Source organism: Gordonia sp. NPDC003950 (assembly GCF_053605205.1).
Window position 1 is genome coordinate 57672 of the sequence record NZ_JBSGIT010000016.1, and the last position, 57281, is coordinate 114952.

The 57281-nt window shown below is 67.0% G+C and carries 52 protein-coding genes and 2 pseudogenes (2 of these 54 cut by a window edge); 17 read left to right on the forward strand and 37 right to left on the reverse strand.

Annotated features, from left to right (window positions below; translation table 11 throughout):
• From ACWETB_RS15310 to ACWETB_RS15330, 5 genes are all read right to left on the reverse strand, one after another.
• A protein-coding gene (locus tag ACWETB_RS15310) for an S-(hydroxymethyl)mycothiol dehydrogenase (RefSeq protein WP_449742494.1) crosses the window boundary here: on the reverse strand, positions 1-789 show its 5' portion. It extends 306 nt beyond the left edge of the window; the window shows 789 of its 1095 coding nt (coding positions 1-789); its start codon is at positions 787-789; its stop codon lies off the left edge, out of view.
• A gap of 163 nt (positions 790-952) precedes the next feature.
• The gene (locus tag ACWETB_RS15315) at positions 953-2221 is read right to left on the reverse strand and encodes a LuxR C-terminal-related transcriptional regulator (RefSeq protein WP_452212112.1); all 1269 of its coding nucleotides are present in this window, start codon (positions 2219-2221) and stop codon (positions 953-955) included.
• 74 nt (positions 2222-2295) lie between these two features.
• On the reverse strand, positions 2296-3132 hold the full coding sequence (locus ACWETB_RS15320) for a Rho termination factor N-terminal domain-containing protein (protein WP_452212039.1): 837 nt from the start codon (positions 3130-3132) through the stop codon (positions 2296-2298).
• Between the two features lie 110 nt (positions 3133-3242).
• Positions 3243-4235: an ABC transporter permease gene (locus ACWETB_RS15325; protein ID WP_452212041.1), complete on the reverse strand. Its 993-nt coding sequence runs from the start codon at positions 4233-4235 to the stop codon at positions 3243-3245.
• Positions 4228-4521 carry a DUF2218 domain-containing protein gene (locus ACWETB_RS15330; RefSeq protein ID WP_452212043.1) on the reverse strand — a complete coding sequence of 98 codons (294 nt, stop codon included), beginning with the start codon at positions 4519-4521 and terminating at the stop codon, positions 4228-4230. The genes ACWETB_RS15325 and ACWETB_RS15330 overlap by 8 nt, the downstream gene beginning before the upstream one ends.
• A gap of 320 nt (positions 4522-4841) precedes the next feature.
• On the opposite strand from ACWETB_RS15330, the gene ACWETB_RS15335 reads away from it, so the two are divergent.
• Complete coding sequence (locus ACWETB_RS15335) at positions 4842-5126, forward strand: DUF7218 family protein (protein ID WP_348809282.1); 285 nt, start codon at positions 4842-4844, stop codon at positions 5124-5126.
• On the opposite strand, the gene ACWETB_RS15340 is transcribed toward ACWETB_RS15335, so the two are convergent.
• From ACWETB_RS15340 to ACWETB_RS15350, 3 genes are read right to left on the reverse strand one after another with little or no spacing between them, the layout of a single operon-like run.
• Positions 5101-5427, reverse strand: a complete 327-nt coding sequence (locus ACWETB_RS15340; RefSeq protein WP_452212045.1) for a hypothetical protein — start codon at positions 5425-5427, stop codon at positions 5101-5103. The two genes, ACWETB_RS15335 and ACWETB_RS15340, sit on opposite strands and share 26 nt — an antisense overlap.
• Positions 5424-5921 carry a flavin reductase family protein gene (locus ACWETB_RS15345; protein WP_452212047.1) on the reverse strand — a complete coding sequence of 166 codons (498 nt, stop codon included), beginning with the start codon at positions 5919-5921 and terminating at the stop codon, positions 5424-5426. The genes ACWETB_RS15340 and ACWETB_RS15345 overlap by 4 nt, the downstream gene beginning before the upstream one ends.
• A 47-nt stretch (positions 5922-5968) precedes the next feature.
• Positions 5969-7135 (reverse strand): LLM class flavin-dependent oxidoreductase, encoded by a 1167-nt coding sequence (locus ACWETB_RS15350; RefSeq protein WP_348809280.1) that lies wholly within the window; start codon positions 7133-7135, stop codon positions 5969-5971.
• Positions 7136-7327: 192 nt separating this feature from the next.
• Here ACWETB_RS15350 and ACWETB_RS15355 point away from each other — a divergent pair, with 192 nt between their 5' ends.
• Positions 7328-8086 (forward strand): helix-turn-helix transcriptional regulator, encoded by a 759-nt coding sequence (locus ACWETB_RS15355; RefSeq protein WP_452212049.1) that lies wholly within the window; start codon positions 7328-7330, stop codon positions 8084-8086.
• Between the two features lie 145 nt (positions 8087-8231).
• Here ACWETB_RS15355 and ACWETB_RS15360 read toward each other — a convergent pair whose 3' ends face one another.
• Together ACWETB_RS15360 and ACWETB_RS15365 are read right to left on the reverse strand one after the other, a co-directional pair.
• On the reverse strand, positions 8232-9038 hold the full coding sequence (locus ACWETB_RS15360; RefSeq protein ID WP_348809278.1) for a helix-turn-helix transcriptional regulator: 807 nt from the start codon (positions 9036-9038) through the stop codon (positions 8232-8234).
• A 355-nt stretch (positions 9039-9393) separates the two neighbouring features.
• Complete coding sequence (locus ACWETB_RS15365; RefSeq protein WP_348809277.1) at positions 9394-10044, reverse strand: pyridoxamine 5'-phosphate oxidase family protein; 651 nt, start codon at positions 10042-10044, stop codon at positions 9394-9396.
• Positions 10045-10286: 242 nt separating this feature from the next.
• On the opposite strand from ACWETB_RS15365, the gene ACWETB_RS15370 reads away from it, so the two are divergent.
• The gene (locus ACWETB_RS15370) at positions 10287-10739 is read left to right on the forward strand and encodes a mycothiol transferase (protein ID WP_452212052.1); all 453 of its coding nucleotides are present in this window, start codon (positions 10287-10289) and stop codon (positions 10737-10739) included.
• Between the two features lie 228 nt (positions 10740-10967).
• On the forward strand, positions 10968-12590 hold the full coding sequence (locus ACWETB_RS15375) for a DUF6777 domain-containing protein (protein WP_449742486.1): 1623 nt from the start codon (positions 10968-10970) through the stop codon (positions 12588-12590).
• Positions 12591-12683: 93 nt separating this feature from the next.
• On the opposite strand, the gene nagA is transcribed toward ACWETB_RS15375, so the two are convergent.
• The 4 genes and pseudogenes from nagA to ACWETB_RS15395 form a co-directional block, all read right to left on the reverse strand.
• Positions 12684-13847 carry an N-acetylglucosamine-6-phosphate deacetylase gene (gene nagA, locus ACWETB_RS15380; protein ID WP_452212114.1) on the reverse strand — a complete coding sequence of 388 codons (1164 nt, stop codon included), beginning with the start codon at positions 13845-13847 and terminating at the stop codon, positions 12684-12686.
• Positions 13848-13858: 11 nt separating this feature from the next.
• Positions 13859-14926 carry an SIS domain-containing protein gene (locus ACWETB_RS15385; protein ID WP_452212054.1) on the reverse strand — a complete coding sequence of 356 codons (1068 nt, stop codon included), beginning with the start codon at positions 14924-14926 and terminating at the stop codon, positions 13859-13861.
• A 72-nt stretch (positions 14927-14998) separates the two neighbouring features.
• Entirely contained in the window at positions 14999-15943 is a 945-nt protein-coding gene (locus ACWETB_RS15390; RefSeq protein WP_449742485.1) for an N-acetylglucosamine kinase, read from the reverse strand.
• A pseudogene (locus ACWETB_RS15395) lies at positions 15940-17358 on the reverse strand (sugar porter family MFS transporter). Before ACWETB_RS15395 ends, ACWETB_RS15390 begins: the two are co-directional and overlap by 4 nt.
• Positions 17359-17460: 102 nt before the next feature.
• Between ACWETB_RS15395 and ACWETB_RS15400 the strand changes: the two are divergent.
• Positions 17461-18201: a GntR family transcriptional regulator gene (locus tag ACWETB_RS15400; RefSeq protein ID WP_449742484.1), complete on the forward strand. Its 741-nt coding sequence runs from the start codon at positions 17461-17463 to the stop codon at positions 18199-18201.
• A gap of 174 nt (positions 18202-18375) precedes the next feature.
• On the opposite strand, the gene ACWETB_RS15405 is transcribed toward ACWETB_RS15400, so the two are convergent.
• Complete coding sequence (locus ACWETB_RS15405) at positions 18376-19902, reverse strand: flavin-containing monooxygenase (RefSeq protein ID WP_452212057.1); 1527 nt, start codon at positions 19900-19902, stop codon at positions 18376-18378.
• Between the two features lie 130 nt (positions 19903-20032).
• Here ACWETB_RS15405 and ACWETB_RS15410 point away from each other — a divergent pair, with 130 nt between their 5' ends.
• The gene (locus ACWETB_RS15410) at positions 20033-21238 is read left to right on the forward strand and encodes a PucR family transcriptional regulator (protein ID WP_449742482.1); all 1206 of its coding nucleotides are present in this window, start codon (positions 20033-20035) and stop codon (positions 21236-21238) included.
• A 71-nt stretch (positions 21239-21309) separates the two neighbouring features.
• On the opposite strand, the gene ACWETB_RS15415 is transcribed toward ACWETB_RS15410, so the two are convergent.
• The gene (locus ACWETB_RS15415; protein ID WP_449742481.1) at positions 21310-22548 is read right to left on the reverse strand and encodes a lipase family protein; all 1239 of its coding nucleotides are present in this window, start codon (positions 22546-22548) and stop codon (positions 21310-21312) included.
• 88 nt (positions 22549-22636) lie between these two features.
• Between ACWETB_RS15415 and ACWETB_RS15420 the strand changes: the two genes are divergently transcribed.
• Entirely contained in the window at positions 22637-23461 is an 825-nt protein-coding gene (locus ACWETB_RS15420) for a M15 family metallopeptidase (RefSeq protein ID WP_452212060.1), read from the forward strand.
• A 6-nt stretch (positions 23462-23467) separates the two neighbouring features.
• Here ACWETB_RS15420 and ACWETB_RS15425 read toward each other — a convergent pair whose 3' ends face one another.
• From ACWETB_RS15425 to ACWETB_RS15450, 6 genes and pseudogenes are all read right to left on the reverse strand, one after another.
• Entirely contained in the window at positions 23468-24880 is a 1413-nt protein-coding gene (locus tag ACWETB_RS15425; protein WP_452212062.1) for a serine/threonine-protein kinase, read from the reverse strand.
• Positions 24881-24882: 2 nt separating this feature from the next.
• Positions 24883-25017, reverse strand: a complete 135-nt coding sequence (locus ACWETB_RS15430) for a hypothetical protein (RefSeq protein ID WP_449742479.1) — start codon at positions 25015-25017, stop codon at positions 24883-24885.
• Between the two features lie 129 nt (positions 25018-25146).
• Complete coding sequence (locus ACWETB_RS15435) at positions 25147-25404, reverse strand: WhiB family transcriptional regulator (RefSeq protein WP_452212064.1); 258 nt, start codon at positions 25402-25404, stop codon at positions 25147-25149.
• Positions 25405-25437: 33 nt separating this feature from the next.
• The gene (locus tag ACWETB_RS15440; RefSeq protein ID WP_348805719.1) at positions 25438-25938 is read right to left on the reverse strand and encodes an HNH endonuclease; all 501 of its coding nucleotides are present in this window, start codon (positions 25936-25938) and stop codon (positions 25438-25440) included.
• Between the two features lie 373 nt (positions 25939-26311).
• On the reverse strand, positions 26312-26533 hold the full coding sequence (locus ACWETB_RS15445) for a GNAT family N-acetyltransferase (protein ID WP_348805720.1): 222 nt from the start codon (positions 26531-26533) through the stop codon (positions 26312-26314).
• A 24-nt stretch (positions 26534-26557) separates the two neighbouring features.
• A pseudogene (locus ACWETB_RS15450) lies at positions 26558-26801 on the reverse strand (hypothetical protein); the annotation flags it as partial.
• A gap of 190 nt (positions 26802-26991) precedes the next feature.
• Between ACWETB_RS15450 and ACWETB_RS15455 the strand changes: the two are divergent.
• The 4 genes from ACWETB_RS15455 to ACWETB_RS15470 all read left to right on the forward strand — a co-directional run bounded on the left by ACWETB_RS15455 (position 26992) and on the right by ACWETB_RS15470 (position 31370).
• Positions 26992-27687: a class I SAM-dependent methyltransferase gene (locus ACWETB_RS15455; RefSeq protein ID WP_452212116.1), complete on the forward strand. Its 696-nt coding sequence runs from the start codon at positions 26992-26994 to the stop codon at positions 27685-27687.
• Between the two features lie 129 nt (positions 27688-27816).
• Positions 27817-28221 carry a hypothetical protein gene (locus ACWETB_RS15460; protein WP_348805723.1) on the forward strand — a complete coding sequence of 135 codons (405 nt, stop codon included), beginning with the start codon at positions 27817-27819 and terminating at the stop codon, positions 28219-28221.
• 82 nt (positions 28222-28303) lie between these two features.
• Positions 28304-29809 (forward strand): flavin-containing monooxygenase, encoded by a 1506-nt coding sequence (locus ACWETB_RS15465; RefSeq protein WP_348805724.1) that lies wholly within the window; start codon positions 28304-28306, stop codon positions 29807-29809.
• Between the two features lie 160 nt (positions 29810-29969).
• Complete coding sequence (locus ACWETB_RS15470) at positions 29970-31370, forward strand: cytochrome P450 (RefSeq protein WP_348805774.1); 1401 nt, start codon at positions 29970-29972, stop codon at positions 31368-31370.
• A 26-nt stretch (positions 31371-31396) separates the two neighbouring features.
• On the opposite strand, the gene ACWETB_RS15475 is transcribed toward ACWETB_RS15470, so the two are convergent.
• Genes ACWETB_RS15475 through ACWETB_RS15485 form a run of 3 tightly spaced genes read right to left on the reverse strand, consistent with a single transcriptional unit; the run spans position 31397 to position 34559 of the window.
• Positions 31397-32095: a glycosyltransferase gene (locus ACWETB_RS15475; RefSeq protein ID WP_348805725.1), complete on the reverse strand. Its 699-nt coding sequence runs from the start codon at positions 32093-32095 to the stop codon at positions 31397-31399.
• Entirely contained in the window at positions 32092-33447 is a 1356-nt protein-coding gene (locus ACWETB_RS15480) for a bifunctional PIG-L family deacetylase/class I SAM-dependent methyltransferase (protein WP_348805727.1), read from the reverse strand. Before ACWETB_RS15480 ends, ACWETB_RS15475 begins: the two co-directional genes overlap by 4 nt.
• Positions 33444-34559 carry an acyl-CoA dehydrogenase gene (locus ACWETB_RS15485; protein WP_452212068.1) on the reverse strand — a complete coding sequence of 372 codons (1116 nt, stop codon included), beginning with the start codon at positions 34557-34559 and terminating at the stop codon, positions 33444-33446. Before ACWETB_RS15485 ends, ACWETB_RS15480 begins: the two co-directional genes overlap by 4 nt.
• 535 nt (positions 34560-35094) lie before the next feature.
• On the opposite strand from ACWETB_RS15485, the gene ACWETB_RS15490 reads away from it, so the two are divergent.
• Positions 35095-36657: a class I adenylate-forming enzyme family protein gene (locus tag ACWETB_RS15490; protein ID WP_452212070.1), complete on the forward strand. Its 1563-nt coding sequence runs from the start codon at positions 35095-35097 to the stop codon at positions 36655-36657.
• Positions 36658-36711: 54 nt separating this feature from the next.
• Here the strand turns inward: ACWETB_RS15490 and ACWETB_RS15495 are convergent, their stop codons facing one another.
• Positions 36712-37248: a hypothetical protein gene (locus tag ACWETB_RS15495; RefSeq protein WP_452212072.1), complete on the reverse strand. Its 537-nt coding sequence runs from the start codon at positions 37246-37248 to the stop codon at positions 36712-36714.
• Positions 37245-37955, reverse strand: coding sequence for an NUDIX hydrolase (locus ACWETB_RS15500; RefSeq protein ID WP_348809613.1), 711 nt, complete (start codon positions 37953-37955; stop codon positions 37245-37247). Before ACWETB_RS15500 ends, ACWETB_RS15495 begins: the two co-directional genes overlap by 4 nt.
• Positions 37956-38051: 96 nt before the next feature.
• Here ACWETB_RS15500 and ACWETB_RS15505 point away from each other — a divergent pair, with 96 nt between their 5' ends.
• The 4 genes from ACWETB_RS15505 (at position 38052) to ACWETB_RS15520 (ending at position 42773) form a co-directional block, all read left to right on the forward strand.
• Positions 38052-39323, forward strand: coding sequence for a vWA domain-containing protein (locus ACWETB_RS15505; protein ID WP_452212074.1), 1272 nt, complete (start codon positions 38052-38054; stop codon positions 39321-39323).
• Between the two features lie 288 nt (positions 39324-39611).
• Complete coding sequence (locus ACWETB_RS15510; protein ID WP_348809615.1) at positions 39612-40643, forward strand: ADP-ribosylglycohydrolase family protein; 1032 nt, start codon at positions 39612-39614, stop codon at positions 40641-40643.
• Between the two features lie 137 nt (positions 40644-40780).
• Positions 40781-41773, forward strand: coding sequence for an RNase H family protein (locus tag ACWETB_RS15515; protein ID WP_452212076.1), 993 nt, complete (start codon positions 40781-40783; stop codon positions 41771-41773).
• Positions 41774-41801: 28 nt separating this feature from the next.
• Positions 41802-42773 (forward strand): SMP-30/gluconolactonase/LRE family protein, encoded by a 972-nt coding sequence (locus ACWETB_RS15520; protein ID WP_348805735.1) that lies wholly within the window; start codon positions 41802-41804, stop codon positions 42771-42773.
• On the opposite strand, the gene ACWETB_RS15525 is transcribed toward ACWETB_RS15520, so the two are convergent.
• The 3 genes from ACWETB_RS15525 to ACWETB_RS15535 form a co-directional block, all read right to left on the reverse strand.
• Complete coding sequence (locus ACWETB_RS15525; protein WP_348805736.1) at positions 42754-43914, reverse strand: hypothetical protein; 1161 nt, start codon at positions 43912-43914, stop codon at positions 42754-42756. The two genes, ACWETB_RS15520 and ACWETB_RS15525, sit on opposite strands and share 20 nt — an antisense overlap.
• Positions 43911-44276, reverse strand: coding sequence for a hypothetical protein (locus tag ACWETB_RS15530; protein ID WP_348805737.1), 366 nt, complete (start codon positions 44274-44276; stop codon positions 43911-43913). The genes ACWETB_RS15525 and ACWETB_RS15530 overlap by 4 nt, the downstream gene beginning before the upstream one ends.
• Before the next feature lie 535 nt (positions 44277-44811).
• Positions 44812-48183, reverse strand: coding sequence for a DEAD/DEAH box helicase (locus ACWETB_RS15535; RefSeq protein ID WP_452212079.1), 3372 nt, complete (start codon positions 48181-48183; stop codon positions 44812-44814).
• 99 nt (positions 48184-48282) lie between these two features.
• Here ACWETB_RS15535 and ACWETB_RS15540 point away from each other — a divergent pair, with 99 nt between their 5' ends.
• Positions 48283-48426, forward strand: coding sequence for a hypothetical protein (locus ACWETB_RS15540; protein WP_348805739.1), 144 nt, complete (start codon positions 48283-48285; stop codon positions 48424-48426).
• Positions 48427-48557: 131 nt separating this feature from the next.
• Here the strand turns inward: ACWETB_RS15540 and ACWETB_RS15545 are convergent, their stop codons facing one another.
• The 7 genes from ACWETB_RS15545 to ACWETB_RS15575 form a co-directional block, all read right to left on the reverse strand.
• Positions 48558-48794 carry a hypervirulence associated TUDOR domain-containing protein gene (locus ACWETB_RS15545; protein WP_348805740.1) on the reverse strand — a complete coding sequence of 79 codons (237 nt, stop codon included), beginning with the start codon at positions 48792-48794 and terminating at the stop codon, positions 48558-48560.
• Positions 48757-49941 (reverse strand): VWA domain-containing protein, encoded by a 1185-nt coding sequence (locus ACWETB_RS15550; RefSeq protein WP_452212082.1) that lies wholly within the window; start codon positions 49939-49941, stop codon positions 48757-48759. The genes ACWETB_RS15545 and ACWETB_RS15550 overlap by 38 nt, the downstream gene beginning before the upstream one ends.
• Positions 49938-52256 (reverse strand): DUF5682 family protein, encoded by a 2319-nt coding sequence (locus tag ACWETB_RS15555; RefSeq protein ID WP_452212083.1) that lies wholly within the window; start codon positions 52254-52256, stop codon positions 49938-49940. Before ACWETB_RS15555 ends, ACWETB_RS15550 begins: the two co-directional genes overlap by 4 nt.
• A 2-nt stretch (positions 52257-52258) precedes the next feature.
• The gene (locus tag ACWETB_RS15560; protein WP_348805743.1) at positions 52259-53350 is read right to left on the reverse strand and encodes an ATP-binding protein; all 1092 of its coding nucleotides are present in this window, start codon (positions 53348-53350) and stop codon (positions 52259-52261) included.
• A complete protein-coding gene (locus ACWETB_RS15565; RefSeq protein WP_452212086.1) occupies positions 53347-54831 on the reverse strand; it encodes a DUF5691 domain-containing protein in 1485 nt (494 codons plus the stop codon). The genes ACWETB_RS15560 and ACWETB_RS15565 overlap by 4 nt, the downstream gene beginning before the upstream one ends.
• The gene (locus ACWETB_RS15570) at positions 54828-56165 is read right to left on the reverse strand and encodes an SWIM zinc finger family protein (protein WP_452212118.1); all 1338 of its coding nucleotides are present in this window, start codon (positions 56163-56165) and stop codon (positions 54828-54830) included. Before ACWETB_RS15570 ends, ACWETB_RS15565 begins: the two co-directional genes overlap by 4 nt.
• Positions 56166-56339: 174 nt before the next feature.
• Positions 56340-57281 carry the 3' portion of a CocE/NonD family hydrolase gene (locus tag ACWETB_RS15575; protein ID WP_452212088.1) on the reverse strand. Its footprint extends 879 nt past the window's final position, so only the last 942 of its 1821 coding nucleotides appear in the window; the start codon falls outside the window, past its right edge; the stop codon is at positions 56340-56342.

The window sequence follows — 57281 nt, forward strand, 5'->3', positions numbered from 1 at the left end:
CCAGGTCTCCGGGCGGCCCACCGCGTCGACGACCACGTCGACACCGAAGCCGTCGGTGAGGTCCTGCACGGCTGTGACGACGTCGTCGACCTCGGCACCGTTGATGGTGTGGGTGGCACCGAGATCCTTCGCCCACTCCAACTTCGAGGCGTCCCGGTCGATCGCGATGATCGTGGTGGCACCGGCCAGTCGCGCGCCGGCGATCGCCGCGTCACCGACACCACCGCAGCCGATGACGGCCACCGAATCGCCACGGCCGACGTTGCCGGTGTTCATCGCGGCGCCGAGGCCGGCCATCACACCGCAGCCGAGGAGCCCGGCGACGGCCGGGTCGGTGTCGGGGTTGACCTTGGTGCACTGACCCTCGTGGATGAGGGTTTTCTCGATGAACGCCCCGATGCCCAGGGCGGGGGTGAGTTCGGTGCCGTCGGCCAGCGTCATCGCCTTGCTGGCGTTGTGGGTGTTGAAGCAGTACCACGGGCGTCCGCGCTTGCAGGCGCGACACTCGCCGCAGACGGCGCGCCAGTTGAGGACGACGAAGTCGCCGACCTCGACGTGGGTGACGTCGGACCCGATCGCCTCCACGACGCCGGCCGCCTCATGGCCGAGGAGGAAGGGGTACTCGTCGTTGATCCCGCCCTGCTTGTAGGCGAGGTCGGTGTGGCAGACGCCGCAGGCAGCGATCTTGACGATCACATCGTGCGCACCCGGGTCGGGAACCACCACGTCCACCAGTTCGGTCGGCGCATTCTTGCTGCGCGAAATAACTCCCTTGACCGTCTGCGACATATCCGCTTCTCAATCCTCTCGATGACAGAAACCGTTGACACCTGCGACATGCACGTGCCGTACCCAGTGTTGTCGGGGTCGGGAACACATGCATCCATCCGAATGGATGGTTCTACCTAGACGAAAGTACAGCCCGGCCCGACCGCATTCCTTCGGCCCGCTGTTATTGGGTGACGATGCCCGCACTCGCCGCGAGCAGGCCCGCCTCCCCACGGTTGGACACCTTGAGCTTCTGCAGGATCGCCGTGACGTGGAACTTCACCGTGCTCTCCGACACTCCGAGCGCCGCGGCGATCGCCTTGTTACGGCGGCCGAGTGCGAGGTGCCCGAGCACCTCCACCTCACGGGGATTCAGCGCCGAGAGCCGATCCTCGTCGGGCCGGGCCGCCGACGCCGCGAGCGGAATCCGCGCCGACACCCGCGTCCCCCACCCGGGGATCGACTCCACCTCGAGCTCCCCGTTGAGCGCCTGCAGCCGACCGGCCAGCTGCCGGGCGAGCAACTCGCCATCGAGCTCACCCGGTCCCTGATCACGGATGTCGACGACGAGGTCATCGCCACTGCTGTCCCACTCGATGCGCACCCGCGCCAGCTCCGGTTGGGCGGCGACGGCCACCGCCGCCGCGCGCACGATGGCCCGCGCACCGTGTGCGATCTCCCCGGGCAGCGGACTGCCGTCGACCGACGGGCCGACGTAGTCGACGTCGGCGGCAAGGTGACGCAAGGCCGGTTCGAGTTCGGCCTGCAGCCGACGAAACGCCGTGGTCACCGCTTCGGTGGCGAGCTTGCGGTCGGTGTCACCGACCGCGCGCAGGGTGATCAGCGCCGACGATGCCGTCTCCGCGGCCGTCGACCGCGCCGTCCGATCGTCCAGGTCGCGCGAACGCAGGGTGCCCAGCACGGACGCCAGAGTGTCCTCGTGCGCCTCAGTGAGCTGCGCGATCGTCCGGGCGCGCTCACTGGACGCGGCCCGCGATTCGGCCAGGTAATCGGGACTCGCCTGGGCGACCTGCTGCCGGATCGACACCGCGACGATCGCGAACCAGGCCGCCAGCAGCTCCTTCGACGTCCCCGTCCCCGATCTGCTCCGTCTGGGGACCAGCACCAACAGTGTGTCGGTCGCGTCGCGAACGGCGCGGATCGGCCGGCGCGCACCACCGAGGACGGCGTCGAGTTCACTCACCTCGCCGACGCCGACGGTGTTCTTGATCTGATCGAGTTCGTCGATGGTGGCGCGCTCGACGATGTCCGGGGTCCCGGCCACCTTGCGCGGTCGTCCGGTGCATTCGCGGGTGAAGATGATCAATGCCTCGTGGGCATCCGTCGGCGCGAGGAATCGCGAGAATCGCACCGCGATCTCGGGCAGCGGACCGTCGATGACGGCGCACAATTGCTGCCACTGCCCGATGGGCGAGGCGAGACGCGGTTCGATACTCACCGGTCCATTGCACCCCGCCGGCGGGCCGGGTGCCAAACGTCGGGTTACCGCGGCGTCGCCTCAGCGAGTCACTTCAGTGCGGCGAGCAACTGCGCCTTCGTCATCGACGAGTACCCCTTGATGCCCTTGGCCTTGGCCTGCGTACGCAATTCGGCGACGGTGGGACCGCTCCGCGACGCACGCTGTGTGGCCTTGGCGGGGGTCTGCTTCGCGGGGGTCTGCTTGGCGGGGGTCTGCTTGGCGGGTGCAGGTTTGGCGGGAGCAGCCTTCGCCGGCGCGGGTTTGACGGGCGCAGGCTTGGCCGGATCGGGTGTCGCCGGGGCGGGCTTCTTCTCACCCGGTGCCGCCACACCCCATGCGGCGGTGGCCTTCTGCGCCGGACTCTTACCGTCCGACGACGGTGGGGTGGACAGTGTCGACGACGCCGGTGGGGTGGACGGCGCCGCTGTCGGCGGAGTCGCGGGGGTCGACTTCGGTTGCGCTGCAGGCTTCGTGGCAGGCTTTGGCTCCGCCGGTTTCTCGGCAGCGGGTTTCTTCTCGGCAGGCTTGGACTCGGCCGGTTTCGACTCGGCGGCCTTCTTCTCGGCCGGCTTCGTTTCGGCCGGTGTCGCGTCCGCCTTCGGCTCAGCAGACGTCAGCCTCGGGCCCTTGTCGGATCCCAGTCCAACGACCTTCAGCAGTTCGGTGCGCAGATTCGCGACGTCACGTTCGGAGCGTTTGATGCGTTTGCGGGCCGCCTTCTCCACTCGTGCCAGTTCGGTGGTCAGTCGACCGATCTCGGACTCCAGCCGCGCAATGGCCTTGTCCTTCTTGCTCTCACCGGTCTTCTTGAGTTCATCGGTCTTCTTGAGTTCATCGGTCTTCTTGGGTTCGCCGGCCTTCTTACCCGCATCCTTCTTGCCCACGCCCACATTCCTCCCATACCCGCCTACCTCGGCCGGGTCTCAGGGTAGTACCCTGCGTGCGCACGAGGCAGGTGTCTGCGGCGTTCGGCGTGTTCGCCCGACGCACCCCGCTACCTCGCCGGCCTCGATCTCCACAGGTACACCGCGCAACCGACCACCGACCACCCGGCGAGCACCAGGAACGGCCAAACATATTGGTGATCCGGGAAATACACGGCGGTGTGCTGCGCGTTGACCGATGCTCCGGGCGGTAACCATCCACCGATGGTGGCCAGCAGGCGCGGAAGCAACGGCCACGACACCGCCCCTCCGGAGGACGGATTGCCCAGCAGCACCATCACCAGCCAGGTCGGGATCATTGCCCACCGACCGAACAATGAACTGAACATCGTGAACACCATGCCGCAGGTGAACAGCGTCAACGTGAGGATGAACCACGACTCCACGAACGGCAGGTCCAGCGCTCCGAGAAGCCAGTCGGCGACCGCGGCCATCCCGAATCCACCGAGTATCGAGTACGCCGCGGTGAATCCGATTCTCTCCCAAGGTCGTAACGACCTGGCGTGCACTCCGAGTTGTACGGCGCCGACGAATCCGACGATCACCGACGCGAGCGTCATGTAGAAGATGGTGAGCCCGTGCGGATCTCCGTGCTGCAGCGGCTTGATGTCGGTGACGGTGAATCCGGCCTTCTCCAGAACCGGCGGCATCGACTCCTCCAGCAGGGTGACCACCGTCTGACCGGAGGCGCCGCTCACGTCGAGAGCGAGATGCGTCGACCCCGACCGCGTCTCGATGATCGCGAACACCTTCTGGTCATCGATCAGCTCCAGAGCCTCCGACCGCTCGTCCACATGCCGCACCTGGAGCGAACTTCCCAGTGCGACTTCGAGTTCGGGCTCCAGCGTCGCAGCGGTCGACGGCGCCAGGGTGCCGACGACGACGATCGGGATGTTCTCCGGTTTGGGGTTGGCCGTCGCGTACGTGTAGGACGCGACGAACAGTGTTGCCGCGCAACTCAGGATCAGCACCAGCACGGTCGCCGGCAGAAACCGGGAGCCACGGAATTCGTCCCATGCCCGACGCACTCCGGTGTCAGTCATCGTCAGCCGAATCGGCGCGCGATTCGAGGCCGTGACTCACGGCGCGCCCGATGACGTCCTCGTACAGATCGGCGTTGTCCGGTGCGGTGGTCAGGGTGAACACCAGCGCTTCCGGTGTGCTCACGAGTTCGGCGTGAGCGGCGCCGTCACCTATCTCGAGCGTGCCGGTGCCGGTCGCCGCCTCCCACCGGGTGACCGACCGCCGACTCAGATGCGAGGCGAGTTGGTTGTCGTAGCGGGCCGCGCGATCGGTGGCCACCGTCGCGATGCTGGTGATGGTGTTCAACGTGAATTCCTCTCTCACCGTGCGGCGGTCGGCACCTGCGCCGACATCCACGGGTACACCGTCCGGGCGTTGCCTTCGCCGATCGCGCGTCGTCGTCGGCTGTGGCAGTGGCGGTCTCGATGCCGCGGCGGGTGTCACGTTACTCGGATGACATCGAGGAGCGGATCGACGGCGCAACGTGACGGCGCTCTCCCCACCACTGACGGCGCTCACCTGAGCGCTGTCAACGTCATGGCAAGCGCCGTCAACGGAGAACGGGATACCTCGATCGGACCGCCTTGCCGACCACTCGGCGTAGCGTGGTGCCAGAAGGAGGCACCATGGCCGCAGACAACAAGCCCGCCGACGATCCCGGACCGTCGGTCAAGGACGACGAACTGTACGAGAAGCTCCGCGATGAGGGGAACTCCAAGGAGAAGTCCGCCCGCATCGCGAATGCCGCAGCCGCCCAGGGCCGTTCGAAGGTGGGCGCGCGTGGCGGACACTCCGGCTCCTACGAGGACTGGACCGTCGACGAGCTGCGCTCGCGCGCAAAGGAACTCGACCTGACCGGGTACTCGTCGATGAAGAAGGACGAACTCATCGAGGCGCTGCGAGAGCACTGACCTCGACGTCGCCCGCGGCACCGACCAATTCGTCACCGCACCGTTCCCACCCCCACAGGGTCGCGCACGCCAGGAGCACCGGGAACCATCGGCCGCTGAACGCGTGCACGCCACGCAGTTCGGCGGCCAGCGCCCGGGTGTTGATCCGCACCCGACCGCCGTCGTCGACGCGACCGAATGCTCTACGCCGCAGTCCCATTCGGTTATCGGACGATCCCGCCGCACCGTCCCCCACCCGCAGACAGGTGTAGTCGTGGGGATCGTGCAGCGTCAGTCCCTCGGCGTCGACGACGATGATCATCGGTGCCCCCGGTGGGTGCCGAACACCCGGCGGTGATAGGTCAGCGGTTCGGCGACCTCGTGATCCGCACCGATCACCTCGCCGAAGATCACCGTATGATCGCCACCGACAGCGAACTCTGTTGCGGTGCAGGCGACCCAGCCCGAGGTGCCGTCGAGGGCAGGAAGGCCGTCACGTCGCCGCCAGCCGACACCGTCGAACTTGTCACGGCCCTTGCGGGCAAACGCCAGCGCCACATCCGATTGCTCGGACGCCAACACGTTGACCCCGAATCGTTCCGACTCCCGGATCAGCGCGAGCAGTTCGGAATCACCGTCGAGCGCGACCGCCACCATCGGCGGCCCCATCGACAGCGACATGAACGCACTGACCGTGGTGCCGTGCGGCCGGTCACCGTCGAAGGTCGTGATGACGGTGACCGGCGTGCACACATGAGCCATCGCCTCACGGAAACCCGTTGCCACCGAATCAGGTCGCGCAAGTTGCGGACTCATCCATTCACTCCTTCTGTATCCAACCCGCGGCAGCAGGCCGTGCCGTGTCAGCCCTTGGCCGAGACTTCCTGCTCATACTTGCGGGTCATGTGGTCGACGGCCTCCATCTGTTTCTTCGCATGACCCTCGCGCACCGACCGCGCCAGCGCAGCGGCATCGAGGGTGGGCTGGGCCTGCTCCTGGAAGTGCGGGAACACCTCGTCGGCGAACAGTTCCGCCGACCTCCTGGTGTCCTCGGGATTGGCCCAGTCATGACCCATCTGCAGCATGCAGCCGAAGCCGCCGGATTGATCCCACAGCCGCTGCACCTGCGCCCGCGCCTGCTCTGGTGTGCCGATGACGCCGATGCCGGCCTCGTTGATGAAGTCGATCATCTCCGTCAGCCGACTGCCCGACACCGCCATCTGCGGGAATGCGGCCACATGCTGGAAGTAGTCGAACCATTCCTCGATGCCGTACTCCACCTGCTTGCGGGCCTGCGCCTCGGTTTCGGCGATGTGGAACGGCCCGGCCAGACGCCACTGCGACCGGTCGACGCTGGTGCCGTGGGTCTGCGCCCGCTCCTCCATCACATTCCAGTGGTGGGCGAGCGCGTCGAACCCGTCGGCCGACAGGGTGGCGCCGATGGAGATCAGCCCCAGTCCGTAGCGACCGGCCAGACGCGGCCCCGTCGGCGAGGCGACCGCGGCGAGGGCGATCTCGATGCCGCCCGGCGAATACGGCGCGAGCTGCAGCTTCGCGTCGAACAACTCATGAGTGCGGGTCTTGGCGCTCACCGTCTCACCCCGCATCAACCGGACGACGATGTCGAGGTTCTCCGACAGCAGTTCACGCGTGTCGGTCGGGTCGAGACCGATCATCGCCGAGTCCGTCGGCAACGAGCCCGGCCCGATCCCGAACACCGTACGGCCCCGCGTGAGGTGATCGAGTTGCATGATCCGATCGGCCGCCCACAGCGGATTGTGATAGGACAGCGACGTCACGCCGGTCCCGAAGGTGATCCGCGGCGCCCGCTGGGCGGCGGCGGCGATCATGATCTCCGGCGACGCGATGATCTCGCTGCCCGCGGAGTGATGCTCGCCGTACCAGACCTCGTCGTAGCCGAGTTTGTCCAGGTGGACGGCCATCTCCAGATCACGCTCGAGAGCCGCGGTCGGATTGCGTCCGGGAACGTGGAACGGGGCCATGAAGTAGCCGAAGCGAAGTCTGCTCATCGTGTGTTTCTCCTGGTCATGTGGTAATGCGAGGGTGTCGTACCGGAGTCCGGTGCGCGCTGAGATCACCGTAGACGCGCTGTGACCGACACCACAGTGCACCAAAGTGGACACTCCTCCTTGCACCTGAATCCCGCGTCGAGTTTCATGGGTTCGGGGCACCTGTGGCATGGATCACAGGAGGCGCACCTGATGCACGACGTCGACACCCGCGAGTCACTGCCGAGCGCGGAGTACGAGCGGATCTTCGCGGTGCTCGACATATGCGAACAGGCGGCCACCCTCGAGCACTTCAAACACACCCTGATGGACGCGCTGCACACGCAGTACGGGTTCCCCAACACCACATTCCTGGCGGGGCCGACATTTCGCAGCGCGTTCGCCGACTCGGACCCGGTCACCACGGGCAGGATCACGCCGATCATCGACGAGTACCAGACGGGCTGGTATCGCACCGACATGTTCGCATCGGCCGAATCCTTTGCCGCCCTGCAGGGTCCGCGCGCCATCTCGCACCGTCAACTGCGGCGCTTGCCATCGACTGCGGTCGAGTACCTCGAGGGCTTCCTCTACCGACGACGCCTGCACAGCGCCGCCGTCCTGCACCTGGGACTCGCCGCCGATTGCCATGGACTGATCGGCATCTTCGACTCCGAGGGCAAGGACCTGCCGCCGACTCGTGTACACGCACTGGGGTTGTTGGCGGGGCAGTTGTCGGCACAGGCCAAGTCGATGCCCGGGAACCCGGTGCCCGACTGGCGCACCCACCTCACCCCACGCCAGCAGGAGATCGGCGCTCTGGTCTCCGACGGTCTCACCAATGAGGAAATCGCCGCCGTGCTGCGCCTGGAGGTCGACACCGTCAAGAAGTACGTCAGCCGGATCTTCGCTCTGACCCACGTCCGCAATCGGACCGAGTTCGTCAAGCTGGTCTACACAACACCGGCCTGACCTCGCATAACGCCGACGCGGCTGATCCTCGTCGGCGCGGCGCCCTCACGTTCACGCGGTCTGTGCAATGACCGCTCCTGGCGCGGGCACCGCGCGGACACGAAACACCCGCGCCGACACCGTGTTTGATGGCCTCAGGGCGGGGTCACGGCAACAGCCCGGACCGGCGCGCCACGACGACCGCTTCCAACCGGCTCGCCGCACCCAGTTTCCGCATCGCATCCTTCATGTAGCCCTTGGCGGTCTGCACGCCGATTCCCAACGACTCGGCGATCCGCGCATTGGGGTACCCCAGTGCGGCCAACGCCACCACGTCCTGCTCCCGCGCGGTCAATTCGACGGCGTCGGTGTCGGGACCGGCGTCGAGCAAGCCGTCGGTGATGCGGGCGATCGCGTCGGCGATGTCGGCGTCGTCGACCGACCTCGCGAGTTCCCGTAACTGCGTGTACGCCTGCGTCATCCGGATGCGGAGGGCATCGGCGTCGGGGTCGGCGGCCGCGGTCTCCACCGAGGTCCGCGACGCCACGATCTGTTGTTCCAGGGTGCGGGCCTCCAGGGCCAACGCATCCAGCGCCCGGCCACCGATCGGGTCGTCGGTGTGCAGTGCCCCGTAGATCACCGCGACGGGTTCGCGGTCGACGATGACCGGCGCCGCCGCCATCGCACGCAGACCCTCGGTTTCGATGACGGCGTTGTAGCGGTGCGTGATCCGCGGGGTCCGCAGGTAGTCGTCGACGACGAGCGGCCGGTTGGTGGCCACGACCTTGCCGCCCAGCCCGTGCCCGATGTCGACGGCCACGCCGTTGAGGGCACCGACGGTCGGCCCGACGAACTGGCTCAGCCGCAGAGCCCGACCCCTCTGCACGATGCCGCCGAAGGCGAGCGAAACCCCACTGACCCGACGCAGACGACGCAACGCATCGGTGACCGGCGCAGCCAACGACTCGGGCATACGTCACCTCCTGTGCTGTCTGCCGACCCTCTCCGGGATTGACGCCCTGTGCCCGCGCGGCCAGACCACGGCCGGCAAGTGTGACTCAGCTTACTCGGGCCCACCACCACCATTTCGCCCGCCGGATACCGATATGAACGCGGCGTGAGAGGTCTCCCGTGTCGATATACGACGCGAGTGCCCTCTGACACCGCGTTTGTATCGCCGCTCGGCCGGACCATGCGATATAGACGGGACGGCCGGGCCGGACGGAAGCGATAATCTCCTCCGATGCCCTGAGCCATCCCGGTTATATCGCCACTCGGATCAGTGCACGGCCGGCGAGACGAAATCCGTTGGGGCCACATGCCTCACGTCAGCCACCAACCAGCCGCCGGACCGACTCGGGAACCCGATGTCCGGTGGCGGTGATCGGATCGTCGAAGACGGTGCGTGTCGGCACCACACCGGTCCAGTTCTCGGTCTCGACGCCGGGACCACCGATGCGCGCCTTCGCGATCCACTGCCCGTCGACGATCGGGATGCGCAGGGCGATGGTTGCCGCCCGTTCCTTGCGGGTGATCTCCGGGGCCTCGGCGACGCGCCCGGGAATCAGCTTGTCCGACAGCACTTTCAGCGCCGCGACCTCGTCGTCGGCGCGCTCGGGGATGCCGCGGATGACCGCCGACCGATAGTTCGCGGAGTGATCGAACAGCGCATCGGCGACGACGATGCCGTCGAGGATGAACACGGTGAACGTGGACGGAACGCCTTCGGCGACATGACGCAGGGCGCCGGCGGCGATGGATCCGTGCAGCAGGAGCGCGTCGCCGTCGCGGGCGAACAGCATCGGCACCGACCACGGCCAGCCATCGATCACCGTCGACAAGGTGCCGACCAGCGTGGAGTCGAGGACCTCGTCGAGCAGCGCCCGATCACCGCCGCGATGCGGTTTGCGGCGCAGACCGCCGAGCGCCGCGGGTTCGTCGGCGTGGCGGTCCGCAGCTGATGTCGGGTCGGAGGTCATGCACGCATCGTCGCCCTGCAGCCAGGACGCCGCAACCGAATTCCCACCAGAACCGCCGGACTATCGCGGACCGAAGTTGTCCGCAATCACCCTTACCGTCGACAGCGTCAGTTCACTTCACCCCACACCAGAAGGACTCACCATGGCCGGCACCTACACCCCCCGTCACCCTGTCCGTCGATGTCACCGGCGAGAAGGAGGAACTGCTCACGCTCCTCGACGACCAACGTCAGGTCTTCCTCGTGACACTCCGCGACCTCGACGACGCCCAGGCACGGACGCGCACCACCGTCAGCGAACTCACCCTCGGCGGACTGCTCAAACACCTGACGCTGGTCGAGCGCGGTGCCACCGAGACGATGACGGTCCGCGACGAGGAGGCCACCTTCGACATGTCACTGATGGAGCACGCCTACGAACTCACCGACGACGAGACCCTCGACGACTGGCTCACCGCCTACCGCGAGGCGGCGGCCGCCTACGACCGCGCCGTGGCCGGGCTCGATCTGGACGACCAGATCCCCCAGGAGACCGCGCCGTGGCAGCCCGAACGCGAATGGTGGTCGGCGCGCAAGATGGTGCTGCACATGCTGCGGGAGACCGCCCATCACAGCGGCCACGCCGACATCATCCGCGAGGCGCTCGACGGACAGACGACGATGTCGGCATTGTTCGACTTCGGCGACGCGGTCTGAGACGGGACTCCGGCAGAAGGGCCGGTGCGTATACATCGCACCGGCCAATCCCGGCGTTACTTACCTGTAGTCCGATCGGGTGGAATTGTCCGACGGTCGGCCGAATACCCCTATTCTTGGTTGCCCCTGCTGAGAGCGGCTCCCGATACTGATGGCTCGGGGATCACCACAACGCCGTTCATTCGTGTTCATCCGACCGTGAACGCGAGCTTCGACGCAGGAGACCAGATGTCGTATTACCCGCCCGGGCCACCCACGTATCCGCCGTCAGTGCCGTTCGGAGCCGTGCCGCCGGAACCGCAACCCCGCAATCGCCGCAACCTCACGATCATCCTGGCGGCCATCGTGGCGGTGCTCGCGTTGGTGTTCTCCGGTGTCGTCTTCTACGTCTACAAGCACAACAAGGACGGCTTCGAGCTTCCGTTCCTGTCCTTGACGTCGGCGGACGCACCGGGCGACCAGCCGTTCATGGCGCAGCCGAACCTGACCAACCGGCCGATCGACAACGGCCTACGGCTCTCGGCGAACACCGGCGCGCAGGATCAGGGCACCCGGACGGTCAGCGGCACCACGCCGGGTCTGTACATGGGCGGCTCCACCACCTGTGATCCGGCGGCGCTGGGCAACTATCTCGCGCAGAACCCGAGCCAGGCGTCGGCGTGGGCGAGCGTCTACGGCATCAGCCCGTCGGCGATCCCCTACTACCTCGACTCGTTGACCCCGGTCGTGCTGACCGCGGACACCTGGGTGACCAACTACAGCTACGCCGGTGGTTCGGCGGTGCCGTTCCAGGATGTGCTGCAGGCGGGCACCTCGGTGCTGGTCGACAGTTCCGGTGTGCCGCGGGTGCGCTGCCAGTGCGGTAACCCGCTCGCACCGCCGGCGTCGGTGCCGATCGGTGGGTACCGCGTGCGTGACACCGCGTGGCCCGGCTACCAGGTCAACTACATCACCCGCGTCGCCTACAACACGCAGAACGTCACGGTCATCAACAACACGACGACCATCGTGACCCAGGCCCCGACGCAGGCATCGGCTCCCGCCGGAACGTCGCCGTTGCTGACCCTGCTCAACCCGGACACTCGCCAGCTCGTCGAGCGGACCGTCGGCGGACTGCTGGATCTGTCGGGTCAGCCGCCGCTGGCCGAGCCGCTGCCCACCCCGGCCGCGCTCAACGTGCCGTTGCAGGTGAACAACGACGAGGGCGCCCGCGCTCAGGGTCTGGCCGGGGCCGGTGAGACCGGCGCGGCACCCGAGGTCATGTCGATGGCCGAGAGCAATGGCAACGTCCCGTCGGTCGAGAGTGAGACGACCGACGAGAACGGTTCGACCAACGCCGCAGGCGAGACCACCGCTCCCGGTGAGTCCTCGGAGTCGTCGACGGAGTCGAGTTCATCGAGTTCGAGTAGCAGTTCGTCCTCGTCGGAGGCGCCGTCGCCGACCAGCTTCAGCGGCAGTGGCGACTCGATCGGCTCCTTCACCTTCGAGGAGGACGGTTCGACGGTCAGTTGCTCGGCACCGTCGGAGGAGACGACCGGATCGGTCAGCCTCAGCTGCAACGACGGAGTGTCCCGGACCGTCTACCAGAGTTCGCTGTCGCAGTCGTCGGTCACCTCGGCCACCGATTCGACCGGCGTGTGGCATGTGTCCCTGTCGGGCGGTTCGACGTCCTCGGCGGCGGTCATCTCGGCCTCGTGGCAGACGCTCACCGCGCTGACCACCACGACCGAGACCACCGAGGAGACGACGACGTACGAGACGCCGGAGACCACCACGGAGACGACCACCGAGGAAACCACCACGGAGGAGACGACCACCGAGGAGTTGCCGGAGACCACACCGGCGGGCTGACGCCGGGCTCGGCCCAACGCGAGAACGTCCCCGTGAGCGCGGCTCACGGGGACGTTCTGCTGTGATCGGCGAGGTGTGCCGGTCACCATCTGTTCAACGCGCAGCGGACGTCGCGGCGACGATCCCTACCTGTACCAGCCGGGCATGGTCGTCGACGACGAGGACGTCGGCCGCCAGTCCCGGCCGCAGATCGCCGACACCGTCGAACCCGAGGGTGCGTGCCGGTGTGCGCGAACACATTTCGACTGCGGCGATGAGCGCCTCGGCGGTCACGATGTCACCGCCGGACAGTCCGCGGGCGGCGCGCCGGAACAGCAGGGCCATGGTCGCGGTGCTGCCCGCGATCGCCCCGGTGTCGCGGACCCGCGCGACCCCGTCGATCACGTCGACGTCGAGGACCCCGAGCCGGTAGGACCCGTCGGACATGCCTGCCGCGGCCATCGCATCGGTCACCAGCGCGACCCGGCCCACGCCGGCGACCCGCTCGACGTAGGTGGCGAGGTCACGGTGGATGTGGACGCCGTCACCGACGAGTTCGACGGTCACCCGCTCGTCGGATAGGAGGGCCAGCACCGGTCCGGGTTCCCGGTGGCGCAGTGGCCGCATCGCATTGAACAGGTGAGTACCGACCCGCGCGCCGGCGTCGATGGCCGCACGGGTGCGGTCGTAGGTGGCCTCGGTGTGGCCGAGGGCCACCACCACGCCGGCGTCGGCGAACTGCCGAACGGCGTCAATGCCGCCGTCGAGTTCCGGTGCGAGCGTGACCATTCGGATGGTCTCCCCACCGACGCGCAGGATGTTCGCGATCTCGGCAGAATCCGGGTCGCGCAGGGTGGCCGGGTCGTGGGCGCCGCATCGCGCGTGCGACAACCAGGGCCCTTCGAGGTGGATGCCGGCCACCACACCCGCCTCGACCAGTGGCCGCAGGCGCCGGACGTGCGTGATGAGGTCGTCAGACGACGCACTGACCACACTCGCCAATGTTGTTGTGGTTCCCTGGGATCGGTGGAATTCGACGGCGGTGTGGACCTCGGCGGTCACGCCGTCGGTGTAGCTTCCACCGCCGCCACCGTGGACGTGCATGTCGACGAAGCCGGGGACGAGCGTGGCCTCTGGAAGATCACGATCGGCGGGGCTCGGCGGGAGTCCCTCCCCGACGTCGGCGATGCGTCCGTCCTCGACGGCCAGCCACCCCGGCTCCAGGGCGCGCCCGCCACTGATGATCCTTGCCGCCGTGACGATCTCGCGGGAAGTCATCTCGCAGGAAGTCACAGTGTCTCCGTCACCTTGCGCAGCCCGCGTGGGGTGTCGGGGTCACCGCCCCGCGCGATGGCCAGGTGCAGGGCCAGTTGCTGGAACGGAATGATCTCCAGCAGCGGCGAGAGTGCCTCGGGAGCGCCGACGGGAAGTTCGACACCGCCGGTCAACTCGGACACGTATTCCGTTGCGCCGACGCCGAAGACGTCGGCGTCACGTTCGGCGAGACGTTCCAGGACCTGGACCATCGCCGCACCGCCGGCACCCTGCGGCACCACGGCGAGCACCGGGACCTGCGGGTCGACGGTCGCCAGTGGTCCGTGCAGGAGATCGGCACCGGAGAATGCCTGCGCCGACAGGTACGAGGTCTCCATCAGCTTCAGCGCGGCTTCCCGCGCCGTCGGATAGGAGTAGCCGCGGCCGGTGGTCACCAGCCGTTGGGCGAACCGATACCGTTGCGCCACAGCACGAATACGAAGCTCGCCGCCCAGTACCGTGGCCGCCAGATCGGGCAGGGCGTGCGCATCGGACCCGTCGCGGCCGGCCATCCCTTCCGACAGCAGGTACAGCGCCAGGAGTTCGGCAGTGTAGGACTTCGTTGCGGCAACGGACTTCTCGGCTCCGGCGTGGACCCGGACCTCGAGTTCGGCGGCGTCGGCCAGCGGTGAGGAGTCGGCGTTGGTGATGGCGAGGGTCATCGCTCCCTGTTCACGGGCCACCTGCACCGACTGCACGAGGTCGGGGGAACCGCCGGATTGGCTGACGGCGACGTAGAGGACGTCACGCAGATCGGGGCGGGCGCCGTAGACCGTCATCGTCGACGGGGAGACCAGTCCGGCGGGCAGTCCGTGCCGGATCTCGATGAGGTACTTGGCGTACAGCGCGGCGTGATCGCTGGTGCCGCGGGCCACGAACTGGACGAAGCGGGGTTTCCTCTCGGCGATATACCGTGCGACGGAAAGTATTTCGTCGGCTCCCTCGCGGAGCAGTCGTTGCCAGGCGTCGGGTTGTTCGGCGATCTCGGCGGCCTTCAGGTGGCCGGGCTGGTCGGTGACGGGTGTTCGGGTGAGGGTGTTCATGAGTGTTCTCCTTGAGGTGTGAGGCCGACGTCCGATGCGAGACGCAGGTGGCCGGACCGGGCGGCAGGTCGGTCAGTGGGTGTCGAGAAGTGCGGCGGCGAGCCGTGCGGCGCCGTGCACCGGGTCGACGCGCAGCACCCGGATGTCGGTGATGTCGCGGGGTGCGACGAGGTCGCGGAGGCGGCGCTGTAGTTCGGGTTGGTGGACGACCTGTCCGCCGGCCAGGACCACCGGACCGGTGGAGCCGAGACGGTCGGCAACCTGGCCGATCAGGTCGGCCAGGGCCGCAGCCGCGGCGTCGATGATGTCGTTGCTGCGCGAATCCCCCTGGGCGGCAAGCTCGAAGACGACGTGGGCACGGCGCGCCCAGAACTGGCGGTCGGCGCGGGTGTAGAAGAGGTCGTGCAGGCCGGCGACGCCGTCGACCTCGCATTCGGCGGCCAGACGTGTCGACAGCGGGGCCGGTGAGCGGCCGGTGTCGTCGTCGCGCAGGGCTCGTCGCACCACTTCGCGGGCCACCCAATAGCCGCTGCCCTCGTCGCCGAGGAGGTGTCCCCATCCGCCGGCCCGGGCGTCGGTCTCACCGGTGCGGCCCCAGGCCACCGATCCGGTGCCGGAGATCAGGGCGATTCCCTCGTCGAGGCCGGCCGCGGCCAGAATGAGGTGGGTGTCATGCACGACACCGATCGCCGCTCCGGGAACACGCTCGGCGAGAAGCTGTTCCAGTCGTGCGACGCTGGCCGGGGTGTCGGCGCCGGCGGAGCCGGCCATCACCGCATGGACGCCGGCGGCACCGCCGAGCGCCTCGATGGCGTCATCGAGTTGCCGTCCGGCCTCGGCCACGCCCATCGACGAGACGTTGGCGCTGCCGACGATGGTCTCGGCGACCACCTCACCGTTCTCGGTGCGTATCGCCTGGGTCTTGGAGCCGCCGATGTCGAAGGCGAGGGTCACGACCGTGCCGCCCGCCGCCGGGATGGTGGTGGCCGTGGCGGTTTCGGTGGATGCGTTCTTCATCGTGACACCTGTGTCCGTGTGGTGTTCTCGACGACGGTCGTGGCCGGCCAGCGGCCGCCGTTCTGCCAATAGTGTTGGATGTCTTCGAGTTTACGGCCCTTGGTCTCCGGGGCCAGGAAGTAGACGAAGACCATGCCGATGACCGCGAATCCACCGAAGACGGCGAAGGTTCCGGCGCCGCCGATCGCGTTGATGAGCGAAAGCGTGAACGCCGCGACGATGGCGTTGGCCACCAGGTCGGAGGTGAGCATCGCCGACGATCCCTGCGAGCGCAGGCGGGCCGGGAATGCCTCGCCGGCGTAGACCCAGACCAGGGCGCCGAAGCCGAAGGAGAATCCCATGGTGAACACGACGAGTCCGGTGAATCCGAGGATGTGCGCGGCGGTACCGTCGCCGTGCATCGGGCCGTAGGTGACAATGAGCATGCCGGTGGCGATCACCATCGCGCCGATGCCGCCGAGCAAGATGGGGCGTCGTCCGGCGCGGTCGACGGACAACAGCGAGATGATCACCGCGGCCAGGCCGGCCACCTGCACCAGCGCGGGCAGCATGAGGGTGCCGAAGTCGCCGGTGAAACCCATGTCCTCGAACAACTTCGGGCTGTACTAGACCACCGCGTTGATGCCGGTGATCTGGATCAGGAAACCGAGGCCGACGACGAAGACGGTGGCGCGCAGCCACGGACGACGGAACATCTCGGTGATGCGGCCGGCGGACTCCTCGGTCAGTGCGCGCTGCATCTCGCCGATCTCGGTGTCGACGTCGGCGTCGGGGTCGATGGCCCGCAGCGTCGCCCGGGCCTCGTCGACCCGGCCCTTGGAGACATACCAGCGCGGGGTGTCGGGCATCGTGATCAGGATCAGCGTGACCAGCAGGGCCGGGATGGCTGCGAGGCCGAGCATCCAGCGCCACGCGCCGTGACCGGCCAGGAAGTAGCCGATGACGTAGCCGGCGATGATGCCGACGATGGTCGCCACCTGGTAGGCGACCAGCATCGCGCCGCGGGTGCGTGGGGGTGCGGATTCGGCGACGAAGACCGGTACCACCACGATGGACACGCCGACGGTCACCCCGAGTAGCAACCGCGCTCCGAGAAGGGTCACATTGGTCGGCGCGAAGGCGCTGAACAGGGCGAACAGGCAGTAGGTGGCGCCGACCGCGACCATCGACCGCTTACGGCCGATGCGGTTGGCGAGCCAGCCGGCGAAGATGGCTCCGACGATCTCGCCGATGACGACGGCGGTCGCCAGTGCCTGTTTACCCGTATCTCCGAGTCCGAAGTCGGCGGCGATGAACTTGAGTGCGGCGCCGATGTTGCTGCTGTCGTAGCCGTAGATGACGCCGATGCTGGCGGCCGCGATCCCGACGAGCAGGCCCGACGACCTCGCGTGTACCGGGGGTGTGAGTGTTGCCATGTCGAGTGCCTCTCGAGCGTGAATTTATTGGTGTAGACCAATTGGGAGTGCAGTTAGATTGGCATATACCAATATGGGCCGTCAATGGGTACGCTCGGATTCATGTCGACGTCCTCCGTCCGGACGGCACCCGCTTCCGGTGACCGTGCCCCGCAGCCACGCTATTTCCAGGTCAAGCTTGCGCTCGAGAAGCGCATCGCCGAGTTGGAACCGGGGATGTCGCTACCTCCCGAACGCAAACTCGCCACGGAGTTGGGAACCTCGCGCACGACATTGCGCCGAGCGCTGGCCGAACTCACCGCCGAGGGCATCCTGAGCAGCACCCAGGGCAGCGGAAACTATGTGGCCCCACCGAAGCTGGTGCATGTGCGGCAACTGACCTCGTTCAGCGACGACCTCGGCGCCGCCGGCCTGGCCGTGCACTCGGAGATCATCGATGCCGATCAGCCGTCCACCGACGCCGATCTCGCCACCCACCTCGACATCGACAAAGGCGCCCCCGTCGACCGCCTGGTCCGCCTGCGTATCGTCAGCGACGAACCACTGGCCCTCGAAACCGCCTACCTACCAAGACCTTTGGACGGACTCGTCGATGCCGTCACCACCAGCGGCTCGCTCTATGCGACCCTGGCCCGGTTCGGCATCGAGATCTGCGACGTCGAGGACAGCGTGCAAACCGCGCTGGCCACGCCGGATCAGGGACGGCACCTCAAGGTCGCAACCGGAACCCCACTGCTGCTGATCGAACGCACCTCGCGCGACGCCGACGGCCGCATCGTCGAGTGGACCCGATCGTTCTACCGCGGCGACCGCGTCAGATTCGTCGCACGCGGAACGCTCTGAGCCGCTCCACCCCACTCACAGCGCTCTCCACCTCACTGGGCTGACCCGCACCCGGCCGGCCCACTCGCGCGAAGAACCACCCCAGCACACGTCTCGACAACCGGTGACGACGCTCGACCAACAGAAAGCCCTCCCCGGCCACGGGCCGGGGAGGGCGCTGGTTCTACCTTCTGGTCAGGCGCTGGCCGACTCCAGTTCGTCGGACGCTGCCGCGTCGGTGACCGGCTTGGTCCGGGTGAACTCCAGGTGCGGATCGGCGACATCCATCGCGAACGACTTACGGTCCTTGTAGTAGCTCATCGACATCGACCACGGCTCCTCGACGCCCTGCTTGGGCAGGTTCGCCAGCGACCGCTGGACGTATCCGGCGCCGAAGTCCAGCAGCGGACGCGTCCCCATGTCCGGGTCTGCGATCGGCCGCACGGCCGGGTAGCCACGCGCATCCATGTACGCGAGCAGGCGGCAGAAGTGCTCGCACAGCAGACCCACCTTGAGGGTCCACGACGAGTTGGTATATCCAATGGCCAGTGCGAAATTCGGGATTCCACTGAGCATGAAACCGCGGTAACAGACGGACGTGGACATCTCGACGGGCTCACCGTCCACGCTCAATGCCACCCCACCGAACAGTTGCAGGTTGAGTCCGGTCGCCGTGACGATGATGTCGGCCTCGAGTTCCTCACCACTTTCGAGCAGGATGCCCGTCTCGGTGAACGTGGCGATGCGGTCGGTGACCACCGACGCCTTGCCCTCGCGGATCGAACGGAACAGGTCGCCGTCGGGTACCGCGCAGAGTCGCTGATCCCACGGGTTGTACGGCGGGTTGAAGTGCTTGTCGACGTCGAAGCCCTCGGGCAGGAGCTTCTTGTTGATGGCGCGGATGACCTTTCGCGACGCGTTCGGGAACCGCTGGCAGGCCTCGTACAGCAGCCGCTGCTGCGCAATGTTCTTCGCACGCGCCAGCGCATACCCGCGCTCGTCGCCGAGTACCGCGCGACCGATGTTGGCGACCGGATCGTGTTTGGGCAGCGGAACGATGTAAGTGGGTGTGCGCTGCAGCATCGTGATGTGCTCGGCCTTCTCGGCCATGGCCGGAAGCAACGTTACCGCAGTGGCACCACTACCGATCACGACGACCTTCTTGCCTGCATAGTCGAGGTCCTCCGGCCAGTGCTGCGGGTGGATGATCTGACCGCCGGCGCCGGTGAACCGCTCCACGCCCTCGAACTGCGGGGTGAACCCTTCGTCGTAGTTGTAGTAGCCGGCCCCGGAGAACATCCAGTTGGCCTTCATCTGGATTCGCTCGCCGGTGTCGGTGCGGTCGATGTCCACCGTCCACAGGCACTCCTGCGACGACCATTCCGCCGAGATCACCTTGTGGCGGTAGCGGATCTTGTCGCCCAGGCCATCCTCGTCGATGGCCTCGTGCAGGTAGTCGAGGATGCGGTTGGCGTCGGCAATGGACTGCTTGTCGGTCCACGGTTTGAACGCAAAACCGAAGGTGTGCAGATCCGAATCCGATCGAATGCCCGGGTACTTGAACAGGTCCCAGGTCCCGCCCGGGACGTCGCGACCCTCGATGATCGCGAACGACTTGGCCGGCAATTCCTTGGTCAAGTAGTGCGCGGCACCGATACCGGAGATGCCGACACCGATGATGAGTACGTCGACGACGTCGACGCTGGGGGCTGTCTCGGGCATCTGTTGCTCCTCGTACATGGCCAGGAATATGACACCCGGCGTTGTTACATTCCAGCATGCGGGTGCGCCGCACGTCACACCAGGGACGTTGTGCACATATTCGGCATCACTGACAGTGCATAATGCCACAATGGATGGAGAATGGCCGGAGGTCTCCCCCGAGGTGCGAGACCTGATCCGTCAGGCGTCGATACTGGTCACCGACCCGCCCGCCGGCTGGGTCGATGTCCTGCACGACGCCTCCCTGTCCGGGGTCCGGATGAAGACCATCGCCGACGACCCGGTCCTTGCCGAGGGCACCCGGCGCACCAACCTGGCCAACACGATGCGCTGGGCACATCACAACGTCAGTCACCCCGGTGAGCGCGTGCCCGCCCAACTCACCCCGGAGATCATGACCGCCGCCCGCGACCTCGTGCGTCGCGGCCTCGACGAATCGTCCCTCGACGCCTTCCGCACCGCACAGAGCGCCGCCTGGCGACTGTGGATGGACATCTGTTTCGAACTCACCGAGGACCCGACGGTGCTGCGGCAACTCCTCGACGTGACCTCGTTGTCGATCTCCACCTTCATCGACGACACCGTCACTGCGATGAGTGAGCAGATGCGCGCCGAACGCGAGGAACTCTCGCGGGGCACGCACGCCCAGCGGCAGGAAGCAGTATCTCTGGTGCTCGAGGGAGCACCCATTCCGCTCGCCCGCGCCGAGTCACAGCTCGGGTACCGGCTGTCGGGCCCGCATACCGCACTTGTCCTGTGGAGCGTCACCCCTGGCGCTGCAACACAATTGGAGTCCGCCGCACAGGAACTCTCCCGCGCGACCTCCGCCCGCCGCACGCTGCCCATCGTCGCCGGCGCGTCGTCGTGGTGGATGTGGCTGCCCGCCAACGGTATCGGCGATCCCGACTTGTCGTCGTTCGCCGACATCCGGGTCTCGGTGGGTCGCCCCGCCGTCGATGTGGAAGGCTTCCGGTCGAGTCACTTTCAGGCGCTGAGCACCCAGCGTCGACACGCCCGCCTCGGCGCGAGCCGACAGGTCGTGCACTACGACGACATCCGCCTGGCATCGCTGTTGACTGCCGATGAAGCCGCGGGAAAGGAGTTCGTCACCGATACCCTCGGTGCACTCGCCGATGCCGACGATGAGCTCGTCGACACCATTCGCACCTGGATCGGTCTGCAGTGCAACACCTCCCGCACAGCAGAGACCATGTACACCCACCGCAACACCATCATCCGACGGTTGGCCCGCGCCGACGAACTCCTCCCCCGACCACTCACCGATGCGCTTGTCGACATCGCCGCCGCGCTCGAGATCATGCGATGGCGCGGGTGAGACACACGTCGATGTCGCGGTCATCGACACCGAGGAGCCGTCACAAACAGCTTCTACCTGCCCACTCCTGTTCAGCCACAACCATTCACCCTCTGTCCGGCGAACCGTGAGGCGAGAAAGGCCACGGCATCGGCGCTCCACGGTGCAATCGCCTCGGTGTGACTGCGCCCGGGGTACACCCGAAACGTCGTCGGAACCCCACGTCGGCAATATTGAGACGCCAGCGCCGCGACGTCACCGGTGATCATGATCCCGTCACCGGTGTTGTCAGACTTGCCGATTCCGAGGAACATCGGCGCCCGTGGTGTTCCCTCCGATCCCATCACGTTCTGCCGGACCGCATCCCGCATCCCGGGCACATTGATGAGGCCGCCGACACCGGGCCGCAGTAGCGAATAGTCGGTGAGTCCGGGGTATTTCGAGGCGAAGTCGATGATGCATTCGCCGCGCACCTGGGCCAAAACCTGAACCCCCTTGGGGGAAAGGTAATTCGACAGTCCGAGGTCAAAGGTCTCGTCGTAGACGGTCATCAGGGCGGGGATCACCCCGGCCCATTTCTGGCTACCGTCGACGTAGGCAAGGTTGTTCTCGGGATTCACCAGCACGCCGCCCGCCGCTGCCCCGATGATGTTGAGCTCTGGGGCATACCGTGGCGCGATCTCGGCACCGAATCCGGTGGGTACCGAACCACCGGAGTACCCGTAGAGTCCGACCGGAGTACTGTTGGGCGCCTTCAGGTATCGCAGTGCTGCGCGCACACCGTCGAGTGCGGCACGACCGGATTCCAGGCCCATCGTCCAGCGCAGGTTCTCACCCTCGTAGTCGGGCACCGCCACGGTGTATCCGGCCGCGAGGAACCCAGCGATCATGGCCGCGTCCACCGGCGCGTTGGCGGTCTCACCGCCCCGCAACGAATACGACGGGTCGCATTGCGCACCGAGCGCATCGTAGAAGGCGTGATAGGAGATGAGTCGTCGCGGCGCCCCAGCGGCGACGCCGGGCGGCGAGATCACCGTGGTCACCGTGGACGCCGGAGCACCGAACTGGTCGGTGGTGCGGTAGAGCAGCTGCGTCGCCGTCGCGGGAAGTCCCTGCCCGCGGAGGCCGAGTTGCACCACTCGCGAGTCGAGGATCGCACCGGGCGCGGCACCCGGCAGCGTGCCGTCGGCGGTATAGAACGGGTCCGAGGTCGGCAGCTCCGGTGGGGCCGCCGACGCCGGTGGTGCGGTGAGGACCGCAGCCACGACCACCCACGCCATCACGACGACGAGAACACACCGGCGGAACGCCGCCGGACCAGTTGTGCGCATGCGGTTATCATCACCCATGAATCTGCCGACGGCAGCGAAAGCCGCGAGGAGAGCGACGGCTCAGGCGGTCCGTGCTACAAACGCAAAGGTGAACCGTTACCGAGGGGTCACCCGGGGACTGCCCGCCGTCACCGGTGCGGTCGTCGTCGCGCTGACCGTCGCCTGCTCGGCGCAGGCCGGCAACGGCCCGGCGGCCGCGGACTCAACCGGGCGAGACCCCACCCGGACGGACATTTCCCAGTCCTCGACGGCCCCCTCGACCATCCCCGTGCCCCCGACCCAGGCGGCCTCACCCGCGCCGCTGCCACCGATCTCCGATGCGGCCCGTGCGGTGGGTTTCGTCGACGTGCGATCGGTGGTTCCCGGCGCGATCATCGATCTCCGATATGCCACCGCGGACAATTTCGTGGGTGTGCAACTCTATCCATCCAACGCCCGGTGCCTGATTCACCATTCCCTGGCCGACGGACTCCGCGCAGCGGCCGCGCAACTGGGTGCGGTGGGTGACACCCTCGTCTTCTGGGACTGCTACCGCCCGCACTCGGTGCAGGTGACGATGTACAAGAAGGTGCCCAACCCGGCGTGGGTGGCCGCACCCGGGCCGTATTCGCGCAGTCACGAATCCGGCCGGTCGGTCGATGTCACTCTCGCGACACGTCGCGCGGACTGCCCGGCGCATCGACGCATCGACGGCTACTGCCTCGTCGACATGGGTACCGATTTCGATTCCTTCACGCCTGCGGCAACAGCCTTCGCGACCGACGGGGTGCCCGCGACGGCACAGCAGTCACGGCTGCGGTTGCGCAGCGCGATGGCGGCGGGTGGGTTGTCGGTCTACAGCGGCGAGTGGTGGCATTTCGACGGTCCGGGCGCCGGCGTGCAACGCCCGATCATCGACGTGCCGTTGACGTGACGATACTCAGATGCGGGTCAGGGTCGAGGTGATGACGAATGTGCGCTGCTGTGACTGGGCGAAATAACTCGACCGATAGGACAGGGTGCCGTCGACCGCGGGTGTGAGGGTGATCTGCGACGTGACGCATGTGCCCTGATCGATCGTCTCGGTCAAGGCCACGGTGCTCCCCTGCCGACCGGTCTCGGTCCACGTGCCCGAGCATCCCAGTTGGGGATATCGAACGGTTGCGGTGACCGGCGAGCCGGGGTTGATCTGCGCGACGACATCGAATCCGGTCTGATCACCGCCGACCGCACCCCGCCAGTTCCCTGCGAGGGACGCCGGTGTCGCGGCCGAGCTGGTCGTGAGTGGCTGCGACGCTGCGGTGGTGGGGGTGGTCGGGTCCGCCGGCGTCGGGGCGGAACTGTCGTCGTCGGACATCACGATCACCGCGACCACCGACGCGATGGCGATGAGCAGAACGATCGCCACACCGGCCAGCAGCCATGGAGTCGCGTTCCGCCGGTGACCTGGGCCGACCGGCGGTGGCAGAGTCGGCGGCAGGGTTGGTGGCAGCGACCGAGGCACTGACGGTGACGGTGGTACGGGCTGCGATGCAGGTACCGGTACCGGCACGGACTGCGGTGCCGAGACGGACTGCCGGTCGGTGACGTGCCGCGTGACCGCATCCGGTCGGATCATCGTCGGCGGGCCGGCGAGCGCCGCCGTCGCGTCCGCGGCCAGCGCCCCGGCGGTGGGGTACCGATCCTCCGGATTCTTCGCCAACGCGCGAGCGATGACACCGTCGAGTGCCACGGGGAGGTCGGGTCGGCGAGCACTCAGTCGGGGCACCGGGTCATAGGCGTGCGCACGAATCATCGCAGCCACGTCGGACGGCGGGAACACGGTCGATCCGGCCAGCAATTCGAACAGCGTGCATCCCAGGGCGTAGATGTCGACGGCCGGTGTCATGGGATCGGTCGAGAACATCTCGGGTGCGGCGTAGGCCATCGTTCCGACGACGTTGCCCGTGCCGGTGAGTCCGGTCGATTCGGTCAACAACCGCGCGACACCGAAGTCGGCGAGCAGGGCGCGACGGGACGGTGCGCGCTGGGCCCACGACGGTGTGACCAGGATATTTGCGGGTTTCACGTCACGATGCAGGGTGCCCTGCGCGTGTGCATGGTCCAGTGCGGATGCGGCCTGGCCGATGAGGTCGACGATGGGCTCCGCCGGGAGCGGTCCGGGACTCTCGCGCACGATCTTCGCGGCGTCGTCACCGTCGACATACTGCATGGCGATCCACATCGCGTCGCCGTCGATTCCGGCATCCTGGACCGCCACGATGTTCGGGTGGTCCAGCCGCGCGGCCAGGTCGGCCTCACGGTGAAACCGTTGCCGGAATACCGGATTGCCACCCAACCCGGCAGCGAGCACCTTCAGCGCCTGCCTGCGCGGGAGTCGCGGGTGTGTGACCAGGAGACCGTGCCCATCCCGCCAGAACCCGGGGGCCGGATGACCGTGTATCCACCGATCACGTCGCCCTCGCCGAGCAGTGCCCCCGTATCGATCATCACGCGCTCCTCGGTCGGCTACGACTCCCCAGCATCGTGGCTGTCGGGAAAGGAATCAATTGCCGTGCCGGAACGCCCGCCGAACAGACGACGGGCGTGGCGGTCCCGATCCGCCTCGCCCGTCATCCCTCACCGCCCTCGACCGTTCTCCAGCCTCACCCCGCCCCACACACCGCTCATGCGGTGGACACGGCCGAACGCCTCGCAGTCGCGGCGGAGCGGGCAGCCGGCACACACCAGTGCGGCATGGGCAAAATCGTCGGTGGGGAACGGAAACCAGTCTTCTGGGTCCTCCCACTCCGCCGCGCATCGTGCATGTCGCCAGTCGGGGACGGCGCTACGGGCGCCGGGCAGCGCGGTCGGAGGCCGCTGATCCATCGTGGTCATCGGCGGCCTCCTTCCGTGAGCCGCGCTGCGCGGCTACTCGATTGCGTATCCGAGAGCGAAGAGCTCCCAGACCTCCTTCTGGTCCTGCGCCCACGGGTCGTGGACGAAGGGTGCGTGGCGCAAGGACATCGCGGCTTCCCGCGGGGTGCGGTCGGCCTTGAATCCGTTGCAGGACTTGCACGCCGCCACCTGGTTGCCGAAAGTCGATCGGCCACCCCGTGATTGGGGAACGATGTGGTCGACGGTGTCGGCCGGCCCCTCGCAGTAGGCGCAGATCCACTGGTCGCGACGCAGGATGGTGGCGCCGGATGCGTAGGAATCCATCGACTTGCCCGCAAACGGACGGTAGGCGTCACGTTTGATCGCAACGACCTTGTGGATCGGCTGGCTGATGCTCGGTGAATGCACCACCCGAACCAGCGGTGTGCCCTCGACGTTGCGGGCGACACCGGTGGTGAGCAGCACCGCCGCGCGACGCCAGGTGACGCGGGCGAGTATCTGCAGGCTCGCGTTGGTGACGAAGATGGTCGTCATGGCCACTCCTCTTCGGTGGGGCGGATTCGTGTCCTACGAACCCGCCATGCACCACCGTCGGGAGGTCAGCCTTCGAGCAGGCCTACTCCGGTGGCACAGTGGATGAACAGACTGTGAATGGGTGCTGGGTCGTGCTGCTGATCGAACGTGCGATACGTCGATTGCTCACGCCGACAACCGAATCCGCGATCAGCGCGTCGCCGTGATTCGTTGGCGGTCATTCGTGCCACCTCCTTCCAGTGATGCTCGCATTGTGCTGCGCTCAGTCATTGGTGAGATTGTTCCCACCAAACGCGCCCAGGGTACCGCCGCTGCGGGGTGCCGTCCACGCATTTACCGTCGGCCTCGGCGGGTCGGTGCCGACGATGACGCCTCACGTGTAGGGCGAGCCGGGCGAGGTGGTGTCGAGGATCAGGCCCATCACGATGGCATCCCACAGTTCGCCGCTGCGTCGCCGGTAGTGCCGATACAGGCGGCCTTCGGCTACGCAGCCGAACTTCTCGTACAACGCGATGGCCACGCGCCCGCCGACGGTCGCGATGAACTCATCGGCGTCATCGGGCACGGCCGGGCGGATCACCCAGTGGTGCGGCATTGCTCCGGTCGTCCGCACCGCGGATCACCGATCCCCGCCCAGAATCTCGCGGATGTCACTCGCGGTGAGGGCAGCGCCGAACATGTCGCCGTCGTCGACCACTGCGGAGAACAGCGCACGCTTCTTGGTCTGCAGTTCGACAACCCGTTCCTCGATGGTTCCCGCCGACACCAGGCGATAGACGGTGACACCTGTGCTGCCCGATGCGGTGCATACGGTCCACGGCCTGCGCCTCGGCGGCCGTATTCCACCACGGGCCGCGGACGAAGCGATCAGATCAGGCCCCCATACCCTAGCTAATTAGGTAACCCTAAGTTAGGCTGGGCGGCGTGGCACCCCCCGACCTCGGCGACATCCAGGAAACCCTTCTCATCCCGCTGTACGGGCGGGCCAAGGACGCCCGTCGATCCGGTGGCGGCATCCTCGGTGACTGAAAAGCGATCGAACTCGTCGACGCCATCGACTACGACTTCGCCAAGTTTCGCGGCCCGTCGCTCGCCGGGGCGGTCCTACGTGCCGACATCTTCGACGGCTACATTCGCGATTTCCTCGCCGAACACCCCGAGGGCACCGTCGTCGATCTCGGATGCGGACTGTCGACCCGGTTCGACCGCCTCGACAACGGGCGGGTGCGCTGGTTCGATCTCGACGTCGACGACACGATGTCGTTGCGCCGCCGGTTCTTCGATGATTCCGACCGCTACACGATGGTCGCGGCATCGCTGTTCGACGACGCCTGGCACGCCATCGTCACCGAACGTGGCGGACCGATCATGCTGGTCACCGAGGCGGTACTGCTGTACTTCGACGAGTCCGAAGTCGTCGACGAACTGCGCTCCCTGGCAACAGCTTTCCCAGGTTCGCCGATCGCTTTCGATACCGGCGGCTCGCTGATGATGAAGAGCCAGGATCGCAATCCGGTGTTCAAAGCCGTTCCGGCGCGGATGAAATGGATCTGCGACGATCCCAGGACCCTGGAGCCCTACGGTCTACGGCTCGTCGAATCGAGAACGCTCGCCCAGCCACAACCGACCGTGGCCCGCACCTGGCCGGCGATCTACCGCTACGGCATGCGGGCCATCGGGTGGACACCGATGGTCACCGGATATCGCATCAATCTGTTCACCGCCGACGCCGGTTCGGCGTCGGCGTAGGTCCGGCGGCGTCGGCGCAGGTCCGGGTTCGCTCCGAAAGACTCTCGGCGTCAGCGATTCTGTGCCATCGTAGAAGGCAGGGTCGGACAACCATCTGATTCCGGGCACCACCCCCGGTGAGGAGTCATCATGTACCGCACCAGTATTCGCGCGTTCGTCGCCATCATCATCTCCACCGCCGCCGTCGCCATCGGCCTGTCGGTCGCATCGCCTGCCGCAGCGGCATTGCCGATGCCGAGCGGGTACTACGCCGGCAACGTCACGAGCTTTCCGCCCGGTAATACGGTCTGGTACGGCAAACGCTTCACCGGTGGTGCCGTCATCAACAACACCGCGATCGGGTGGGCGTTCCCCGGGCGCGCATACCCCGGCCGTTCGGTACTGAACAATGCACCGGTGATCGTCGTGGACTACAGCGGGACGTCGATCGGCTTCGTCCGGGATGAACTGACACCCGACGGGCGGGGCGGGTACTGGGGCGACACCATCAACGGTCGGGCAGTGTTGCTGAGGTTCCATCTCGCCCGCGGATGAGCTGATTTCGGCGAACGCCTGCGTACACCGTGTCCGCGTGTCAACCATACGAGGGAGCCACACGCGAAGGAGACGGGTCAGTATGAGCGACGCTGCCGAGGACAACCCCACCGAAATCCGCACAGACGTCGTCATCATCGGCGCGGGCCTTTCCGGGATCGATATCGCCTACCGACTACGGGAGCGCAACCCCGAGGTCACCTACGCCATCCTCGAACGCCGCGAGCGGATCGGCGGTACGTGGGACCTGTTCCGCTATCCAGGGGTGCGTTCCGACAGCGACATCTTCTCTCTCAGTTACCCGTTCGAACCGTGGCGGCGTCCCGAGGCACTCGCCGACGGCGAGCACATCCGCAGCTACATCGCCCACACCGCGCACACTCATGGCATCGATGACCACATCCGGTTCGGTCGCCGCGTCACCTCCGCGGACTGGGATTCGGCCACCGACACCTGGACGCTGACGGTCACCTCCGATGCCGGCGACGAGAAGCATCGATGCGGGTTTCTCGCGTTTGCGACCGGTTACTACGACTACGACCACCCCTACACTCCGACCTTCGCCGGGATCGGCGACTTCACCGGCCGGGTGGTTCATCCGCAACATTGGCCGGAGGATCTCGACTACTCCGGGAAACCGATCGTGGTCATCGGCAGCGGCGCGACTGCGGTCAGCCTGATCCCCGCGCTGGCCCGAACCGCGTCACACGTGACGATGTTGCAGCGATCGCCGTCCTACATCTACTCCTCACCGCAGAAGCAGTACTTTGCCCCGTTGGTCCGCAAACTCCTGCCGGAGAACGCCGCGCACCGCGTCGTGCGGTCGCGCTACGCGTTGCAGACCGCCGCGCTGGTGCACGCCACTCACCGGTTCCCGAACTTCGGCCGGAAGATGATCCGCGCGGGGGTCGTCAAGGAACTTCCCGAGGGCTATCCCGTCGACGTGCATTTCAACCCCGATTACGACCCGTGGGATCAGCGGATGTGCATGGTGCCCGACGGTGACCTGTTCGCGGCCATCTCCGACGGTTCGGTGGACATGGTCACCGACACGATCGATCACTTCGAGCGCACCGGCATCGCTCTGACCTCGGGTCGCCATCTCGACGCCGACATCGTCGTCACCGCGACAGGCCTGACGTTGCAGGCCTTCGGCGGGGTCGTCATTCGTGTCGACGGTGACGAGATCAAGCCTCATGACCGGTTCCTGTTCAAGAGCCATCTACTCGAGGATGTCCCGAACATCGCCTGGTCACTGGGCTACACCAATGCGTCGTGGACGTTGCGGTCGGACCTGACGGCACAGTCGATCGCCCAGTTGGTGGAGTACATGCGAGACCGCGGCTACACCCACGCGTACCCGCATCTGGGCAGCCAGTCGATGCCCAGCAAGTCGGTGTGGGACCTCGAGGCCAACTACGTCCGGCGCAGCCCCGAGGCGCATCCGAAGTCGGGTACCCGCGGTCGGTGGCAGGTGCGGCACAACTACTACCGCGACCTGCTCGAGCACCGTTTCGACAAGGTCAACGACGGCCTCGTCTTCGGGCGTGTTCCCCGGGTCGTGGACAGTGGCATCGCCGGGCGTTAGTCGACACCGAACCCCGGAAAACACGGGCGTGACGTCGGCCACACCGCGCGGTACACTCAGCCTCATTGACACACTTAATGCAGTTTGTGTCTAAGCTCCGGCGGAGTTCCCGCCGACCGAGCCAACCGAGGAGCCGGAGGATTTGACGATGTCGACGGTGATGGCCAAACGATTCCAGCACGCCTTCAACAAGGCCACCTCCTACTACCCCGATCCGGCCAAGCCGCTCGCCGAGCCACCGGCCGACTCCGGCCTCAAGCCGGTGATGGGTGACGCAGGCATCCCGTTCCTCGGCCACACCGTCGACATGCTCGCCGACCCGCTCGCCAGCGCGATGGAGCGCTTCGAGAAGTACGGCCCGGTGTCGTGGTCGGGCTCGCTGCAGGACAACATCGTCACCCTGGTCGGACCCGAGGCCGTGGAATGTGCATGGATGAACCGGGAGAAGGCGTTCTCCAGTGAGCAGGGCTGGGAACCGATGATCGGCCCGTTCTTCCGTCGCGGCATCATGCTCATGGATTTCGGCGAGCACATGCATCATCGCCGTATTCTCCAGCAAGCCTTCGCCAAGCCGCGATTGCTGGGCTACCTCGATCTGATGACCCCGCACATCGAGAAGACGCTCGCCAATTGGGATGTGGGTCAAGGATTTCCGATGTACACACAAACCAAGGAGCTGCTGCTCTCGCTGGCGTCGGAGGTGTTCGTCGGATCGACCCTCGAGGGGGCCGAGAACCGGCGCCTCGAAGTCGCCTTCGAGGCCGCCGTACGCGGCGGGCAGGCGATCATCCGGGCAGACGTCGGCAACTTCACCTGGGCCCGCGGCCTCCGCGGTCGTGAGACCCTGCAGGAGTACTTCCGGTCCGAGATCGGCTCGCGCCGAAGCGATCCCGGCGACGATCTGTTCAGCGTGCTGTGCCACAGCGAGGACGACGAGGGCAATACCTTCACCGATGAGGACGTCGTCAACCACATGATCTTCGTCATGATGGCCGCACACGACACCTCGACCATCGCCCTGTCGATGATGGCGCACTATCTGGGGCGCAATCCTCAATGGCAGCAACGACTTCGGGATGAGTCGCTGGCGTTGGGCAAGGCAACCCTCGACTACGACGACCAGGACAAGCTGCCCAGCCTCGACCTCGCGTTCAAGGAGACCCTGCGCATCAATGCGCCCGTCGGCATGCTCTTCCGCAAGACCATCACCGACACCGACATCCTCGGCCACTTCGTCCCCGCCGGTACCGTCATCGCGATCCACCCGTGGGCGACGATGCTTCGCGAGGAATGGTGGCCCAATCCAACCGTCTGGGATCCGGAACGCTTCGCCGCCGAACGCCGGGAAGACAAGGTGCACCGCTTCGCGTGGTCACCCTTCGGCGGCGGCGCCCACAAGTGCATCGGCCTCTACTTCGGCGGCATGGAAGTGAAGTCGATCATGCATCAGTTGCTGCTCAACTTCGAATGGTCGGTCCCCGCCGATTACCGACTCAGTCTCGAATACGGAACGGGCCCAACCCCTGCCGACGGCCTGCCGATCGACATGCGACGACGGTAGGACTGCGTCGACGATAAGCCGACCCGTCACCGCGAAGCGCTGTGCACCCATTCGGCAAAACCGTTGGGCGCGCGCGAATATCGACGCGCGGAGGTGCTGACGATACCGCGGGCGGTGGCCACCGTGATCGCACCGAGCACGCCGGCCGCCGCAACCAGTGCCCGGTCCTCGCCGGTGGCCAGTGGTTCGAAACCTCCGATCGCGCGGTAGATGTCGCCGCGAATGCCCAGGTTGGCACCGTAGATCTGGGAGTGCCCGGACTCTACCGGATGGGCGAGATGCCAGCGAGTTCGCTGATGCGGTGTCAGGGGAGCTTCGTCGGGCGTGACCAGTCCCGCGACAAGATCTGCACCGGCCGAAGCGAGTTCGGCATGCGCGATCAGCCAGTCATGCGGGACCGCAGAATCGGCGTCGGTATTCGCGATCCAGTGATTGGCGAGTTCGCTGTCTCCGACGCTGCCCAGCGCCGCGGTGACGCCGAGATGGCGTGCCCCTCCGACAGTCCCGGCGTCGCATTCCACCAGCCGGGCACCATGTCGATGAGCGATCGCGGCAGTCCCGTCGTCGCATCGATCGAGCACCACGGTGACACTGACGGCCATCGGAGCACGCTTGGATACGAGTTCGTCCCGACACCTCGCGATCATGCTCAGACAGCGATCGATGAGACCTTCCTCGTTTCGGGCAGGCACCACAACATGGATGTGCGTCAGTTGGGTGTTCATGGCATCGACGACGGGGAGGAGCGGTGCCGCCAGAGACCGAGGAGATAGTCGGGGTCATGGGCTGCGTCGACGATCTCCAGATGGGAGGTGCTGTCGATGGCGGCGTGTACGGCGGCACCGTCGAGGGGCCACCCACGGATCGGGTGGCTCCAATGACAGGCGACGAGATATCCTCCAGGACTGAGGATTTGCTGAATGACAGACAACGTCCGCGCGAGCTGTGACGCACTCAGGTAGTAGCCCACTTCGGACAGGACCACGAGATCGTAGGGGCCCGTCGGGAGATGATCGGGTGCCCATCCCTCCGAGACGGTGACGTTTCGGTGCTCGGAAGTACGTCGACGGGCTGCCTCGACGGCGGCCGGCGCAGGATCGATGGCATCGACATAATCGCACATGTCGGCCAGGTCTCCCGCCAACGCTCCCACCGAACAGCCGATTTCGAGGACGCGGTGGGGTCGTGGCAGGTCGTCGAGCAAGGCCAGGGTGGCACGGCGTTTGGCGACTTCGTAACCGGAGGACACCCGCCATGGATCCCGGTGCCGACGATGCAACTCGTCGAAGGCCGAGACATCGGTGGGCGTCGGATCGAGGATGACGACCTCGAAGTCGCGGTCGAAATGATCGAGTACGTGAGCGGGAAGGATCGGAGTATCGCCCGGCTCGTCGGAGAGCCGCCGAACTTGGGAGACATGGCAGGAGATACCCGATTGCTTTGCTGAGTGTTCTGCCGCCGACAGTCGATGTATCGCCACTCCGGTACGGGGCAGTTGTTCGGGTGTTCCCCAGTGCCAGAACCAGATCGGGTACTCGCCGAGCACGCACCCGGCACGCGCCGCTGCGGCGGCGGCCGCCATGCCTGCCGCCACGTGATCGGGATGACCGTCGTGTCGCCACGGTGCCACGATGAGGGTGCTGCCGCCCATGCACATGACGGCGTCGACGATCGCCGCGGTGAGGTCTGCCCGATACGCGTCAACGCGTCCGTCAGGAAAGCCGAGTGCGGTCAGATCGATCGTTGCGCCCGTGTCACTTTCAAGGGCTGCCAGAGCACTGCGCATCTCGTTCTGTCGACGCAGGCCCAGAGCCGCCGGACTGATCGTGTTCGAACTGGGATGCGACGCCTCACCCCAGGTGGCCAGGATGACGGTGACGGTGGCTCCTGAGCTCAGGGCACGGTGGATGAGACCACCGCAACCAAGGACTTCGTCGTCGGGATGCGCGGCCACCACGACCATATTCCGGTATTTCTCGATATCGAGGACCAGCTGCGACGACGAGGCAAAGTGGTTGCGCCAGTGAACTTCCAGCGTCCCGGGGTCCGCTGGATCAAAGTCCTCGGCGGTCGTCATATCACCAGGCCCCGTCCGTCGGCGACCGCCTGCCCCAGCGCCGCGGCATCACGGTCGGCATGCTCCTGCTGCAGGTAGACGCTCAGATCTGCGACCAGCGCCGCGTAGCGGGCGTCATGTACCGCAGGCCCGGGCCCCATCGCATGAGCGGCCCGTGTCATGACCTCCTCGGCGACACCGCGCATCCCACGGCGAACATGCCAGGCCAGTACCGCACCGTCGGTGTCGTCGGCTTCGACACGGGCCGCCGCGTCGTTCAAGACGCAGCGGCCCCGATGCAGTGCCTCGTCGACAGCGCCCAGATGCATCCTGCCTATCTGATCCAGATCGTCACGGTCACTGCGTCTTCGGAGGACTCTACCGATGCCGACCGCGCCGCCGAACCACACCGCCGCGACCCGAATCCCCCCGGTCGCAAATCCGGCTCGTGTGAGGTACCAGCCATCCCCGCCCACCGGTATCGCCGCGGCTGACTCACAATGGATACTCGGCGATGCCACCGCGGTGAGGCCTCGCGCCACCCATGCTTCGGTGCCGACGGCGATTCGCGGATCGGTCAGGTCGATCGCAAACAGCCGCCTCGTGTCGGGCGAGGTCCAGGCCGTGACCAACGCGCGGTCGAGACGGTCCGCCAGAGAGCACCACGGCTTGATGCCGGAGAGCTCCCATCGATTGCCGGAATGATTCGCGTACAAGCGTTCTGGTCCTTCGGCAGCGTAGACACCCCAGCGCAGGCCATCGGCATCGAGGGCCACCGGGGAGTGGGCCTCGTCGAGGATCGTGAGCGCGTCAAGGTGTGGTTCGAGTACTCGGGCGACGGTGAGATCGATTGCCGCCACGGTGGCGAGCAGCGACCAGCGGGAGACCTCATTCGCGTGTGCTCGTGTTGCGCGGCCCAGCTCACACAGATGCTCGAGGATGGTGTTCACGGGCACCGGAACGTCGTCGACCAACGCCCTGAGGCAGTCGAGGCTCTCGCCGTCCGGCGGATCACCGGCAAGCACCACCGGCTCAAGACGCTCAGGCTGGACGGTCTGCCGCACCGTGGATCGACGATCGGACCGTGGTTCGACGTCGGAGGGTGCCGACCGTTGATGTTTCGTGGACCTCAAGAAAGTCACCTACCGCCGATGTCGGTTCAGCTGTGGCGCTCCCCGAGGCTGGAGGAACACTTCTGTGGCAGTCGCCACCTGATCATGATAGCCCGGCTACCACCGTCGGCGTGGTGAGGGCAATCGTGCGAGGCGAGACGAGACCGCACAGGGATGCGGTGCAACGAGTGTCGTCGATCTTCTGCCGCTGCCCGAGCTGATGGGCCGCTTCGGTGACCTCGCGTATGACGTTGTCGAGATGAACCCGTCCGACCGGAACAGCTGGGATCGCCACGCGGCAGCGCAAAGGCTGCCCATCCGCCGCTGCCTCGACGGCAATCCGGACGCTGTTCGCGGTGCATGCGGGAGCACCTCGGCTGGGGTGTGTTCACGCTGCTGCGACGCTGATCTGACGGTCAGTGGGTGGGGGGTGCCGCCTGGTGCACCCCCGCGCACGCCGTCACACCATTGCCTGTTGCCCCTGGTCCTGATTAGGTATGGAAATAGGACGTATCAGGCGTCGTCAGCTGGGAGAGGCTCGCGCATGACCGGTTCGATGAGTACGGCCCCGACGATTCCTGCCGTATTCGATGACGTCGTCGAGCGCACTCCAGACGCGCCGTTTCTGGTGACCAACGAACGCACCTGGACATACCGCGAGGTCGCCGACGCCGCCGACAGCCTCGCACGAAGCCTCAACACCATCAGGGTGAGCCGTGGTGATCGCATCGCGATCGCAGCGCCCAACGGTCCGGAATGGATCCTGACCCTGATTGCCGCCACCCGACTCAGTGCGACGGTGGTGGCCCTCAACGTTCTGTACCGGGAACGCGAGCTCGACTTCATGCTCAACGAGTCCGGAGCATCGGTGCTGATCTGCTCCGACAGAACCCGAGACTTCGACTTCGCGAGGTTCCTCGAGCGTTTCCGCAATCGACTCCCCGGGGTCAAGCATTTCGTGTTTCTCGGCGACGGCGGATTCTCGACCAGCCGCACCTGGAATCACCTGATCACGGCCGCACCGAAGACCAAACAGCAGTGGGCCCCCGTGCATCCGATGACACCCGCGTTTCTGCTCTACACCTCCGGTACCACCGGAGCCCCCAAGGGCGCCATGCTCACGCACGCAAGCATTCTCGCCTCAGCTCGTGCGCAGGCGCAGCACCTGGGTCACACCGCCGACGATGCCTTCCTCGCTCACATGCCGATGAACCATGTCGGGGGTCTGACCTGCACGGTGGTCGCCGCCCTGACCATCGGCGCGCGGCTGATCCTGGTGCCGGAGTTCCATCCCCAGCATTCCCTGGAGGCGATGCTGACCCATCGCGCCACGGTCTGTCTTGGCGTGCCGACCATGTATCAGCTGATGATGGCGCACCCGAAGTTCGCCGACTCGGACCGGTCGGCAGTAGGGACCTGCGTGGTCGGTGGCGCGAATCTCGAACCGGCGCTGGGTGCCCGAGTGGCCGAAGCGTTCCCGACGGCACGACTGGCCAATCTGTACGGCCTGTCGGAGACCTCGGGCGGCGCCGTGATCTCGGGGACCGGCGACGACCTCGACACGCTGATCACGACGCTCGGTGTCCCCGTCGGGGACACCGAGGTGCGGGTCATCGATGGCGACGGCCACGACGTTGCGCCCGGCGACGACGGCGAACTCCTGATCAGCGGCAGCATCACCGCCGCTGGATACTGGCAGCGGCCCGATGCCACCGCAGCAACCTTCGGCGACGACGGGTGGGTACGTACCGGTGACATCGTCGCGCAGCGCGACGACGGCCACCTCGTGTTGCGTGGCCGTCGCAAGGAGATGTACGTCCGCGGCGGGTACAGCGTGTACCCCGCCGAGATCGAGAACCTCCTCACCTCCCATCTGCATGTCACGGCAGCGGCAGTCATCGGGATACCCGATTACAGCTTCGGTGAGGCGGGACTGGCATACGTCTCCGTCGACGAACCCGTCGACGTCGAGGAACTGTACGAGTTGTGCCGTACAAAACTCGCACCCTATAAGCAGCCCGAGGAGATCACCATCCTCGACAGGCTACCGACGACGCCGACCGGCAAGATCAACAAGTCCGAGCTCCGACGCCGGCATGCGGTGCCCGTGCGGCTGTAGCCGGTTGTCCCGGTTGTCGGGGCGTCGTCCACCGTTCACCGTCCACCACGACCATCACGGCGTGTAGGGCGTCGACCATCCCACGGGTGCGGTGATCTCCTGGTTGCTGACGCTGATCGTGCCGTCGGTGTACACGGTCATGACGCAACTCGCGGAGTCCGTCGGCGCGTAGCTCGAATTCTTCGGTAGCGGTTGGGGAATGGTGACCGTGGTCGACATCTCCCAGACCGTGTCGACGTCGGAGTCACGACGACCGTCGCTGCTGATCGCGATCTGGAGGTCCTCGCTGATGATGGTCTTCCGGACATCCCCATCACTGAAGCGCACCGCGGCCGCCCGGTCGGCGGCGGCACCGGCGTCGATCCCGTTGTTCTGCTGATACTCCGCGGCGACCTCGTGCCGGAGCGCCGCCTCACACGCGGTGACGGACTCGGACTTCTTGGCGCCGGAGTCTCGGTGTGCAACCGCCCAGCAGACCGCTGCGATCACCACGACGACCAGCACCCCGATCGCGGCGACCACGATGCGCCGACGCCGGGGGTGCGGGTGCAGGGAGTCTGAGAGCCGGGAGTCTGAGTGCCGGTTGCTCATCCGTCGTCCCTGCTGGGCAGCTTCCATCCGAAGGTCGCGGTCGGTGGTCCGTCCTTGGCGTACAGGCGTGCCGGGCGGCCCCCGGCCGCCCGGGTGACCGGCGACCCGGTCGCGTCGGTCTGCGGTGCCAGGAGAGGCTGCACCCGTCGGTTGAATGAATCCCGCATCAGCTGCCTTCCGAGGATGGCCTCGTGGAGTTCGCGCAGTTCACTGAGGGTGTAGGGCTGCGGCAGCAGGTTGTCCGGATCCGGGCGGTCCTCGTAGCGTTCCCGAAGACTGTCGGTGGCGGCTGCAATGATCTGCGTGTGGTCGTAGAGCAACGCTTCTCCTGAGGCGAGCGCCCCGGTGGGAGTCACCGGCATCAGCTCACCGACCACATCCGTCAGCTGCGCGGCAGGCAGTGCGACGGCGTGCGCGATCGAGATCGTCCACCCCCGAGGATCTCGATCAGGGTCATCGAACACCCGCAGCAGGTGCGGGTGGATGTGATCGGGCGAGAGCCCCAGTTTGAGTTGGAGTACCTCGCCGACGGTATCGGCGACGGTGCGTCGTTCGCGGATGAATCGCCCCGGCAGCATCGCGGTGCCGTGGCCGTCGCGTTGCACGACCACGCACAGGGCCGCATCGACCACGCTGAGCACAGCGATGTCGACGGCGACACTGGGTCGCGGATAGTCGGTCAATCGACTGGTTCGCGCAGCAGCCACGCCAACACCCTATGCGAGAATCTGCGCAAAGTAGTAATCTCAGAAATGCGCAAAGTCGCCTCGGTCGGACGCCGGGGCGGAGAGAAGGAGTAGAAGATGAAGTTCTCCGCCGCCCTCGACGTCGACGTCGTCGCCCACGAAACCGCCGACGAGGTGACCGTCATGCTCGAACTACAGGCCCCCGCGGCGCCGGCATCCGATTCGCCGCGCCCGCCGACCGCACTGCAGATCGTGCTCGACCGCAGCGGTTCGATGTCCGGGCCGCCGCTGGAAGGGGCCCAGAAGGCACTGACAAGCGTTGTCGCGCAGCTTGATCCGAACGATGCGTTCGGCGTCGTGGCATTCGACGACGCCGCGATGGTCGTGGTCCCCGCGGCACCCCTGGCCGACAAGCAGCGCGCCGTCGACGCGATCGGCGCCGTCACCCCGGGCGGTTGCACCGACCTGTCGTCGGGATACCTGCGCGGCTTGCAGGATCTGCGTCGCGCCGCCGGTGTGGCCGGGATCTCCGGCGGGACGGTCCTCGTCATCAGTGACGGCCACATCAATCGGGGTATCCGCGATCACGACGAGTTCGCGAGCGTCGCCGCCAAGGCCGCCGCCGAGGGCATCGTGACCTCCACGCTCGGTTACGGACGCGGCTACGACGAGTCGCTGCTCGAGGTGATCACCCGAGCCGGCAACGGCAATCACACCTTCGCCGATGACCCCGACGCCGCGGGCGCCGCCATCGGTGCGGAAGTGCAAGGGCTGCTGTCGAAGTCGGCCCAGGCCGTCACACTCACCGTGCGCTACGTCGAGCAGGTCAACGAACTGTCGCTGTACAACGACCTGCCCGCACACCAGACCGCCGACGGAGAGGTGATGATCGAGCTCGGCGACCTCTACGCCGAGGAAGGTCGGAAGTTGTTGCTGCGCATGGGCGTCACCGGACTCGCGGCGTTGGGTCTCGCCCAGATCGCGACCCTCGAACTGCGGTGGGTGGAGACGGCGACCCTCACCGAACACACGGTGACCCTGCCGATCTCGGTGAACGTGGTCCCCGGCGACGAGCTCGGCGACCGCATCCCCGACCCCACCGTGCAGTCGGAGAAGCTGTATCAGGAAGGGCAACAGGCGAAGCTGGAGGCGTCGCGCGCCTACGAGTCCGGCGACACCGCAGCCGGACTCGAGTACCTCGCCCGGTCGCGGGCGAGTTTCCTCGACGCAATGGACGTGGCCGGCGCGCCCCCGGTCGTCGGTGCCGCCGACGAGATCGCCTTCCTGGATCAGTTGGAGGCCGAAGTATCCACTCTGGGAGCCGGTTACGCCTCCAAGCGTTCCCGCGACTCCTACCAGCAGAGCAACCGCAAGCGGGGGCGTGGGTAGGCCGCACCGTCCTGTTGCCGACCCGCCTCCCCAACCCCCGCTGGTCGGCCCGCCTCCCCAACCCCCGCTGGTCGGCCCGCCTCCCCAGCCCCCCGCTGGTCGGCCCGCCTCCCTTCCGCCAGTCGAGTAGCCTGCCGCTGGTCGAGTAGCCGACGAGCTTGCGAGTCGGCGTATCGAGACCACCATCTCGCCGGTCGAGCGGTGCGAGCCCCCAGGGCGAGCACCGAGTCGAGATCCGGTGACACGACGACGAAACCCCACCACAGCACACACCGCGAGAGGACCCACATGCCCTCACTCACCGACATTCAACTCGACCGCGCCCACGGCACCCTCCTGGGCACCGCTGTCGGCGACGCCCTCGGCGTCCCGTACGAGTTCGGCCGACGCCTCGGCCCCACCGACATCCCGGAGATGATCGGCGGCGGACTCGGCTCCTATCAGCCGGGCGAATGGAGCGACGACACCTCCATGGCCGTCGCCATCGCGACCGCCGCCGCCGAGGGTCACGACCTCACCTCCGACGCCGGACTCGACGCGGTCGCACGCCAGTTCCTGCGATGGCTCAACGACTTTCCGGGCGATTGCCCACCGGACATCGGCAACCAGACCTACGCCGTGCTGTCGGCGACGCGACGCAGGCTGCACGGCGATCCCGACGCGCCGGTCGGCGCGATCATGCGGGAGGAGTCACTGATCCACGCCGCCGAGCATCCACGTTCGGCCGGCAACGGCGCCCTCATGCGCACCGCACCCGTCGCACTCGCCCACCTCGACGACCGCACCACCCTCGCCGAGGCCGCCCGCGCCGTCGCCGGGTTGACCCACAGCGACGCACTGGCCGGTGACTCGTGCGTCATCTGGTGCGAGGCCATTCGTGTCGCCATCCGCGAGGGGCGCGTCAACATCCCCGCCGGACTCGACCTCCTGCCCTCGCAACGTCGCGAACAGTGGTCGATGTGGCTCGACGAGGCCGCCACCGGCGATCCGGCAGGGTTCGCCCCCAACGGCTTCACGGTCAGAGCGCTGCAGGCCGCGGCAGCGGCGGTCCTGCAGACACCCCACACGTCAGCGGATGCGCATCAGACTCTTGTCGAATCCCTGTATACCGCAATATGTATCGGCGACGACACCGACACCGTCGCGGCCATCGCAGGCGGATTGTTGGGAGCCCGGTGGGGTGCGAGTGCGGTGTCGGGGACCCACCGCGACGCCGTGCACGGTTGGCCGTTCGTCGACGGCGACGCGACCACCTACACCGATCTGGCAACACTGACCGACAAGGCCCTGTCAGCGACAGCACAAGAGGTGCGGTCCTGACGGCGTCCGCACGGAGTCAAGCGACGTCGGCCATCGGAACGTTCGCAGCCGCACGTAACCCAAAAATGTCGGACCCCCATGGAATGATCACACGCGGGAATGATCGAACGCAGCACCCGACGAGAGGACAACGAATCATGGAGAGCGCGAACGCACATCCCGCACCGATTCCACTGCCCACGCGTCGTCCCCGTCTCGACATCGGCTGCCTGCGCCCGGCGGAGGCACAACCGATGACCTCGGTGGCGCTCGCCGTTCAACGGGTTGCCGACGCCCGGTATGTCTACTGCGCCGCCGGCACCGACGTGGAGTGGCTCGGCCGGGTGTCCGCGCCGAGCACCCACGTCGCGATCCTCGATGCCCTCGTCGACATCCGGCGTCGGACGGTCGGGCAACCACGGTTGCGGTTCGCCGTCCAGCTGTCGGCCGGAAGCCTGCTGTGGCGCAGCAAGATCGAGATCGAGACGCTGCTTCCCGGGGTGCTTCTCGAGTTCGCAGCCCCCGCCGACGCCGCCCTGTTCCACAAGGCCCACACGCGGATCAACGCCGAAGTGGCGCCGGTGCCGCCGAGCGTCCAGGATTTCGAGCCGGTCACGGTCGCCACCGACGGATCGGTCCGAGGGTCCATCACCGGCTGGGGCTGGCTCGCCACCGACGGCATGTACGGTCTGCGCGGGTTTTCGCACTGCCGCAAGGTGATCGGGTCGAACCCGGTTCTCGTCGCAGAGCTCCGTGCGATCGACGACGCCGTGCGGGCCATCCGTCACGCACCGTTGACCATCCTCACCGACAGCCGACTGGCCGTGGCCATGGTGCGCAAATGGGCTGCGGGCATCACGGTTCTCCCCGACGGCTACACCACTGACCGTGGTAACGGTCCGGCCGGCCTCGTCCAGGCGCAGCGGCGCATCCAGACGCACCGCGACCGCATCGACATCGTGTGGCAGCCGGGCCATCGCGGTCACCTGCTGAACGAGGGTGCCGACGCCCTCGCGCGTCTCGCGTCGCGGCGACTGACGCCGGGCAACGACCTGACGAACGACGAGTACCACCGACGCGCACAAGGGTTGGCCGACGGGTTTGCCGACGCCTTCCGCGCTGAGCACGTCGGCGAATCGCGTGCCTCGTAAACCGCCACTTCGACCACAGCGCCGGGTGGTGCCGGCCGCACCTCCGCTACCGGAACCCTCGCGCCCTTTCCCGGCGGCGCACTTCATTCCCCTGCCGGGCCGGTTTCCCGAGGACGTCGTCGTCGGCCACGACGGAATGCTGTACTGCGGTGTGGACGGTGGCAGCATCGTCCAGATCGATCCGGATGGCCACACGACGCGCATCGTCGCCGACACGGGCGGCCGCCCCCTCGGACTCGAGCCGGCTCCCGACGGTCTCATCGTCTGCGACGCCTACCGGGGCCTACTGTCGGTCGACGTCGCTACGGGCGCGGTGACGACGCTCGTGTCCGAGATCGACGGTGTGCCACTGAACTTCTGCTCCAATGCCGCGCTCGCCCCCGACGGCGCGATCTGGTTCACCGAATCGTCCACACGGTTCGGTTTCGACCACTACCTCGGGGCGTTCCTCGAGCACCGCCCGTCCGGGCGGCTGCTCCGCCACGACGTCGACGGCACCACGTCGGTCATCCTGACCGACCTCGACTTCCCCAACGGCCTCGCGCTCACCCCGTCCCGCGACGCGCTGATCCTCGTCGAAACCGCCGGATACCGACTCAGCCGCGTCAACCTGAGCGACGCGCGTCGCACCATCCTCGCCGAGAACCTCCCCGGCTATCCCGACAACCTGTCACAATTCCGCGACTGGCACGCCTGGGTCGCCCTCACCAACCCGCGCAGCGCATCCCTGGACCGCTCCGGGCGACTGCCCGGCTGGATCCGCCGGATCGCATGGCGCCTACCCGACCGGCTGATGCCCGGTCCCGACGACATCGTGTGGCTTCGTTCGATCACCGCCGACGGTGAAGTCATCGACGACATCCACACTCACCGCGACGACTACGAAATGGCGACCGGCGCCGTCGAATACCGCGGATTCCTGTATGTGGCCGGGCTGCGCCGCACCGCGCTCCTGCGACTCGATCTGTCCGCTTTGGCGATCACAACCCGGCGTCCGTAAGTCGCTTCATCAGACTCACCTTGCGGGAGTGCGTATTTCGCAAGACCGCGACCCGCTCGACGAACTCGTCGTCGTCACCACCGCGGTGGTACACCTCCTGCAGGTCGGTCAGCAGGGCGACCGCGCAGTCGTAGTCGGCGGCCTTGGTGGCCTGCATGTGCGCCTCGACTCGCGACCAGCTCCGCACGCGGTCCTCGGACAACTCGGCCAGCCGCCGCTCATGGGCGGCGAGCCGCTCGCGCTCGATCCGGGCCTTCTCCCGCGCACGTTTGCGCGCCGCCGACCGTTCCCGCGTGGTGGCGAGCTGGTCGGCACGCCGCAGGAGCTCGGCGACGAGGGGCCCGGCGGGCGCGTCGACCCGCGGCAACGATTCGCGATACCGCCCCATCAACTCGAGATGCACCTGACGCTGCCCGTCACGCAGCACCCGGACCAGCAGCGCGTCCTTCTCCGTCGCGGCAAGACCTCGAACAAAGCTCTCGTACTCGTCGGTGGTGTCCTCGATGTCGGCGGAAGACTCAGCGGCGGCTCGGAGCAGATCGTCATCGACACGCAGGTAACGGGCCAGTGCACGTTGCGGCGACGTGAGGGCCCGCAGTCCGGGCGGAACAGGTGGCGTCGGCGTCGATTCGTCCTCGTCGTCGATCAGGACGCCGTTCTCTCGCACCCACCGAAACGGGCGACTCTGCGCCGCAAGCCAGCCCAGATACAGCGCCCGGAGATCACCGGCGGCGAGTTCCCCGCGGATTCCGACCATCGACGACAGCATCGCGGGTGCGTCGAGATCGTAGTCGTCGCCCTCGTCGTTGCTCGTCAGATCGATGATGACGTGCTCGTCGGTCGACCAGATATCGACCTCACCGTCGACGATGTAGCTTTCGTACGCATCGAAATCCGCCAGCGCGATCGGGATCCGAACCATCAGCCGGTGGGTACCCCAACTGGTGACGTGCAGGTGCGCGTCGTACCACAGTCCCATCAATTGCCCTGGGCTGCCCCGAAAGTCGCCGTAGTCGTACTCGTTGACGAAGCTGGTGGCGGTGATGTCCGCACGTGACGACAGCCCACGCATCTGCGCTTGCTCCTCGTCGCCGAGCGGCCGATCGATCGCGACGAACTCGTAGTACTGGTACTCACTCATCGCGGACCCACAGATTCGTCGCGAACCGCCCGGAACGTGCTGCGCATGCCCTGGTGGAAGGTGATGCGGCCGGCGATCACCGTGGGTTCGACGAACGTGACCCACCCGGCGCCGCTCGCTTCGTCGTTGTCGTCGAATCCGACCCACGTGAAGTCGACCCGCGACGGGTCACGGTCACCGGGCGGCTCCCAGTCGATTCCGCCTTCGACCGCGATGAATCCCAGCAAACCCAGGCCATGGTCGTCGAAGATGATGAACGCTGGCCCCATCAGGTCGATGGTGTCCTGGTCCCACTCGCTCATCTCGGTGATGCGCCAGGAACCCACGAGGTCGGAACGCACAAAGGGAAGGTGATCGGTCATGGTGGCCACTGTACGAGGAAGCACCGACAGAACCGGTGGCGCACGGATCGGCCTCGACGACGTGGGCCGAACACAACCGACTCGGCTGCAGTCATACGACTGCAGCCGAGTCGGAGACGAATGCACACCCGGGAACACGTGCCGCCCAACACGGGAGCGCAGGATGCGGCGCTGGACTCCCCCGACGACGAGCTCAGCTGTCCATCACAAGGACTGACAGCCGTAGGAATCCAACGACATCATCTGCGTCGAGTGATGCAGGAATCCGTTGAGAACGTTCGTGTACCTCGTACCCCGACCGCACGGAAGGGAAGACAAACCCTCGCCGCGCGACTTACCGTGGCAATCAACGGATTCGACAGATCGGGATGGACTCGCCCGTGGCGGGGTCTTCGAAACTCCTACGCACCACCGGGATTCCCTCTCTGTCATCATCAATTCTACTGAAGGTGCGCCACTTTCAGTAGGGACGAAAGTCCCTGATATACACTAGCGGCGATATCCGATGCGCCATAACGGATGTCGCCACAACGGCTCAGCCCAACATCTCCCGGATGTCGGACGCGGTGATGGCGGTACCGAACAGTTCCCCCTCGTCGATGGCCGCGTCAAACAGTGCGCGCTTTCGATCCTGCAGTGCCACAACACGTTCCTCGATGGTGTCCGAGGACACCAACCGATACACGGTGACCGGACGCTGCTGGCCGATCCGATGTGCGCGGTCGATGGCCTGCGCTTCGGCCGCCGGATTCCACCACGGATCACACACGAAGCAGTAGTCGGCCTCGGTCAGATTCAGCCCGAATCCACCGGCCTTCAGGCTGATCAGGAAGACCTGCGTGCTTCCGGAGGTGAATTCGGCGATGGCAGCGGCACGTTCACGTGCCGTCATACTGCCGTCGAGGTAGCTGTAGGCGATCCCGGCGTCGGCGAGGTGTGCGCGGACGATGGCGAGGAATCCGGTGAACTGACTGAACACCAACGAACTGTGCCCTTCGGCGATCAGCTCCGGCAGACTCTCCATCAGGAACTCGACCTTCGCCGATTCGACTCCACGGTTCGTCTCGTCGACCAGTCCGGCGTGCAGGCTGAGTTGGCGCAGCAAACTCAAAGAGCGGAACACCTGGAAGCGATTCTTCTCCCAGTCACCGAGCAGTCCCAACACCTTCTGCCGTTCCCGGGCCAGCCGGGTGTCATAGATCTTGCGGTGCCGGGGAGTGAGTTCCAGCATCATCGCCTGCTCCTGCTTCGCCGGCAGGTCCAGCACCACCTGGTCTTTGCGGCGGCGAAGCATGACCGGTTTCATCCGGCGGCGGAGCGTGTCCATCCGGCCCGACTCCTCACCGGACTCGATGGGCTTGCGGAAGTAGGTCTCGAAAGCCTTGGGAGACGGGAACAATCCCGGAGCGGTCACCGACAGCAGTGCCCACAGCTCCATCAGGTTGTTCTCCATCGGAGTACCGGTGATCGCCAGTTTGAACGGCGCGTCCAGCCGGCGGGCGCACTGGTGGGTCTTTCCGGTGTGGTTCTTGATGAACTGCGCCTCATCGAACAGCGCTCCGTCCCAGGAGAATTCGCTGATATCGTCGAACATCAAGCGCAGCAGCGTGTAGGAGGTGACCACGACGTTCGCGTCGCCGACCGCCTCGGCCGTCGGTATCCCGGACTTGGCTTCGGTCGCGACGATCGACGTGACCCGCAGCGAGGGGACGAAGCGTCGGGTCTCTGCCACCCAGTTCGGGACGACGCTCGTCGGCGCGATCACCAGGTAACGCACGTCGGGGTTCTTCTTGGCCGCCCGCGCCATCAACGCCAGCGTTTGCAGTGTCTTGCCCAGACCCATGTCGTCGGCCAGGATTCCGCCGAGATCGTTGTCGGCGAGGAAGCTCAGCCAGTCGAGTCCGTCCCGTTGATAGTCACGCAGCGTCGCCTTCACGGTGCGTGGAGTAGCCACTCGCCGTGGGGGTTTCGCGGCGGCCAGGTTGGCCATCCGGGCCTGCCACGACTTGAGTTGCGCATCGACGACGCCGAGCTCGAGCAGTTCCTCCCACAACGTGGCGTTCATCGACGACGTGTTCACCCGGTCGTTCTCGATCTCGCCGAGTTGCCTTGCTTCGGAGAGCAATTCGGAAAGTCGCCGCAGCTCCGGGGTGTCGACGCCGACGTAGGCACCGTCGTCGAGAACGATGAACGACGATCCCATCGTCAGTTCGGAGATGATCTGTCGCAATGGGATCTCCCGGTCCCCGACGGTCACCGCGACGTCGAGGGCGAACCAGTCGTTGCCGGTGCCGTTGTCGCCGGCACCGAATCGGATCTCCGGCGTCGCATCCAGGTAGTGGTAGTCGGTGGCGATCCTGTTGTCGATCAGGATGTTCGGCTCCTGCTCGAGTTCCGGGAGGATCTCGGTGGTGATGAATGCCGCGTCCACCGGGCGCATATCCGCCGCCGTCCGCAGGATGTGCTCCGGGAGGTCCGCGATGCCGATCTCCTCGGCCAGGACCTGGTCGAGAAGAGTGACCGCCTCCTTCGCGCGCGGGCCCGGGTGACTCATGGTTTCCGCACGCCACGAGACCCGCGCCGACATCACCCAGTGAGCGGTCATCGTGGCCAGCAGGAGCAGCTCGGCGCGGATCGATTTCCACAGTGCCGCTTCGGCCGGCGTGTCGCGGTAGGGTGTGGCGCCGATCGGTTCGTTGACGTCGAAGAGGTGACGTTTGTCGTTGATCAGGTAGCCGACGCTCCAGGTGTAGCGATGATGATCACCGTCATCGCTGAGGGTGAGCACCGCGACCGGGCCGGTGATGGTCGGCGGGGTGAGCACGCCGTCGTCGACGGCCACGGCGCGTCGACGTTCGATGCGGGGCAGGAACTCCACCGTGAACTCCGCCAGATCCGATTCGGGGACGGTGACTGTCCGGATCCGGGTGGCGAACTCGATCTCCCCTTGCGTCGGTACCGGATCGGCGAAACCGGCGAGCGTCAGCGTGTCATCGGCGATGTAGGAGAGTCCGTGCGGTTGGGGCCCGGCGGTGCCGAGCAGGGACACCGCTCCGGGCTCCACCGCGGCGCCGTCGACGTGGAGGACCGCACCCACCCGAACACCGTCATCGTCCTTGGTCACGTCGTAGTCGATTGTCGCCGAACCCAACCGCACGTTCTTGACGGGAAAGCTGCGCGTCGTCTGGGCGATCGGCGTGACCCCGGCGTCGACGGCGTTGCGCAACGCCGGCCAGATCGATCGCGGTGCGTTGGTCAGCGACAGCGTGTCGGGGTTGCTCACGTAGCTATTGCGGTGCAACACCTGATAGATCGTGCGCAGGGCGTCACAGTGGGCGACGTCGAGTTCGGTGTTGTGCGTGAAGAGGACGTCCTGCCATGTCGCCCCCGTCTTGATCCACTGACCACGTTTCCCCATCACCATAGGCCGCAGGTGCAGTCCCGGTTCGGGCATGAACCGCGACGGCTCACCACGCCCGACGATCAGGGCCAACGGCCGGCGTTCGGACTCGTCGCTCGAGGTACCGACCACACCGCCCAGTGCGGTCCGCCAGTTGGGGGCGACCGGCGCCGGGGCGGCCGTCGCGGTGGTCGCACCCGCTCGCTGCGAGTCCGAGATCGCGACCAGCATCAGGGTGGCCGCGTGTTTGCAGCGCACACCGACCGGACAGCTGCACCGCGTCGCGGCGAGGGTGGCCATCGACGGCGTTCCGCGGAACAGTACCGACACCCGATACTGCTGCGGTCCGCTCCCCTGGCACGTCCCGGACAGGACCTGACCGTCCGACGACCACCCGTAGGTCCTGATCATCCCGCTGCGGCGATACTGCATGGCACGCTGCAGCGTCGTCGCACCGAACTCGCGGCGGAGGTCGGCGTCGGAGGCGATCAGAGCAGGTGGGACCACGTGCCGCAGGGTACCGGGTGACGACCGATCACGGCACACGCACCAAGGGCAGCACAGCCTGAGCCCGTGTCATCCCGTGTCATCCCGTGGAGCCCACCCATGCCCGAACTGTTCGAGATCACCCGCCCGATCCAGGCCGATCCGCCCATCACCTTCAGCATCCTCACCTCGCCCGACGGCCACGTGGTGGCCGGCCTGCGCGCGAGGCTGGGAATCTTCGCGGGGACGGTCCAGTCGCGCTGAAACCCTCGGTCGGCGGCAGGGTTTGCCCATTTCTAGACATTCCCCAAGTAGCCGAGCGACAAAACCCCAGGTCATGGCTTCCGGCTACCGGGCCCGATGTCTAGAAATGGGCAACGACTTGCTCGACACCGCTACTTCTTCGTCAACGACGACTCTTTGTACGCCGCCTTCGCCCCGGTCTTGTCGGATTCGACGATCCAGAAGGGCTCGCCGTCGCTCGCGTCGAACTTCTGGCCGTCGAAGGTGAAGGGCGAGGAGCGTTTCTCGCGTGCGGTGCCGTGTTGTCTGCGACCACCTGCGGTCTCGCCGAGTCGGGCACCGCGCCGGCGGCTACTCCTCCATCCCCCGCTGGGAGAGTTCGTTGGCATCCGCCCAGCCGACGATGTCACCGCGGTTGATTGCGACGGCCAGCAGGTCGGGGAACGCATCGGGGGTGCAGGCAAATGCCGGGATACCCATGGCGCCCAACGCGGCGGCGATGTCCCGGTCGAAGGAGGGCGCGCCCTCGTCGGACAGCGCGAGCAGCACCACCACCGTGATGCCGTCGGCGCGCATCTGCGCTACGCGCTTGAGCATCTCGTCGCGCACGCCACCCTCGTACAGATCGGAGATGAGCACGACGATGCTGTGCTCGGGGCGGGTGACGAGACCCTGGCAGTAGGCGATGGCCCGGTTGATGTCGGTACCGCCGCCCAGGGTGGTGCCGAACAGCACGTCGACGGGGTCGTCGAGTTCGTCGGTGAGGTCGACGACCTCGGTGTCGAAGACGACGAGGGAGGTCCGCACCGACCGCATGGTGGCGATGACCGCACCGAAGATCGACGCGTACACAATGGATCTGGCCATCGACCCGGATTGATCGATGGCGAGGATGATGTCCTTGCTGACCACCTGCGCGCGGCGGCCGTGGCCGACGAGGCGTTCGGGCACAACGGTTTTCTGTTCGGGCAGATAGTTGTGCAGGTTGCGGCCGATGGTGGCGTTCCAGTCGATGTCACGCAGCTTCGGCCGGTTCACCCGGGCCGCGCGGTCGAGGGCGGCGCCAACGGCGCTGCGGGTGCGGTCGGCGATGCGGCGTTCCACCTCGTCGACGACCTTGCGGACCAGTGCTCGTGCCGACGCCTTGGAACTCGCCGGGATGGCACGACCGAGCCCGATCAGGGTGGTCACCATGTCGATGTCGGGTTCGATGCTGTCGATGAGTTCGGGTTCGGTCAGCAACGCGTACAGGTTGAGCCGTTCGACGGCGTCGCGCTGCATCACCTGGACGACGGTGGACGGGAAGTACTCCCGGATGTCGCCGAGCCACCGCGCGACCGACGGCGCCGACTTGCCCAGTCCCCCTTTGCGGGAGCCGCCGCCGTTGTCATACAGCGCGGCGAGTGCATTGTCCATGGCGAGATCGGCTCCGCCGAGGGCGGGGAAATCGTCGGCGGCCGGATCGCCGAGGACGAGTCGCCAGCGGCGATCGCGATCGGCCGCGGCGCTGTTTGATTCACCGTTGTTGTCGGTCATTGCAATCCCAGGATTCCGGCGACGACGGCCACCACGGGTGTGGCGAGCTCGGCGTCGAAGGTGGTGACGGTGGGGACGGGAGCGGGTCGCTGCCCGTCGAGGGCGGCCGCGCGGTTGCCGATGTTGCGACGCACCGACGGGTCGAACACCCCGAAGGTCCGGCGCAGCAACGGGAGGACGTCGGTGAAGTCGTTGTCGCCGAGGCCGGTGAGCCAGCCGTCGAGGATGACCAGCAAGTCGCGGTCGTGGACGAGGAGCAGCCCGCCGTCGCCGAGGAAGCCGTCGATCCATTGCGCTTTGGCGGTCGGTGTCGATCCCGTCGACAACGCGAACTGCAATCGCGTTGCGGCGTAGGCGGTTTCGATGCACCCGCCGTCGAGGAGCAGTCGGGTGGCGCGGCCTACGAGGAGTCCGTTGACGTCGGTGCGGTCGGCGATCGCGTGGAGTGCACCGGTCCACCTCTGAGTGTCGCCGGTGTCGAGGAGGGCGACCACCTCGTGGACGGCGTCGAGGCGTTGCTTGAACTCGTTGGCGGCGTCGTCGTTGAGGCTGGAGATCGCGGCGGGGATGCCGACGCACACACGTGTCAGCAGCGACGACGCCACCAGGCCGAGGGCGGCGGTGTCGGTGCCGCGGACGTCGCCGTAGCGCTGGGCCCGCCCGAGCGCCGGTAGGGCCTCCATCAGTTGGGCGACATCGTGATTGACGGCGGCGCGGTCGCGCAGTGCGGTGAGGATGGTGGGGATGACGTCGACGAGCTCGGCGAGCAACGCGAATTCGAGGGCCCCGGTGACCTGTCCGAGTGATGTTCCGCCGCTCGCTGTGTCGGCGACCTTCGCCGCGGCGGCCCCGTACACCGTGGTGCCCCACACCGATGCCATCACGATGTCGATGACGTACTCGGGGCGCCACGCAAGGATCCAGCCCTCCTTGAATGTGCCGGTGCCGGTGACCTCGTTGGGTGTGCCCCAGTCGACGCCGAGGATCTGCAGTCGGTGTAGCAGCAACGATTTCGCCTTGTCGGCGGGTTTGCGGAGGTCCAGGACGAGTTCTCTGACGACCGGATCCATTTTGAGGCGTGCGGATTTCGCGGTGGCGGTGACGTCGGCCTGCAGCGGGACGACGGGGGCGTCGGCGGGGACGGCACCGAGGCGTTCACCGATGACGGCCTCGCGGTACATCAGGTCGGCGAGGGCGGTGTCGCCGTGACACATCACCGACAGGGTGGCCTCGCTGATCTCGGCGAGACCGGCGAGGGGTCGGCGCCGCAGCACGGCGAGTGTCTCGGCGAGTCGCGCGGTTTCGATGATGTGCGCCGAGGACACATCGATGTCCTTGTCGCGCAGCAGGTTGGCCTGGTGGATGAGCCAGCGGACGATGACGTCGTCGTCGGTGGTGAACAGGTGGTGATACCAGCCGGGTGAGATGACACCGGCACCGTAGCCGGAGGCGGTGGCCAGGCGGGAGTGGGTCCAGGGAACCCAGGCGAGGCGGCTGCGGAGTTTCGGTGCGCCCTTGAGGGTTCGGGTGTCGGCGGCCGCGGGTGGGAGTTTCCCGGCAAGTGCCGGTGCGTGCCAGGCACCGCAGATGACGGCGACGCGCTGCACTCCGTCGCGTCTGAGGGCCTTGCGGATCGCTTGGCGCATGTGGGCTTCGCGGCGGGCCTCGTGCCGGGCTTCGGGGTCGGAATTGTCGGTGACCTGCAGGAAGTCGTCTTCCCGCAACGCCGCCATCGCCTCGGTGATGGCGTCGAAACCTGCTCCCTCACCCCGGGTTTCGATGACGTCGTCCCACCAGCGTTCGGGGTCGCCGTACCCGGCGGCGGTGGCGAGGGCACCGATGGGGTCGGCGCGGTACACATCCATCTCGCTGGGCGCATCCATCTCGCGGGGCGGATCGATCTCGCGGGGCGGGTCTGTCTCGCGCGCGGCCCCAGCCTCGGTGCGGTGGGCGAGCACCATGGAGGTGGGGAGGTCGCAGAACTCCACCGGCACCGCGTGCGTCACCGCCCAGCGCATGGCCTGCCATTCGGGGGAGAACTCGGCGAACGGCCAGAACGCGGCGCGGGACGGATCGTCGGCGGCGTAGCCGAGCAGCGCGACCGGTGGCGCCATTCCCGGGTCGATCACCGCCGCAATGAGATCCGACGCATCGGCCGGTCCCTCGATGAGGACGGCGTCGGGCCGGATGCGGTTCAACTCGCTGACAACGGCGCGCGCCGATCCCGGTCCGTGGTGGCGGATGCCGAGCACGTAGGTGCCCGGCGCCACCATGCCGGTGGCCCCGAGAGCGGATTCGACGGTGGTCACGGACATCGTCAGCGCAGCGCCCCGCGGGCAGCGCGGTAGAAGTCGGCCCAGTCATCGCGCTCTCGGACAACGCTTTCCAGGTACTCGGTCCAGACGACGGCGTCGGCGGAGGGGTCTTTGATGACGGCGCCCTGGATGCCGGCGGCGGTGTCGGCGGGGCGGAGGACGCCGTCGCCGAAGTGCGCCGACATGGCGATGCCGTGGGTGATCACCGAGATCGCCTCGGCGGTGGAGAGGGTGCCGCTGGGTTGTTTGACCTTGGCGCGGCCGTCCTCGGTGACGCCGGATCGCAGTTCGCGGAAGACGGTGACGACGCGCCGGATCTCCTCGGCCGCCGACGGCAGCTCCGGCAGGTCCAGCGACTTACCCAATGCCGCAACGCGTTGCGTGACGATGGAGACCTCTTCGTCCGCGGTGGCCGGCAGGGGCAGCACGACGGTGTTGAAGCGTCGACGCAACGCGGAGGAGAGGTCGTTGACGCCGCGGTCGCGGTCGTTGGCGGTGGCGATGACACTGAAACCCTTGGTGGCCTGCACTTCCCGGCCGAGCTCGGGGATGGGCAGGGTCTTCTCGGACAGAATGGTGATCAGCGCGTCCTGCACGTCCGACGGGATGCGGGTCAGTTCTTCCAGTCGGGCGATCTTGCCTTCCTGCATGGCGGTCATGATCGGCGAGGGCACCAGCGCGTCGGTCGACGGCCCTTCGGCGATGAGTCGGGCGTAGTTCCAGCCGTAGCGGATCGCCTCTTCCGGGGTGCCGGCGGTACCCTGCACCAGGAGTGTGGAGGTGCCGCTGATGGCGGCGGAGAGATGTTCGGACACCCAGGTTTTCGCGGTACCCGGCACACCGAGGAGCAGCAGCGCGCGGTCGGTGGCCAGCGTCGCGACGGCGACCTCCATCAGGCGACGCGGCCCGATGTACTTCGGCGTGATCTCGGTGCCGTCGTCGAGGGTACCGCCGAGTAGGTAGGTCACCACCGCCGACGGGCTCAGCAACCAGTTGGCCGGTCGGGCAGCGGTGTCGTCGCGCGCCAGTGCCGCAAGTTCGTCGGCGTAGAGCTGTTCGGCGTGCGGACGGAGGAGGTTGTCGGCGGTGGTCATGGCAGCTCCCTGGTCAGGACAGATCGGATACGGAGGGCTTCGGACAGCGTTGCGCAGGGGATGATGGCGTGCGGATGACGTTCCCGCACAATGGTGATCATCGACTGGAAGTCATCGGTCGCGGGCAGTCCCGTGGACATCAGATCGAACAGGGTGAGGACGTTCCCGCGGACGAGGCGAGTATTGGCGAGCATCGAGTCCAGCAGCCGCAGGGCGTGGCGCGCCATCTGGTCCGACCAGGGTGCGGGCAGCGCATGCAGTCCGACCAGTTGCCGCTCCGCCGCGAGCGAGGGGAAGGCGCGCACCACGGCATCCGGGTCGGCGAAGGCGATGACCCGGGCGGACGCGCCGGGATGGCTCATGAGCGCGGTCGCCCAGCGTCGGTCCTCGAATGTGACGGCGGCCGAACACAGTCCCTGCACAATCGTGGCCTCGTCGGAGTCGGTCGCGGCGACGATCGTCTCGGGCGGCTGACCGAACTGCTGCTCCCAATGCCCCGGCGGGATTCGCGACAGCAGTTGCGCCAGAACATGATCCTGCGGCGCCACGCCCTTGGGTGCGGTGAGGTTGATGCCGTCACGAGCGAGCGGTGTACCCGCCGGGCCGAGCGTGTCGAGGTCGAGACCACTCGACCGCAGAACAAAGCCCGACTCTCCTGCCCCCCACTCCATCAACCCGACAGCCGCCCCCACCAACCGCCGCCGATGCGCCGACCCGTCCACCCGGTCGAGAATATCGGCTGCGACAGCCCGGATCTTCCCGCGTCGATCATCGAGTGCAGCCTCGAGGAACTCCTCGTCGTCGAGGCAGACCTGTCGAAACATGGCCGGTAGCAGCAACTCCCGGTCGGTGCCCGATTCCCCACTCCAGCCGACGGCCAGCAGTTCACGCGCCGCATCGGGATCACGCTCACGCAACGCTGTCAGGTAGGCGACACGCTCTGCGGGTTCACCGTGCGTCCACGCGGACGGGTCGGGCGGAGCGCTCACGAGCGACGAATCATCCAGCACTGCTTTGAGTTCCGGTGCCTGCCCGTCGAGCCAGCGTCCGCGAGGTCCGACGATGGTGGAGATCGCCGGTCGCAACGTTGCGTGCCGTGCGGTCCGCGACAGCAGGTACGGCAGGAGGGTCGCGGGGGGTCGTAACCCCGAGTCGGCCAGCAGGTTCAGACACCACTCGGCCATCCGCGGCGTCATCTCCATGGCGCGAACGGCGTAGGTGGAGACCACCTGCGGCATGGCCGCGCGCGGATCATCCGGGGCCACCGGAATCGGCTCCGCAGACACCGACTCGGGCCCGCACGCGGCACGGGCCGCAGCGGTGAGCGATGCCACCTGCAGAGCGAGACGAGCCGGATCACTCTGCGCTGCATCAGAGTCCGGTAGGTGTACAGCGATGACGGGATCGGCTCCCGCCGGAGTCACCGGTCGACTGCGAACCCCGACCAATGCTGCGGAGACGATCTCCTCCCAGCTGCTCATAGTGCGATCACCTCGCCGTCGCAGATCACCGACGCCACGTCGAGGCCGCCGGGCCCGAGTTCCCCGAACGCCGAGATCCGCCGGCCACCTGCGACGGCGAGCAGCAGCGGCCACGCGTCGCCGATCTCGGCGACCGGGATGGCCGAGCCGGTGGCGTCGATGAGTGCGGGCGCTTCGGACGCCATCCGCCCGAAGCGGCCGTCGATGAGCACAGGCCAACTCAGCGTCCACGGATCGTCGGCGATTGCGCGGGCACGGGCGCGCCGAGCGTCGGCGATCGTCGTCGGTTGCAGCGAATCCAGGGGATCGAGCTGCGCGGGCACTTGTTCCGACGGCGGTGTGGAGTCGTCGTAGAGACAGCGCAGCCCCGGCGCCCCCGGGTAGAAGTGCATGGTGGTGGCGATCGTGGCACCGGGAACGGGTCGTAGTGGCAGGGTGGCTCCGGTGGGGGCGTAGTCGAGCAGCATGCCGAAGCGTCGGGTGCCGGCACCCCATACCCAGGTGCGGCGGCTCTGGAGGTGATCTTCATCGGTGTCGCGGCGACCGAGACACAGCCACAGGTCGGTGATGCCCGCACCGGCCAGGACGTCGGCCTTGGCAACCGGATAGCCGACGTGGCGTCGGACGGTGGCGGCGAGGTCGTCGGGAAGCTGGTCGATGCGCTGATGCGCGGTGGTCAGCGACCAGAGCCGGCCATAGTCCTCAAGGAGTCGGCCGGGCCAGTCGACGGCGTCGTCACCGCCTCCGAAGAACAGGCCGGGGAGCCGGCGGACGCGAGCGGCGAGTCCGGGCGCCTGGGCGTCGACGAGGCGCGCGGCGACCGCGTCGAAGCGGCTGTAGGCGTCGACCTCCGAGCCGGCCAGGCCGTGGCCGACTTGGTCGGTGAGCCAGAGTTGCAGTTCGTCGATGCCGCCACGGACTCGGTCGACGCGTTGCGCGGCGGTCTTCGCGGCGCGTTCGGGATCCTTGGGTGCCGCCGGTTCCACGGCCTTCTTCCCGGCGCGTTCGACGCGTCCGGCAAGCCACGCGGCGGCGTAGTCGGACGGCTCGGCGGCATCGGGTACCTCGTGCTGCGCCCACAGCAGAAGCAGGCCGAGGGCGTGTTTGCAGGGGAACTTCCGCGATGGGCACGAACATTTGTACGCGGGTGACGCGAGCTCGACGATGGTCTGATACGGCGTCTTCCCGCTGCCCTTGCACAGGCCCCAGACCAGCAGGTCGGTGGCGCCCAGATCGGTCCATGGGGTCGGTGTGGCGAGCTTCTGCCCTGCCGTGGCCGATGACGCGTCGGGCGCCGAACCCAGCACCTGATCGGTCGTCCAGCGGTCCCCCATGGGTTTCACACAACCACATCCACCCGACATCCGTCGTCGGGAAACCCCGGCAGACGGCCGCGGAGCAGTGGTGACGGTGAACCCATCGCGTGGGCACGCGTCGACCAGGGTGTTGATCGGGCGCAGCAACTGCCGGTCCATCGGGTGTGACGATGACCCCGCCCGGCCCTGCTGTCACGCCCCGCCGATGACGGGCACCGTCACCGTCTGCCCGTCACCCGCGGGAATCGCCACCGGCAGCGAGTCCTGGCCGCCCCGATAGTTGGTCGATCCTCCCGATATCACCAGGCGTAGCCGATGCCCGGTCTCGAAGCGGTGCACGATGGCGGGCATGGTGACGGTGACCGGCCGCGAGGGATCAGCGATACGTGCCGGCGCCACCAGATTCCCGACCGTCGTCGCGTTGCCGACCGCGTCCACGTCGACGATCCGGAGAAACAGCACGAGTTGCCTCTCGGCGGGCATGTTCGCCGGGACCGTGGTACTCACCCGCACCGCGACGCGTGGCGAACCGACCACGTCGAGCGGTTGCGCCAGTGCTGCGGAATCCCACATTGCGGCGGTTCCCGGCACATCCCGTTCCGGCACGCTGATCAAGCCGAGCGAATCGGGATGGTCGTGGGTGGTCGGCAGGCCCCACAAAGGTGTGACGAACCGCGCGGTGCCCGGACGCGTACGCACCCCCTGGGTCGCCAGCCGATCGGTGGACGAGAGCCGATAGGTCAGTGCCGATCCCACATCGACGGAGTCGGCGTAGGCGTAGGCGGGCTCGGTGTCACCGTCGACGCGAATCCAGTTGCGGAAGTAGGAGAATCGCGGTCCCGGCGATGCCGTTGTTCCCCGGAGATGGTGATCCATCCACGCCACGATCCTGCGCGTGACGTACTGGGTGGCGGGATCGGGGGCGTTCTCGACGTAATCTCCGGTCTCCGGCAGAGCGGAATGACCACCGCTCATCCAGATCATGTCGGTGTCGACGCCCCGCGAGGTCAGCCCACGATAGGTGGCGATGGCCTCGTTCAGATTGAACAAGGTGTCACTCTGCCCCTGGAGAAGCAGCGTGGGGATGCGAATCCGATCGAGATAACTTGCCACCGACCCGGCCCGCAGCCGTGC

Excerpts from the sequence above, each read along its gene's own strand:
- ACWETB_RS15325 (WP_452212041.1), bottom strand. The coding sequence starts at position 4,235 with ATGACTGACACCGGAGTGCGTCGGGCATGGGACGAATTCCGTGGCTCC.
- ACWETB_RS15335 (WP_348809282.1), top strand. The coding sequence starts at position 4,842 with ATGGCCGCAGACAACAAGCCCGCCGACGATCCCGGACCGTCGGTCAAG.
- ACWETB_RS15340 (WP_452212045.1), bottom strand. The coding sequence starts at position 5,427 with ATGATCATCGTCGTCGACGCCGAGGGACTGACGCTGCACGATCCCCAC.
- ACWETB_RS15345 (WP_452212047.1), bottom strand. The coding sequence starts at position 5,921 with ATGAGTCCGCAACTTGCGCGACCTGATTCGGTGGCAACGGGTTTCCGT.
- ACWETB_RS15350 (WP_348809280.1), bottom strand. The coding sequence starts at position 7,135 with ATGAGCAGACTTCGCTTCGGCTACTTCATGGCCCCGTTCCACGTTCCC.
- ACWETB_RS15355 (WP_452212049.1), top strand. The coding sequence starts at position 7,328 with ATGCACGACGTCGACACCCGCGAGTCACTGCCGAGCGCGGAGTACGAG.
- ACWETB_RS15360 (WP_348809278.1), bottom strand. The coding sequence starts at position 9,038 with ATGCCCGAGTCGTTGGCTGCGCCGGTCACCGATGCGTTGCGTCGTCTG.
- ACWETB_RS15365 (WP_348809277.1), bottom strand. The coding sequence starts at position 10,044 with ATGACCTCCGACCCGACATCAGCTGCGGACCGCCACGCCGACGAACCC.
- ACWETB_RS15375 (WP_449742486.1), top strand. The coding sequence starts at position 10,968 with ATGTCGTATTACCCGCCCGGGCCACCCACGTATCCGCCGTCAGTGCCG.
- nagA (WP_452212114.1), bottom strand. The coding sequence starts at position 13,847 with ATGACTTCCCGCGAGATCGTCACGGCGGCAAGGATCATCAGTGGCGGG.
- ACWETB_RS15385 (WP_452212054.1), bottom strand. The coding sequence starts at position 14,926 with ATGAACACCCTCACCCGAACACCCGTCACCGACCAGCCCGGCCACCTG.
- ACWETB_RS15390 (WP_449742485.1), bottom strand. The coding sequence starts at position 15,943 with ATGAAGAACGCATCCACCGAAACCGCCACGGCCACCACCATCCCGGCG.
- ACWETB_RS15400 (WP_449742484.1), top strand. The coding sequence starts at position 17,461 with ATGTCGACGTCCTCCGTCCGGACGGCACCCGCTTCCGGTGACCGTGCC.
- ACWETB_RS15405 (WP_452212057.1), bottom strand. The coding sequence starts at position 19,902 with ATGCCCGAGACAGCCCCCAGCGTCGACGTCGTCGACGTACTCATCATC.
- ACWETB_RS15410 (WP_449742482.1), top strand. The coding sequence starts at position 20,033 with ATGGATGGAGAATGGCCGGAGGTCTCCCCCGAGGTGCGAGACCTGATC.
- ACWETB_RS15415 (WP_449742481.1), bottom strand. The coding sequence starts at position 22,548 with ATGCGCACAACTGGTCCGGCGGCGTTCCGCCGGTGTGTTCTCGTCGTC.
- ACWETB_RS15430 (WP_449742479.1), bottom strand. The coding sequence starts at position 25,017 with ATGATCGATACGGGGGCACTGCTCGGCGAGGGCGACGTGATCGGTGGA.
- ACWETB_RS15435 (WP_452212064.1), bottom strand. The coding sequence starts at position 25,404 with ATGACCACGATGGATCAGCGGCCTCCGACCGCGCTGCCCGGCGCCCGT.
- ACWETB_RS15440 (WP_348805719.1), bottom strand. The coding sequence starts at position 25,938 with ATGACGACCATCTTCGTCACCAACGCGAGCCTGCAGATACTCGCCCGC.
- ACWETB_RS15445 (WP_348805720.1), bottom strand. The coding sequence starts at position 26,533 with ATGCCGCACCACTGGGTGATCCGCCCGGCCGTGCCCGATGACGCCGAT.
- ACWETB_RS15460 (WP_348805723.1), top strand. The coding sequence starts at position 27,817 with ATGTACCGCACCAGTATTCGCGCGTTCGTCGCCATCATCATCTCCACC.
- ACWETB_RS15465 (WP_348805724.1), top strand. The coding sequence starts at position 28,304 with ATGAGCGACGCTGCCGAGGACAACCCCACCGAAATCCGCACAGACGTC.
- ACWETB_RS15470 (WP_348805774.1), top strand. The coding sequence starts at position 29,970 with ATGGCCAAACGATTCCAGCACGCCTTCAACAAGGCCACCTCCTACTAC.
- ACWETB_RS15475 (WP_348805725.1), bottom strand. The coding sequence starts at position 32,095 with ATGAACACCCAACTGACGCACATCCATGTTGTGGTGCCTGCCCGAAAC.
- ACWETB_RS15480 (WP_348805727.1), bottom strand. The coding sequence starts at position 33,447 with ATGACGACCGCCGAGGACTTTGATCCAGCGGACCCCGGGACGCTGGAA.
- ACWETB_RS15490 (WP_452212070.1), top strand. The coding sequence starts at position 35,095 with ATGAGTACGGCCCCGACGATTCCTGCCGTATTCGATGACGTCGTCGAG.
- ACWETB_RS15495 (WP_452212072.1), bottom strand. The coding sequence starts at position 37,248 with ATGAGCAACCGGCACTCAGACTCCCGGCTCTCAGACTCCCTGCACCCG.
- ACWETB_RS15505 (WP_452212074.1), top strand. The coding sequence starts at position 38,052 with ATGAAGTTCTCCGCCGCCCTCGACGTCGACGTCGTCGCCCACGAAACC.
- ACWETB_RS15510 (WP_348809615.1), top strand. The coding sequence starts at position 39,612 with ATGCCCTCACTCACCGACATTCAACTCGACCGCGCCCACGGCACCCTC.
- ACWETB_RS15515 (WP_452212076.1), top strand. The coding sequence starts at position 40,781 with ATGGAGAGCGCGAACGCACATCCCGCACCGATTCCACTGCCCACGCGT.
- ACWETB_RS15525 (WP_348805736.1), bottom strand. The coding sequence starts at position 43,914 with ATGAGTGAGTACCAGTACTACGAGTTCGTCGCGATCGATCGGCCGCTC.
- ACWETB_RS15530 (WP_348805737.1), bottom strand. The coding sequence starts at position 44,276 with ATGACCGATCACCTTCCCTTTGTGCGTTCCGACCTCGTGGGTTCCTGG.
- ACWETB_RS15540 (WP_348805739.1), top strand. The coding sequence starts at position 48,283 with ATGCCCGAACTGTTCGAGATCACCCGCCCGATCCAGGCCGATCCGCCC.
- ACWETB_RS15545 (WP_348805740.1), bottom strand. The coding sequence starts at position 48,794 with ATGCCAACGAACTCTCCCAGCGGGGGATGGAGGAGTAGCCGCCGGCGC.
- ACWETB_RS15550 (WP_452212082.1), bottom strand. The coding sequence starts at position 49,941 with ATGACCGACAACAACGGTGAATCAAACAGCGCCGCGGCCGATCGCGAT.
- ACWETB_RS15555 (WP_452212083.1), bottom strand. The coding sequence starts at position 52,256 with ATGTCCGTGACCACCGTCGAATCCGCTCTCGGGGCCACCGGCATGGTG.
- ACWETB_RS15560 (WP_348805743.1), bottom strand. The coding sequence starts at position 53,350 with ATGACCACCGCCGACAACCTCCTCCGTCCGCACGCCGAACAGCTCTAC.
- ACWETB_RS15565 (WP_452212086.1), bottom strand. The coding sequence starts at position 54,831 with ATGAGCAGCTGGGAGGAGATCGTCTCCGCAGCATTGGTCGGGGTTCGC.
- ACWETB_RS15570 (WP_452212118.1), bottom strand. The coding sequence starts at position 56,165 with ATGGGGGACCGCTGGACGACCGATCAGGTGCTGGGTTCGGCGCCCGAC.